Raw genomic sequence first — 55,695 nt, 5'->3', positions numbered from 1 at the left:
CCCTGGCCATGATCGACGCGGACGGCACAGTGCTGGGCGTCTACCGCAAGTCCCACATCCCGGACGGTCCCGGCTATCAGGAAAAATACTATTTCAACCCCGGCGACACCGGCTTCCAGGTCTACAAGACGCGCTACGCCGCCATCGGCTGCGCGATCTGCTGGGACCAGTGGTTCCCGGAATCAGCCCGCGCCATGGCGCTGAAAGGGGCTGAGATCCTGTTCTATCCCACCGCCATCGGGTCCGAGCCCCAGGATGGGGCGCTGGACAGTCAGGCCCATTGGACACGGGTCATGCAGGGCCATGCCGGGGCGAACCTGATGCCGCTGGTCGCCTCCAACCGCATCGGCCGGGAAGACGGAGAAACCTGCGGAATCACCTTCTACGGGTCCTCCTTCATTGCCGGGCCGACCGGGGAACTGGTCGCTCAGGCCGACCGCGACAGCGAGACGGTCCTGACCGCCAGCTTCGACCTCGACCGCATCGCCGCGCAGCGCGCGTCCTGGGGCATCTTCCGCGACCGCCGGCCGGAGCTTTACGGCCCGCTGCTGACCCTCGACGGCGAGTCCCCCGTCCGCCGCTGAGTCCCGGACCGGCCGAGACCGGCACCGCCGGCGTCAGACGATGACGCCGGCGGTGCCGGTCCGCTGGCCGATGCCATACGCCGACGCATAAGCCGCCGCACCGCGCGCCGCCAGCGCCGGCGCGGCGGTCTCGCTTGGTGGCACGCCGCTCTGCTCATCGGACGGACCGCCGTTGCGCGCGCCCGGCCCTGCCCCATTCCGCCGCAACTCCTGCTGCGCTTGCATCTTCGCGGCGTCGGCCTGCTGGGCGACGCGAAGATCCTGGGCCGAAGGGTCGGACGGCGCCAAGGCCGCCGCCTTGACCGTATCCATCTTGCGAACGGTGGCTTCGGGGTCGCTCTCCGCACCGACATCCACCTGGACTTCGCCGGCGGTCGCATAGTTCTTGCCGTCCGGGCCGCGGGTGAAGGTGAAGGAGGCACCACCCGCGTGCGGGCCGCCGGCCGCCTGGTGTGCCGCCTCGTGCTGGCGGACGCTGGCGTCGATGCGCTTGAGTTCCTGGACCTGCCGCTGCTGATCGTCGGTCAGCGTGCCCGTCTGACCGGTGTTCTGAGCGCCGTCCTGAACGCCGTCCTGGCTGCGGTCGCGCGCCGGCTGGCCGGGCCGCAGGAGCGGCACGCCGTAAACGCCACTGGACGATACACCGGCAACCATGGGCTCGCGGCTCCCCTGCGCGCTCCACGCAATGCCCGGCAGTCTACACGCCGCTGGGCGGCACGGCAACGCAGCTTGGCCGTTGCCTTTTCACGAATATGCTCGCAATAGTGTTAATAGAGCCCGGATGTGAGCACCCTTACGGAGCCGGGATACGGCGCAACCACAATCCATGTGTGACTCCTTGCGCAGAATTCTCGCCCTTTTGGTGCCGTTGGCCGTGATCGTCTGGGGGCTCGCCGTTTCGGCTGCGGAACCTTCCCCCTCGGCCCATCACGTCCGCACCCCGGCCACGCCGGCCCAAGCGAAGCCCGCTCCCCTCCCGGTGTCGCTGTCGCCGATCGAGTCCGCATACAGCGAACGGGCCGGTTCGGTCCTCCTCCAGTTCGGTTACGACCAGTTCGGCGACGAACCGCCGCGGCGGGACGGATCGGGCGGCGTGCAGGCCGACTACACGCTGGGTCCGGGCGACGAGCTTCTGGTGACCCTGCGCGGTCAGAAATCCTCCAGCAAGCGCCACGTCATCGATGCGGGGGGGCTGCTCACCGCCGACGACGTCCGACCCGTCGTGGCGCAGGGCCTGACCCTGGCGGAACTGCGCGCCCACCTGACCAACGCCGTGACCGCCTCCTTTCCCGACACCGAAGTGTATGTCTCGGTGACCGAAATCCGGCGGATCGGCGTGCTGGTGACCGGTGCCGTGGCGCGTCCGGGCCGGCAGGAGGTGGGAGCCTTCGCAACGCTGATCGACGCGCTGAGCGCCGCGGGCGGCGTCACCCGCGCCGGCTCGCTGCGGCGCATCCGTCTGTTCCACGCCCAGGCCGATGGCGGGGGTTCATCCGCCGGGCTGCCCATCGACCTGTATGACCTGTTCATGGCCGGGGACGGCACGACTGCCGGTCTGCGCCTGCGCGACGGCGACCGCGTTTTCGTGCCGCCGCTCGGCCCCACCGTGGCGCTGGCCGGCCCACTGAAACGCCCAGGCGTTTACGAGCTTCCTCCCGGCCAGGATCGCCTGCCCGTCGCCTCGGCGAGGGAGTTGGCCGGCGGTCTCCTGCGGCCCGGCGCGCATCGGGCGCTCCGCTACGCCATCGCCCCGAACGGTGAGGAACGGGCCGAGGAGTTGCCCGAGACGGACGCGACCCCGTTGGGCGACGGCGACCTGCTGCTGCTGGCGCCCCGCCGCGAGGACCGGCGCGGCGACCTGCGTCTGGAAGGCCATGTCCTGCGCCCCGGTCCGCGGGCGCTGGAGCGGACCCCGACCATCGCCGCCCTGGTCTCGACGGCGGATCTGGGGCCGGCACCCTATCTCCCCTTCGCGGTGCTCGCCTCGACCAGCCCGGGGAACCGCGCCCGCGTTCTCCAGCCGGTCGACCTGACGGCCGTGCTCAACGGCCGCGACCGCCGTCCCCTGGCCGAAAACGACGTTCTCTACGTGCTGGGCGCGGAGGAGGTGGATTTCCTGACCGCCGAACCGGTGCTGGCGCTGCTGCGCGGTGCGCGCGAGCCGGCCCCCGACGCGTGCCGCGGTCTGGTCGTGCTGGCCCGCGCACTGGCGGCGCAACCGGACGGCCCCCTCGCCAGCGGACCCCAGGCACGGGCGGCGGCGAGGCTGACCGGCGGGCGCACGCCCTGCCCACCCCTGTTCGAAGCCATTCCCGACCTGCTCGTCTTCGCGCTGGAGCATTCCACGCTGCTGATGGGCGGGGTGCCCCGCCCCGGCTTCTATCCCTCCGCCGGGCGGAGAAGCGCCGCGGAGCTGGCGCTTGCTGCGGGTGGCCCGGAATCCGGCTCTTACGACACGCCCTCCGCCGGGAGCGGACCGCCACGCCGCGCGGCGGCACCGGGCGCCATCCTGGAGCCGGACGAGCCCGTCTATGAGTTGACCGGCCACACCCGCCGTCCCGGCGTCCGCTCCCTGGCGGGGGGCGCCACGCTGCGCGACGCCCTGACCGGCGGCGATGCGCTGATGCGGGACGTCTACCCTCTGCTGGGAGTCATCGAGCGCTTCGACCGCCGCACCCTCGCCCGCCGCCTGCTTCCTTTCTCGCCACGGGAGGTGACTTCCGGTCATGCCAACCGCGCGCTCGCCGACGGTGATCGGGTGCGCCTGTTCTCGATCGCCGAGGTCCGTGCGCTGACCGCTCCCTCGGATGTGGACGGCAAACCCGAAGGAACGCAGGTCGACGCTGAACCGCCCCTTCCCGGCGACGTCGCGGCTCTGGTGCGGGAGCGCGGGGTGCAGGTGGGAGGCGCCGTGCGCCTGCCCGGCACCTATCCCGTGGCGGAGACCGCAGCCGTCGAGGCTCTTCTGACGACGGCCGGCGGCCCCGCGGCGACCGCCGATCTCGCGAGCCTGGAGGTCACCACCACCACCGGCCAGCGCCGTCGCCTGGACCTCCGCGACGGCGCGTCCGCCCGGACGGCGCTGCATCCGGGCGACAGCCTGCGCATCAATCCGTTACCGCAGGCGCTGGAAGCGCGAGCGGTCACCATCTCCGGCGCGGTGCGCCGCCCCGGCAGCTACAACGTGGGGCGCGGCGAAACGCTGTCCTCATTGATTGACCGGGCCGGTGGCCTGACGGAGGAAGCCTATCCCGCCGGCACCAGCTTCCTGCGCGACAGCGAGCGCAAGCGCGAGCGCGCCTGGTTCGACCAGCAGGCCCGCGACCTGGAGCGCTGGATGGTGCAGGAGGTCGAGAAGGGCGAGGCCGCGCGCTCGGACGTGGTCGGGCTGGCCCGGCAGCTTGCGACCCAGCTGCGCGGTGTGGAACCGCTGGGCCGCATCGTCGTCGAGGCGGATCCCCAAGTGCTGCGGCAACGACCGGAACTGGATGTGCTGCTGGAGCCGGCCGACCGCATCCTGATCCCGAAACGACCGCTGACCGTCACCGTGACCGGAGAGGTTTTGCACCCGACCGCCGCCCAGTTCGTCAGCGGCAAGACCGCCGAAGCCTATCTGCGGGACGCGGGTGGGGCGAGCCGCAACGCTGATGACGCCCGTATCTTCCTGGTCCTGCCGGACGGACGGGCGCAGCCGCTGTCCCTGTCCTCCTGGAACCACACGGTCACGGCGATCCCGCCCGGCTCGTCCATCGTGGTGCCGCGCGACCCGAAGCCGTTCGACCTCATGGAATTCTCCAAGAACATGGGGACGATCCTCGGCCAACTCGCCATATCGGCGGCGGCCATCGCGGTGATCTCCGAATGACGGGCGTGGCGGGAGCGGTTCGGCTGGCCGTGGTCACCGTGGTCCGCGACGACCTTCCCGGCTTGCTTGCCACCCGCGCCAGCCTGCGCGCCCAGACCATGGCGGCCTACGACTGGTTCGTGGCGGATGGAGGCTCCAGCGACGGGACGGCCCGCTGGCTGGCCGACCATCCGGACGAGGCGGCTTGGTGGCGCTCGTCGCCCGACGGCGGCCTGTACGACGCCATGAACATCGCCCTGGATGCCATCGCCGAATGGTCGCCACCTTGCAATGCCCCCTGCAGCCACGTCCTGTTCCTCAACGCCGGCGACCGGCTGGCCGACGACCGGGTCCTGGAACGGCTTCTTCCCACCCTGGCCGAGCATCCGGACGCCGGTCTGTTCTATGGGGACGCGTTGGAAGAGCTGCCCGGCGGGCGTCTCGTGGTGAAGCGGGCACGGTCTCACCGCCGCGCCCTGCTGGGCATGTTCACGCACCACCAGGCCATGGTCTACCGCCTGGCCGAGTCGTCCAGCTGCCGGTTCGATCTGCGCCATGGGCTTGCCGCCGATTATGCGTTCACATTGTCCATCCTCAAGCAGGGACTTCCAGCGCAGCGGTTGCCACTTTCGGTATGCATTTTTGCCAGTGGCGGACGGTCGCAGCAGGACCCGGCACGCGGTCGATGGGAACAGGCGGCCATCCGTCGCGAACTGCTCGGGCTCGGTCGCACAGCCAACGCAACATTATGGGGATTACAATGGCTTGCCCTTACCCTGCGCCAGACAATCCCATGGCTTTACGCGAAATATCGTTTCTCATCAAATGAACGATCGTTGCTTTCATAAGCTTTGGCGTTGGTTTTACGCATCTAGCTATTGATGCGCACGAAAAGTTGCATAGAATTTACTTTCTGAACTAACCAATTTCCCTGGTGGCGCGATCCACCTCCATACTGAGGGTTTATTATGAGTGCCACAAAATCCAAGCTTTCACCCGCCCACACCCTGTCACGCCGTGGCGAGGGACCAAACCCGATCGACATCCATGTCGGCGCCCGGTTGCGGTTGCGCCGGACCCTGCTCGGTCTCAGCCAGGAAAAGCTGGGCGAGGCGGTGGGGATCACCTTCCAGCAGCTCCAGAAGTACGAGCGTGGGTCAAACCGCATCAGCGCCAGCCGCCTGTTCAACCTGTCGCAGGTCCTTGGCGTCCCGGTCAGCTACTTCTTCGAAGACATGCCGTCGCCGGAGCACATCGCCACCCCGTCTCCCGATGTTCCGCCGTCGGAAACGGAAGAGTTCGAGTCGATGGCCCGCCGCGAGACCCTGGAACTGGTGCGTGCCTACTACCGCATTGAGGACCCCTCGGTGCGCAAGCGGACCTTCGACCTTCTGAAGGCTCTTGGCGGCGAGCGCGCATTGGACGAGGCGGTGTAAGGCACGGCACAGCCAGTCCAAACCCTCAGACATCTGTGGACGCGGGTGATACGGCCCGCCGTCTCGCGTCCGCGATCTTCACGCCGATTTGCCAGTAATAGAAGGCCCGCGCCAGTGCGTGTTGGAAGCCGGGACCACCGTCCAGAAAGCCCAGCCGCCAGACATACCCATACAGAAACATCAGAAGCGGGCGGGCCGGCAGCCGATTGAAGCATATCTTCAGCCACCGCCGCACCCCGGATTCCTGCGCAATCAACTCCGTCATCCGTCCATCCGAACGCAGCGCCGCTTCCCAGTCGGCGTAGCGGGCGTGCCGTTCGAACCAAGCGGCGACCGGCTTGTCGTCAGCATGGTCAAGGCTGTGGCGCAGCCGGCCGACCCTGCCCGCGATCACCGGCTGGTAATGCCCTTCCACCTCCCACATGGTGGCGACATCAAGATCGGGCACGAGCGGGAAGCGCGCCCGTCGCCGGTCGAACAAGGCGAGTTTCCGGTTGCCCGCGCCGAAGCGCAGACGCCGGCCGAGAAACACCGGACGGCCGTCGATGAAGTAGCCGGCATGCCGAGGCCCCGCGGCCATCAACGCGGCGATCTCCTCCACCAGAGCACCACCGAGCCGTTCGTCCGCATCGACAAACAGAACCCAATCCTGGCTGAACGGCAGCCGGTCCAGGCACCATTGCTTCTTCTTCGGGTACCGGCCATCCCACTGGAAGCGCACCACCCGCGCGCCCGCCGCCTCGGCGATGTCCGGCGTTCCGTCGGTGCTGCCGCTGTCCACCACGAAGCGCTCGGCGAAACGCTCCAGCGCGGGCAGGCAGTGGGGGAGATTAACCGCCTCGTCGCGGGTCATCACCACGACCGACACCGGGATCACGAAGCCGCCTCCCCGCCCGCCCGCCACAGGCGCCGCAGGCTGACAATGATCGCGCTCGCCACCAAGCCGGCCAACGCCGCCAGCGGAACGATCGTCAGCGGGTTCGGCCAGTCGGGGCGCTGCGCCGCGGCGGGTGGTTCGATGGCGTCCGCCGCCAGCGGCAGGTCGACTTCAATCATCATGGCGATCCGCTCCTGCTCCGACAGCAGGTCGGCAAGGGCGCGGCGGTGCTCGGCCACGGTGATTCCGGCCAGACGGGCACGGGCATGGGCGATCTGCGCGGCGCTGCGCCGTGATGCCTCCGCCCGCAGATGGGCATCGGTCGCCTGGGCGGCGGCGGACAGGATCCGCAAGGCCATGGCACGGTCGGCGTGGCGCAGCCGCAGCCGCCGCATCGGCCCGCTGCCCACCATGTCGACGGTCAGCCGGTCCCGAAGCGCGCTTGCCACCCGCTCGGCATCGGGCTCCACCCAGTCCGACCGGCCGACCAGCGTGAGGAACAGCCGCTTGGCGGACGCCACAGGACCGGGCGCGGGGCGCCAGCCGCCCGCTTCCTCGTCCCAGCGATCGGGAAACAGGCCGCGCAGCAGCAGTGGATCGGCCATCATCCGCTCCGCCACCGCGATCGAGGTGAAAAGCTGGAGGTAGCGCGCGAAGTCCGAGAGGATCTCGTCCCCCGGACCGGGCTCCGATGCAGATGCGGCGGCTTCCCGGCCGATCAGAACGGGCAGTCGCGCGCCCATGGCCGCCGCACCGACGCGGGCGGTCGGCCCGATCACCATCACCGCGGTGTATTGCGGAACCACCAGCCGCAAGGCGGTCATCGAGGCCACCACCCCCAGCGCCGTCCCGATGACCAGGATCGGCCAGCCCTCCCGCATCGTCCGCAGGAACCGGCGCAGCCGCAGAGCCGATTCCACCGCTTCGAACTCCAGCGGAGAGCGGCGCAGCGGCACTCCATCAGGCATGGGGCAGGCTCCGCCCCGGCAGAACGGACATGCCGCGCAGCCTCGTCTGGCGCAGCCCGTCCGCCAGCGCCGCGAAGCGCCGCGCCGCCGTGGTGGCGTCCCAGGCCGATGCGACGGACAGCGCTCGCCGCCCCTGCGCCGCGCACAGGGCCGGATCGCCGGCGTAGCGGCGGACCGCGGCGGCCAGTCCCACCGCGTCGTCGGGCGCCAGCCTTTGCCCGCAGCCCTCCAGCATGGCGACAGCGTCGCTGCCCGCCGGCCCCAGGAACAGGCAGGGCCGGCCGGCCGCCAGCGCGCCGGCCACCTTGCTGGGCACCAGAAGCCCCTCGGCCCGCGGGTCCATCGTCGCCAGATGCAGATCCGCGCCGGACAGGCTTTCGGCCAGTTGGTCCGGCGGTTGGAGTGGCAACAGCCGGACGTTCGTCAGCCCACGCCGCTCCACCGCGTCCGCAACGGTCGCCCGGCGGCGGCCTTCACCGATCAACAGAATCGCTATGGCGGGGTCGCTGCGCGCCAGCAGCGTCGCCGCGTCCAGCACGGCGTCCATCGGATGGGCCAGCCCCATGTTCCCCGAATAGGCCACGGTGAAGCGGTCGCCCAACCCAAGCTTCTGCCGGAACGGATTCCCCGCCCGCGGCACCGGCCGGATGCGCGGATCGGGCCAGTTGGGCAGGACGGTGATCCGTTCGGCCGGCACACCCGCCGCCGCCAAACACCCGGCCATGCAGCGCCCGATGGCGACCACCGCATCCTGCCGGCGAAGCGCCTGGACGTTGGCCCGTTCGATCGTCCGCATCAACGGGCCCGGCAAGCGGATCCCGAGCACCGGCAGCAATGCCGGAAACACATCCTGGCTCCAATGAATGGACGCCGCACCATGGCGCGCGGCGATCAGCGGCCCGGCGCACGCCAGCAGCGGCGGGTCGGTCATCGTCACCACGACGTCATGCCGCGGCAGGTGCAACGCCCGTTGCATCAACCGCACCGCGGCGGCCAGATAGCCGCGGGCGGTCAGCCGCAAGTCGCCGGAATTCTCTCCCGCTTTGGATGAGCACCCCCAACCGGTGCGGCAGACGGTGACTCCAGGCGGCGTGGCGCTGGGGCCTGAGCCGTCCGCGACCACCGTGACCCGCCACCCCATCGCCGCCATCCGCTCCGCCAGATCGGACACACAACGTCCAGTCGCCCCCTTGTCCGGAGGAAACACGCGATTGATGAACAGGATGGATGGAGAATCCACGGATGAACGACTTCATCGTTGGCGGAGCACGCATGAGTATGCATTTCCGTCAGCGCTTGGGCAACCGCTTCTCACGCTCCGCTGCCAGCGCCGCCAAGGTGAGCAGGAGGCCGGTGTCGAGATACTTGAAGCTGGTGTGCAGGCCGAGCGCCATCAGCAGCGGCGCCAACACCGCCCAGCCGAGCGCGGGGTCGGCGCGGAGGAGAGCCAGCGCACGCGGCGCCAAACCGCCCAGATAGGCGATCAGGGCGATCAGGCCAACCACCCCGGTCTTCGCTAGGGCGTAGGTCGCCAGCGTGTGGGTGTAAGACACCCGCCACCCGCCCACCGCCGGATTGGCAAGAAGCGCGCCCCAACCCTGCCCGAACAGAAAAGCGGCCGGGGAGGACAGAGCTTGCCCGAGCGCGGCCTCCGCCTCCTCCCACCGGGTGTTCGCCCCGGCCAGCCGGGTTTTCTCCGCCACCTGTCCCAGAGCGCCAACCAGCGCCTCATGAAACAGCGCCACCACCAGCAGCGCCGCCACCCCCAACCCCACCCCGGCCAGCGGCGATCGGCGCAGCCACCATAATCCCAGGGCGGCGAACGCCATGGCGGCAAGCCCAAGCGCCATCCGGTGCACCGCTCCGGCCAGCGCCGCCAGGCACAACAGGCCGCCCAAGATCGCGGCCATGCCGGCGGCGCGGCGCGGCCAGCCGCCCTGCGCCAGCGCCCCGACTCCGAAGGCCGGCAACGCGATGGCCGCGAACAGGACCGAGGGCGCGTTCAGCAGATAGACGCCGCCGTCCGCCATCGCGCGGACGCCGATGGCGCCGAAGCCCCAGTCCGCCTGTTTCCACCAACGCAAGGCGAAGCCGACACCGGCCACCGCCAGACCGCCGGCCAGCAGCCCCGCCGCCCAGTCGGAAGCGGAGCGCAGCATCGGCACCAGAAGCACGGGAAGAAAGAGGTAAAAAAGCGGCACCACATCGCGCACCATGTCACCCGGCGCCCAGTCGAGCCAGACACCGCGCAGCAGCGGGCACCACAGAAGAACCGCCAGCGCCAGCACCGCTGGCGTCTCCCAAGACGGCGAATCGCGCTCCAGCAACGCGTGGCCCGTCGCCACCGACAAGGGACGCAACAGTCCGACGCCCAGAACCAGCAGTGCACCGATCATTGCTTCGGCGAAGCGGATCTCCGCCGGGGCGGGTGCGCTCAGCAGGCCATACAGCACGAGCGCCAGGAACAACCCGGCGGCACGCCACAGCGCCACTCCCTTTCCGGCCACGCGTTCCCCGCCATCGGTCCGACCAGCACAGGCGGCAGAATTTCACGACACAGCAAGAAATGGAACAGGCGATCCGAACCGCAACAATCAGGCGTAGCGCAGCTCGGCTCGGTCGAGACGGTAGAACAGGCCTTCCAGGGGATTCAGCCGCAACGTGCCGGTCATCAACACCGGGGCCTGCGACTCACGGACCGGGATCTGGCTGTGAACGTGCAGCATGGTGGAAGGGCTGGGCCGATGGCAGGCCGGGCAGGAAACGGGGTTGGCGGCGAGGATGAAGCGGTTGTGGGCCGGCGCGTCGCTCAGCGGCACCATGAAGCCGCGCACCGTCACCAGCTTGCCCTCCAACGCCTTGACCCGCGTCGGGAAGACCGGATTGGCCGCCGGCCCTTCCATGCGGACCTGCACCAGATCCCGCCACAGAGCCGTGGTGTCGTCCAGCGGCAGGTGGAATGGTCCGGCGGGGTGCGTGGGTTCGCTGGCGTTGATGGCCCAGATTGCCCAGCCGGCCACCGGGGCCAGCGCGAGCGGCAGCAGAACCTGTCGGCGCGACGTCATGGCTGTCCTCCCCCTTGATCCTGCCCGTTCCGGTCGTTTGTTCGACCGTTCATTCGATCTCGTTCATTCGATCGTTGAAGGCATGCTGTGCGACCTTTGTCCCAGACAGTCGTGCTTGTGGCCGAATTGTTCCCGAGCCTTCGCCCAAGGTCAACAGGCGAGCGATAGGCCATACGGAAGAGGGCGCCGCCCATCGACTTCGATGACCGTTTCGCCGCCCTATGGGATTGACGCGGCTTCCGGCCTATACTTTGTAAAGGGCGGCAACCACCGATAAAACGCCGTAACCGATAAAAACCTTACCAGCGGGAACCAACGCGGCATGCAAAAAGGGTCAGCACCGAAGGACAGGCCGGCGCATCTTCGCCTGTCCGAAGACCAGACCACCGAACTGGCCGACATGTTCCGCCTGATGAGCGACCCCAGCCGACTGCGCATCATCCTGGCCTGCCTGGACACCTCGACCTCGGTCGGCGACATGGCGGCGGCGCTGGGCCTGTCGCCGTCGCTGGTCAGCCATCATCTCCGCCTGCTGCGGGCGGGGCGGCTGATCCAGGCGGAACGGCGCGGCAACCGTGTCTTCTACCTGATCACCGACGAGCACATCCGGCGCGTCCTGTCCGACATGGTCGACCATGTGGCGGAGGAAAGCGAAGGCGACCTGGAAGCCTGAGGCGGCTCCGGTTGCGGAGGCTCGGGTCGCCACAACTCGTTGAAGCCTTTATAACAAATACGCATTAGGATTTGACCGCCATGCCGGTTGCGCCGCATAGTTCCGATCATGCTGCGGCGCATCAAACCGTTGTTGCACGAATGGCTTGAAGAATCGGGCCAGGAAACAAAGGGTGTTGGCATGGAGACGTTCCGCTTCCAGCCGGGGGAAACCCCCGTCCTGCTCAGCATCCCGCATGTCGGCACCGTGGTGCCGCCGGACATCGCGGCCACCATGACCGACTCCGCCCTGGCGGTGCCGGACACCGACTGGCATCTCGACCGGCTCTATCACTTCGCCCCGGCGCTGGGCGTCGGCTTCCTGAAGCCCATCCTCTCGCGCTACGTGATCGACCTCAACCGTGATCCCGACAGCGCCCTTCCCGACCCCGGCGCCAGCAGCACCGAACTCTGTCCCCTCACCACCTTCGATCACCAGCCGGTCTACCGACCGGGGCAGGAACCGGACGCGGCGGAGGTGCGGCGGCGGATCGGCGCCTATTGGCGCCCCTATCATGAACAGCTCAACGGTGAGCTTCAGGCATTGAAGGAACGCTTCGGCGTGGCGGTGCTGTTCGATGCCCATTCCATCCGGTCGCGCGTGCCGCGCTTCTTCGACGGGCAGATTCAGGACTTCAGCCTGGGCACGGCGGAAGGGACCAGCGCCTCGCCGGCGCTGGTCGGCCGGGTGATGAACGTGCTCACCGCGACCGGACGCTTTTCATCCGTGCAGAACGGGCGGTTCAAGGGCGGCTTCATCACCCGCCGCTACGGCAATCCCGCCGACAACATCCATTCGATCCAGCTCGAACTGTCGCAGCTCACCTATATGGACGAGGAGGCCCCCTTCGGCTTCCGCGAGGAGTCGGCGCGCCAGCTGCGTCCGACGCTGGAGCGGTTGCTGAGCCTTGTCGTCGAGTGGGCGTGGGAGAACGCCGCCGGCCGGCGGCGCAGCGCCTTCCTGTAACGCAATGCCCAGCCCTCAGACCCAGACGCCCCGCACATAGGGCGTCAGCTGCGTGTCCTGCATGATGATGTGGTGAACCAGCCAGTTCGCGGTGAAGGTGTAGATCCGCTCGGCGTTCTGATGCGTCGGATCCCGCGTGAAGACCGCGGACAGTTCGCTCAGCGTCCGCACCGCCTCGTGATGCTGACGGACATGCTCCTCGAACTTCGGGTAATGCACGGCCTGCATGATCTTTTCTTCGCGGGCGAAATGCTGCTGGGTGTATTCCAGCAGTTTCATGAGGATCTTGGCAACGCGCACCGGCATGAAGCTGCGCGAATTCAGCGCGGCGTCCAGTTCGTTCAGATACTCGATCAGGTGCTTGTGATCTTCGTCGATGGACGGCTGGCCGACGCTGAGCTGCCGCCTCCACGTAATGACACTCATGAACCCTCCGCACCCTGTCTTCCGCGGCCACCGGGCCATTCCGCCGAAAGCCACCGCATTGAAGGGAAGCGCGCCGTATCTGCGCAACTGAAGATCAAGGTGCGCAAACCGTCAAGGAACCGTAAATACCAGACGCCGCGCCCCTTGTTACCGCCGACTCCGCGACCAGCGGCCTTTGCCTGCATTATGGGCGCATTTTCTACAAAACGAACGCATACGATCGTCACATGGCATTTTGCCGCACCAAAACAAAGACGTGAAAAGGCAGGGGAAACGTCATGTTTCCGCCTACCTTCACATCGACTTTATGAAGATGAGGCGACGATCAGCCGCCCCAACTTATTGGTAGATGACCGCTCGGTCAGCCGACGATCGAATAGCCGCAATCCACATAGGTGGTGCTGCCGGTGATGCCCTTGGCGCCGTCGGTCGCCAGGAAGGCGGTGGTGTAGCCGACCTCTTCAATGGTGACGAGGCGCTGCTCCGGCGCGCGCTCCGCGGCCTTCTCCATCAACTCGTCGAAATGGGCGATGCCGGAGGCGGCGCGGGTCTTGATCGGGCCGGGGGAGATGGCGTGGACGCGGATGCCCTTCGGGCCCAACTCCGCCGCCAGATAGCGCACGCTGGCTTCCAGGGCGGCCTTGACCGGACCCATGACGCCGTAATTGTCGATCACGCGGTTGGCGCCGAAGTAGGACATCGTGAACAGCGAACCGCCGTCCTTCATCAGCGGCTCGGCGTAGCGGGCCATGCGGATGAAGGAGTGGCAGGACACGTCCATCGCCATCTGGAAGCCCTCGCGCGAGCAATCGACGACGCGGCCGTGCAGATCATCCTTCGGGGCGAAGGCGATGGAATGCAGCGCGAAGTCCAGCTTGCCCCACTTCTGCTCGATCTTCTCGAAGATGGCCTTCAGCTCACCCTCGCCGGTGACGTCCACCGGCTCGAAGATCTCCGCTTCGAGCTGCTGGGCCAGCGGCTCGACGAAGCGCTTCGCCTTGTCGTTGAGGTAGCTGACCGCGAGATCCGCGCCCAGAGCGCGGAAGGCGCGGGCGCAGCCCCACGCGATCGACTGATCATTGGCGATGCCGAGCACGAGGCCCTTCTTGCCTTCAAGGGTGGCGGCGGCGGGGATGATCGTGGTCATAGGCTGGCTTTCCCGGATTGCAAGGTGGCCGGATTCAGAGTGCGCCAGATCGGATCACTCGAATTGTGCAACGCACCATAATGCAATCGAAGGTCATAGGCAACTTGTTAAAGTCGCAATATATCCGACATTATCGCTTTGTTTATCCGTAACACAGCCTTCACACAGCGAAGACGCGAAGTCCGCAGCGGCGCTTCATACTCCTTTCTTGCGCGCTCATTGCAGGACCCGCAACAAAGACAAAGGCCCTTCCATGTGGAAGGGCCTTTGTCACAGGTTTCAGGACGATCAAACGGCGCCGGGGGTGAAGGACGGCGGATCGCTGGCCGGGAAAGACTCCATCGACGCCTCGTCCACCTTCTCCTTCTCGTCGGCATCGTCGTAAATATCGCCGGGATGGCGGGAATACCGATGGACACCCTGGTCCACGTCCTCGGCGGGGGTGCCCGCCCCGTGATGGCCGCTCCAATCCTCCATCATCGCCTTGGCCGGGCAATAGCCGGTCAGCCCGCGGGCGACCAGGGCGCCGCCGGCCAAAGCCAGCGCCGCCCCACCGACGGTCGGGCGGCGCAGCCCGAGCACGGCGAGAAGTCCGCCGCCGACCAGCGACACCAGGCGTTCGGTGTGCCCGACGTTGATCATGCGTTCGAGATCGTCCGGCAGGGCCGCGTTGCGGCTGCCCATGCCCTGTTGGCTCGTCATCGCCATCGCTGCTCTCCTCGATCCCTTTTTATGGTCACTGCTGCGGAGCGGGCGGCGTGGACCCGCCCTGGTCCGGCGCCGGTGCGCCGCCCGTCGATCCGGACGATCCCGGCTGCGCCGCCCCTCCGGGTTTGCGGGCCGTATCGGCCAGCGTCCGCGCCTGCGACAGCTCGCGGTTCAGCCGGTCCACCTCCTGCGACAGGCGCTGCACCTCCGACTGGAGCTGCGGCGAGCCCGCGGCACCGCCCTCCGGCATACCAACCGCGGCGAGGGCCGCACCGTCGCGCATCCAATAAGGCTGGACCCCGTAATAGGTGTGCAGCGCCACCGCCCATTGCCGGTCCGACATGTCCGGGCGGTTGGAGCGGGTGAATTGGGGCGCCGCGGTCAGCCGCTCCTTCGTGACGTTCAGCACATAGCCGTCACCGGCCTGTGCTGGCTGGATCAGCGCCCACGGAACCGGGAAATTGCGCTCGCCCAGCCCGAGGAAGCCGCCGGCCTCGACCACGGCGTAGGCGACGCGCCCGGTGTTCGGATCGACCACCAGCTCCGAAATGGAGCCCATCTCCTCGCCGCTGGCGTTGTGCAGCTTGGCCTTCGACAGGTCGTCGGCGGCGACCACGCGCGGATGCTCGACCGCGCGCAGCAGCGCGTCGGCCTCGCTCAGGATGGTCTGGCAGGCCGGCTCGCCGGCCCGCTGCCCGGCGCGCTCGGCGGTCTGGCGCAGGGCGCGGAGCTGGCCGATCTCCTGCGGGCTGATGGACGCCGGGGACTGGTTGCCGGCGGCCTCCAGCGCGCCGATGCGCTGGCCCAGCCGGTTCACCCCCTCCGGGCAGGTCTCGGCGAGCGCCGGCCAAGGCCCGAGCGCCCCCGCGATCATGGCGGCGCTGAGGAGCAGGCGTTTCATCGTGGGTGCCTCCGGCTTGGTTTCCATGCGTGTGCGTCTCACGCGGGGAAAACAGCACGGCCAAGACGGAGGTTCCGCGAATGCTTCTTCTGCGAAGTGATCAGCCCGGAAGCGGCAACCCGCCCCGCTGAACGATGAAGGACTGGACCGCGTCCACCCCCTGCCCCGTCTTGATGTTGGTGAAGACGAAGGGCCGGTCGCCGCGCATCTTCCTGGCGTCGCGATCCATCACCTCCAGGCTGGCGCCGACCAGCGGGGCGAGGTCGATCTTGTTGATGACCAACAGGTCCGACCGGGTGATGCCCGGCCCGCCCTTGCGCGGGATCTTGTCGCCCGCCGACACGTCGATGACGTAGATGGTCAGGTCCGCCAGTTCCGGCGAGAAGGTGGCCGCCAGATTGTCGCCGCCCGATTCCACAAAGATCAGGTCGAGGTTCGGGAACTTGCGGTTCATCTCGTCGACGGCGGCGAGGTTGATCGAGGCATCCTCGCGAATCGCCGTGTGCGGGCAGCCGCCGGTCTCCACCCCCATGATCCGGTCCGGCTTCAGCGCGCCGGAGCGGGTGAGGAATTCGGCGTCCTCCTTGGTGTAGATGTCGTTGGTGATCGCCGCGACCTCCCAATCGTCGCGCATGCGCTTGCACAGCGCGTCGGTCAGCGCCGTCTTGCCGGAGCCGACCGGCCCGCCGATGCCCACGCGCAGGGGGCCACCATGGCTCTTGGAAATCGGGGCGGTCATGAGCGGAACAACCTCGTGTATTGGGTTTCGTGGATCATGGAGGTCCAATCGACGGCCATGGCGCGGCTGCCCAGATCGTCGAGCGGGGCAGCCAACGCGGCCTCCGCCGCAGAGTGCACCACGGAATCGAGCGCCGCCAGGGCCTTCTGCCCGTCCGTCTGACCCAGCGGCACCAGCCGCACCCCGGCGGAGACGAGGTTGGCGGCGACGGCGTGCAGATAGGCCGACAGGGCGGGGCCTTCCGGCACGCCGATCGACGCGGCAGCCAGCGCCACCGCGACGGCGTAGGCGACCGGGCGGCCGCTGTCGGCGATCACCCGGTCCCAGCGCTCCATCCCCTCCAGCGGCCAGGCGGCGCGCACGGCGATCAGAAACGCCTGCCCCTGCGCGCGGCTTTCCAGCGCGGTTTCCGAGGAGGCGCGCATGGCGTCGGCGCGTTCGACCGCCCAAGCGAAGGCCGCCTCGTCGCCCGCCAGAACGGCGCGGTGGGCGGTGGCGAACAGCATGCCGTCGGTCCGCCCGGCGCCGTGGCGCAGGATGCCGTCCATCCACAGCGCCAGCGTGTCGCGGTCGCGGACGAGGTCCTGCTCCACCGCCGCCTCGATGCCGTGGCTGTAGGAGAAGCCGCCGACCGGGAAGGACGGCGACAGCCAGGCGAGGAGCTTGGTGAGGTGGGTGGCCGAGACGGGCCCCCACCCCCCCGCTTCGCGGGTCCCTCCCTCCCCCGCTGCGCAGGGGAGGGCCAGATCCCCTCCCTCGCGAAGCGGGGGAGGGTTAGGGAGGGGGCAAGCGCCCTCAGTCATGCGAATGCCCGTGGGAATGAGAGTGCCCATGAGAATGGGAATGGCTGTGGGAATGCGAATGACCATGATCGTGGTTGTGGTCGTGGTCATGCCCATGGTCATGGCCGTGCGAGTGGCCATGCCCCTGCCCCGAGTAGGCCCCGCCCTCCGGCGCAAAGGGCGCGTGGATGGCGGCGACGCTGGCCCCCAATCCCTTCAGCATGTCCTCGATCACATGGTCGCGGCGCAGGCGGATGGTCTCGCCGACGATCTGCACCGGCAGGTGGCGGTTGCCCAGGTGCCAGGCGATGCGGGCGAAGCCCTCCGTCCCGCCGCCGCAGCGCACCTCCATCAGCTCCTCGTCGGCGGCGACCACGCGCAGATAGGCGCCGCCGCCCAGCTCCAGCCCGTCGCCATGGTCGAGCGCGACCGCGCGCGGCAGGTCGAGCAGGAAGTCGGCCCCCGCATCGTCCGTCATCACCATGCGCCGCCGGTGGCGGTCGTCGAAGGCGAGGGTCACCGTGCCGGCCTCGCGCTCGGCGGGCCAATGGCCGCGGGCGTGGACTCGGGTGGCGCGGCGGAGCGTGTCGGTCATGGAGAAAGCCGTTCGAAGGGTGTGGGCCGGCCGAAGAAACGTCCCGCGAGGGCGCCGACCGGTTCCGCCGCTCCCGTGGTGAAGAAACGAAGGGCCCCCGCCGCCTCGCCCGCGGATGGGGCCGGGGCGTATTCAGGGTGGCGCTCCAGGTAGTTGTCCAGCGAGCGGGCGACCAGACTGGGCTGGCACAGCACCTCCACCCCCGGCGGCAGCGCCTCCGCGAACAGATGCGCCACCAGCGGGTAATGGGTGCAGCCGAGCACCGCCGCGTCCAGCGGCTGGCCGCCGAGTTGCTCCAGCAGCGCCCGCACATAGCCGCGCACCGCCGGAGCCAGTTCCGCGTCCCCCGCCCCCCGCTCGATCAGCGGGACGAGATCCGGGCAGGCTTGCTGCACCACCCGCACGTCGGGCGCCCGTTTGCCGATCTCGCGCGGGAAGGAGCCCGACGCGACGGTGGCCGGGGTGGCGAAGACGCCGACCGTCCGCGGCTCCGGACGCCAGTCGGCGGCGGGGCCGTCCTGCATCCAGGGCACACGGGTGATCGCCTCGACCATCGGCACCAGGACGCCCAGCACGTTGCGGCCCGGATGGGCCACCGGCAGCCACGTCCGCTGCATCCGCCGCAGGGCCACCGCCGCCGCCGTGTTGCAGGCCAGGACGACCAGCCCGCAGCCCTCGGCGAACAGCCGCTCCACCCCCTGGACCGTCAGGCGGTAGATGTCCTCCTCGCTGCGCGGACCATAGGGAGCGGCGGCATGGTCGCCGAGATAGACGAAGGGACGCCCGGGAGCGGCGGCCACCAGCGCGCGCAGCACCGTCAGACCGCCATGCCCGGAATCGAAGACACCAATCACGAACGCTTCACCCTCTGCCTCGAATTCCCTCTCCCGCCCCGGGAGAGGGAGGGACCCACCGCGAAGCGGTGGGAGGGTGAGAATGCCGACAAGGATCGGCGCCCTGATCCTCGAACGACCCTCACCCGCCCGCTTCGCGGGCACCCTCTCCCGGGGCGGGAGAGGGAAATGTTCCATTCTCGCCTCAGAACAGGAAGTACCGCTGCGCCATGGGCAGCACGTCCGCCGGCTCGCAGGTCAGGAGCTGGCCGTCGGCGCGCACCTCGTAGGTTTCCGGATCGACCTCGATGTGGGGTGTGGAATCGTTGTGGATCATCTGCTTCTTGCCGATCGCCCGCACCCCCGTCACCGCGACCAGCTCGCGCCGCAGGCCGAGCGAGCGCAGCGCCTCGTTCTCCAGCGACAGCTTGCTGACGAAGGTCAGGGAGCTGGCCTGCATCGCGCGGCCGTAGGCGCCGAACATCGGGCGGTAATGCACCGGCTGCGGCGTCGGGATGGAGGCGTTGGGGTCGCCCATCAGCGCCGCCGCGATGGTCCCGGCCTTCAGCACCATGTCCGGCTTCACGCCGAAGAAGGCCGGCGACCAGACGACCAGATCGGCCAGCTTGCCGACCTCGACCGAGCCGACGACATGGGCGATGCCGTGCGACAGGGCCGGGTTGATGGTGTATTTGGCGACGTAGCGCTTGACGCGGAAGTTGTCGTTCTCGCCCGTCTCCTCGGCCAGACGCCCGCGCTGGACCTTCATCTTGTGCGCGGTCTGCCAGGTGCGGATGATCACCTCGCCGACCCGGCCCATGGCCTGGCTGTCCGAACTCAGCATCGAGAAGACGCCGAGGTCGTGCAGGATGTCCTCCGCCGCGATGGTCTCGCGCCGGATGCGGCTTTCGGCGAAAGCCACGTCCTCCGGGATGCGGGGCGACAGGTGGTGGCAGACCATGAGCATGTCGAGATGCTCGTCCACCGTGTTCACCGTGAAGGGCCGCGTCGGGTTGGTGGAACTGGGCAGCACGTTGGGCAGGCCCGCCACCTTGATGATGTCCGGCGCGTGGCCGCCGCCCGCCCCCTCGGTGTGGAAGGCGTGGATGTTGCGGCCCTTGAAGGCGGCGATGGTGTTCTCCACGAAGCCCGACTCGTTCAGCGTGTCGGTGTGGATCGCCACCTGGATGTCCGTCTCCTCCGCCACCGTCAGGCAGGTGTCGATGGCCGCCGGGGTGGTGCCCCAATCCTCGTGCAGCTTCATGCCGCAGGCGCCGGCAGCGATCTGCTCCAAGAGCGCGTCGGGACGGCTGGCGTTGCCCTTGCCGAAGAAGCCGAGGTTGATCGGCAGCCCCTCCGCCGCCTGGAGCATGCGGGCCATGTGCCACGGCCCCGGCGTGCAGGTGGTGGCCGACGTGCCCGCCGCCGGGCCGGTGCCGCCGCCCAGCATGGTGGTGACGCCGCTGTTCAGCGCCTCGTCCACCTGCTGCGGGCAGATGAAGTGGATGTGGGCGTCGATGCCCCCGGCGGTGACGATCTTGCCCTCACCGGCGATAACCTCGGTCCCCGGCCCGACGACGATGGTCACGCCCGGCTGGACGTCCGGATTGCCGGCCTTGCCGATGCCGGCGATGCGCCCGCCGGTGATGCCGATGTCGGCCTTGACGATGCCCCAGTGGTCGATGATCAGCGCGTTGGTGATGACGGTGTCCACGGCGCCGCCCTGGCGCGAGGTCTGGGCCTGCCCCATGCCGTCGCGGATCACCTTGCCGCCGCCGAATTTGACCTCCTCGCCATAGACGGTGTGGTCCTTCTCGACCTCCACGATCAGGTCGGTGTCGGCCAGCCGGACACGGTCGCCCACGGTGGGGCCGTAGAGAGCCGCGTATTCGGCCCGGTCGATGCGATGCGCCATTGTCTGATGCCCTCCGCTGGCGCCTTTTACAGGCTGCCGTTGACCTTGCCGTTGAAGCCGATGACCACGCGGTTGCCGGCATAGGCGACCAGCCGCACGCGGCGCGTCTGCCCCGGCTCGAAGCGCACCGCCGTCCCGGCGGGGATGTCCAGCCGGAAGCCGCGCGCCGTCTCGCGGTCGAAGGTCAGCGCCCCGTTCGTCTCGGCGAAGTGATAGTGCGAGCCGACCTGGATCGGGCGGTCGCCGGCGTTGGCGACGTCCAGTTCCACCGTGTCGCGGCCGGCGTTGAGTTCGATCTCGCCCGCGGCGGGGATGATTTCACCGGGTTTCATCGGGGCTCCCCTTAGCGAATCGGCTGGTGGACGGTGACGAGCTTGGTGCCGTCGGGAAAGGTGGCCTCGACCTGGATCTCGTGGATCATCTCCGGGATGCCGTCCATCACCTGATCCCGGGTGATCACCGTCGCGCCGTCGCGCATCAGCTCGGCCACGGTGCGACCGTCCCGCGCGCCCTCCACCACGTAATCGGTGATGAGGGCCACCGCCTCGGGATGGTTCAGCTTCACGCCACGCTCCAGCCGGCGGCGCGCCACCATGGCGGCCATGGCCACGAGAAGCTTGTCCTTCTCGCGCGGTGTCAGGTTCATGGGGCTGTCTCTCCGCCTTCCCATTGGGTTGGCGGGATTATGCCACGTTGCTGCGGTGCGCCAAGAGCATCGTTTCAAATTCCGGCAAACCAAGCGGCTGCCAGAGCATCGTTCCGCTCAATAGCGCCTAAGGTTTGTAGCCTTACCGCTCAAGCGGCAAAGGGCGTGCATGGCAAAGCACAGCCATTCCAGATTTTCCGGCGTTTCCTTCAATAAGCAATATTCGAGATCGGCCTGGAGTTCAGAATCGACCCGCTCCGGAAGAATCTGGAGCGCTCCAACGACAACGGCATGCATCATGTTAACCAAGGCAAGCCGACGAACTCCCAACGGTGCATTGGCTGGAAACAAGAATAAGGAGGATGGATCAATTTTCGATAAAAGCCAAATATAGAGCGCTGCGACCTTATGATTGGCGAGCAATCCTGAAGCCATGCCATGACGCTGGACGAACTGCTGACGCAACACCCCATAGTCGGAAATGAGCCTCTCCAGATGAAGGCTATTTTCCAAAAAGATCGGAGCAAACGGGTCGTCAGACAACGATGTGACCGCAGACCGACCGCAACTGATGATGAACTGGCGGCGCATGTCCGCCGAAGCGGGTAACCGGTCACTCATTCTTTCGCATTGCTCTCCGCAATTCGAGCAGCCATACGCTTGGAGCGTGCGGTCAGGTAAGCTTGCGAGTTTTCGATATGCATGATGCGCACAGCATAGTCGATCTCTTCGCTGTCATTTCCCATGCGCACGTTTTCCAGCGCGACAGCATCCGGCGATGGCTCAACGTTTTTCCGATAAGAGTCCATCCGATACCCCCTTGGCGCCTCGATGCGCCGCGTGTTTATGAATTCTAGTCTCAGAAGTCAACATTTACCAGACTTAGCAGGGTCATATTTTGTGACGATGAGTATGCATGCATACTATTGTCCACGCCTAGACTTCCCACAGTCTTGGCAAGCGCGTCGGCAAGCCAGCCGCCGCCGCGCGCAGGTGCGACCACAGCGCCGCGTAGGCACCGCGCACCGACCGCGCCTCGCCGCCCAGGATGCGGACGACCAGCAGCCCGTCGAAGGCGGTGGCGCCGACCCGCACGCCCTCCATCCCCTCCGCCGCTGCGCGCAGCGCGTCCCGCCGGGTCGCGGCGTCGGGGGCGGCGTAGAGCAGCGTGGCGCAGGCTCCGGCCCCGCCGAAGCCCGCCGGGTGGGCCAGCGTCTCGGCGAGGTCGCCGTCCATGTGCAGGGCGTCGGCCCAGGCGAGGCGGCCGTCGCGCACCACCTCCCAGGCGTCGCGGACGAGGCCGCGGGTCACCGTCTCGCCGAAGGCGGCGCGTCCGAAGACCAGCATCTCCCCGGCGATCAGGCGAGCGTCGCCCTCCAACTCCAGCCGGGTCAGGCGGCGCAGGCGGGAGCCCTCGAAGACGATGGCCTCCTGGGGAATCCATTCCAGCCAAGCGCCGGCCTCCACGGTCACGCGGGTGTCGATGCGGCAGTCCGGCCCGGCGGAACGGTAGACCTTCTCCGCCGCCTGCGTCGTCACCAGCGCCGCCGCCCCCGGCCCCGCCGACAGGGCGACGTCCAGCCGGTCACCGCCGACCAGCCCGCCCGACGTGGTGACCAGAACCGCGATGGGCAGGTCCCCCGCCCGCGGGTCGGGCAGCAGCACCCGCAGCGGGTCGTGGTGGTAGAGCGTGGCGAGGCGCGTGGCCCCATGGCGATGCTCGAACCGCACCGTCGCCGCGCCGTGCACGGCGACCTTTTTCATCAACGCGTCAGCCACCAGCGGAACCCATTCTAGTCTTCACATCCTCGACGGCCAACAGCACGCGCTCCGGCGTCGCGGGCGCGTCGAGGCGCACCGGCAGCCGGTGGCCGCCCACCGCCGCGACGGCGTCCTTCAGCGCCAGCCACGCCGAGATGCCGAGCATCAGCGGCGGCTCCCCGATCGCCTTGGAGCGGAACACCGTGTCCTCCCGGTTGGGGCGGTCGGTGTAGAGCGCCACCCGGAAATCCTCCGGCAGCGAGCGCGAGGTCGGGATCTTGTAGGTGCTGGGCGCGTGGGTGCGCAAGCGCCCCTCGCCATCCCACCACAGCTCCTCCGACGTCACCCAGCCCAGCCCCTGGACGAAGGCGCCCTCCACCTGCCCCAGGTCGATGGCCGGGTTGATGCTGCCGGAGCAGTCGTGCAGCACGTCGGCGCGGGGGAAGCTGTACTCGCCGGTCAGCGTGTCGATCAGCGCCTCGGTCACCGCGACGCCGCAGGAGAAGTAGAAGAAGGGCCGCCCCTCGCACTTCTCGCGGTCCCACCAGATCTTGGGCGTGGCGTAATGGCCGGTGGAGGACAGCGACACCCGGTTCAGCCAGGCGAGCTTCGCCACCTCCGCGAAGGTCATGGCGTGGTTGCCGGCGAAGACGGCGTTGTCGCGGAACTCCACCTTGTCCGGCGTGGTGTGGCAGTGCTGGGCAAGGAACGCCACCAGCCGGTCGCGGATGGTCCCCACGGCGATGCGCACCGCCATGCCGTTCAGGTCGGTGCCGGCCGACGCCGCGGTGGGCGGGGCGTTCGGCACCTTGTCGGTGGCGCTGGCGGTGACCCGCACCCGCTCCACGTCGATCTGGAACTCCTGGGCGGCGATCTGGGCCATCTTGGTGTGGATGCCCTGCCCCATCTCCGTCCCGCCGTGGTTCACCTGGATGGAGCCGTCGGTGTAGACATGGACCAGCGCCGCCGCTTGGTTCAGGTGCTTGACGGTGAAGGAGATGCCGAACTTCACCGGGGTCACCGCCAGCCCCTTCTTCAGCACCGGGCTGCGGGCGTTGAAGGCGTCGATCTCCTCGCGGCGGCGGCGGTAGTCGCCGTCCCGCTCGATCCGGTCCATCAGCTCGGCCAGGATCTCCGGCTCTTCCACCGGCATCCCGTAGTGGGTCGTGTCGCGGCCCGGCCCGCCGTAAAGGTTGGCGCGGCGCATGTCGAGCGGGTCCTTGCCGAGTGCGCGGGCGATCTCGTCCACCACATGCTCGATGGCGATGACGCCCTGCGGCCCGCCGAAGCCGCGGAAGGCGGTGTTGGACACCGTGTTGGTCTTGCAGCGATGCCCGGTCACCCGCGCCGCCGGCAGGTAATAGGCGTTGTCGGCGTGGAACATGGCGCGGTCCACCACGCCGTTGGACAGGTCCAGCGACATGCCGCAGCGCCCGGCGAGGTCCATCTCCAGACCCTGGATGCGCCCTTCATCATCGAACCCGACGTCGTAGCGCACGAAGAAGTCGTGGCGCTTGCCGGTCATCAGCATGTCGTCGTCGCGGTCCAGGCGGAACTTCACGGGCCGCTTCGTCGCGTTCGCCAGCAGGCCGGCGATGGCGGCGATCTGCGCCGGCTGGCTCTCCTTGCCGCCGAAGCCGCCGCCCATGCGCCGGCACTCCACGGCGATGCCGTGCATCGGCCGCCCCAGCACCTGGGCGACGGCGTGCTGGACCTCCGCCGGATGCTGGGTCGAGGAGTGGACCAGCAGGTCGCCATCCTCCTTGGGGATGGCGTAGGCGATGTGGCCTTCCAGATAGAAATGATCCTGCCCGCCGACCTCCAGCGTGCCGGTCAGCCGGTGCGGCGCCCCGGCGACCGCCGCCGCCGCGTCGCCGCGCCGGAAGGTCAGCGGCGGCGAAACGAAGCTGCCCTTGTCCAGCGCCGCCTCGGCGGTCAGCACCGCCGGCAGGTCCTCGTAATAGATCTCCACCAGCCGCGCCGCCGCGCGGGCCTGCAACAGCGTCTCCGCCGCCACGGCGACCACCGCCTGCCCGGCGTAGGTCACCAGCGCGTCGGCCAGGATGGGGTCGCCCCGCTGGATGGTGCCAATATCGCCGTCCCCCGGAACGTCGGCGTAGGTGAGGACCGCGTGCACCCCCGGCACCTGCTTCGCCCGCGACAGGTCCATGCCCAGGATGCGCGCGTGCGCCCGCTCCGACAGCCGCACCGCGACGTGCAGCGTGCCGGGCAGTTCCGGGATGTCGTCGGTGTAGGCCGCGGCGCCCATCACATGCTTGCGGGCGCTTTCATGCTCGATGCCCCGGTGGACGCCACCGCGGATCGGTTGGATGGTGCCGCCGTCAGCCATGCACGGCCTCCAAGGAGGGCAACTCGGCCCCGGTCGTGTGAAGAAGGAAGCGCATCAGCAGGTTCTTCGCCACCAGCGCCCGGTAGCGGTCGCTGGCCCGCATGTCGGTCATGGGGCGGAAGTCGTGGTCGAGCGCCGGGAGGGCCGCCGCCACCGCGTCCGCCGTCCAGGACTGCCCGGCCAGCGCCGCCTCCAGCGCCGGGGCGCGGGCCGGGGTCGCCGCCATGCCGCCGTAGCCGGCGCGCAGCTCCGCCACCCGCCCCTCCCCGTCCAGCGTCAGCAGGAAGGCGGCGCAGACGGCCGAAATGTCCTGGTCCCGCCGCTTGGACACCTTCCAGGTGGCGAAGCGCTGGCCCTCGCGCGGCAGGGGGATGCGGATGCGCTCGACGAACTCGCCCGGCTTCAGGTCGTTCTTGCGGTAGCCGTGGTAGAAGCGGTCCAGCGGCAGCTCCCGCCGCACCCCACCCCGGTTCAGCACCAGCGAGGCGCCCAGCGCCAGCAGGGCCGGCATGCTGTCCCCGATGGGGGAGCCGTTGGCGACGTTGCCGCCCAGCGTGCCGGAGTTGCGCACCTGCGCCGCGCCGATGCGGGTGACCAGGGCGGCCAACTCGGGCAGGCGGCGCTCCAGAACCGGCAGCAGGTCGGTGTAGGTCACCGCTGCGCCGATCTCCAGCGCTTCGGCCCCTTCATCAATCCGACGAAGCTCCCGCACCTGGGCGAGGTGGATCAGCGTGGGCAGGTTGCGCCCCTGCTTGGTCACCCACAGCCCGACGTCGGTCGCCCCGGCCACCAGCGTGGCGTTCGGATGAGCGGCGAACAGGGTGGCCAGCTCATCGACGCTCCACGGCGCGTGGAAGCTGGCGGCGCCGTGGGTCATGGTTAGGGCCCCATCGCGCTGGATGGAGCGCAGCACCGTGGCGATGCCCTCCTCCGCCCGGTCGAAGCGGTCGTCGCTCCGCTCCGCCGCCATGGTCCGGGCGGCGTCGAGGATCGGGCGGTAGCCGGTGCAGCGGCACAGGTTGCCGGCCAGCGCGTCGTGGATTGCCCCATCGGTCAGGCCGCCGGACGCGGCGCGCCCGTCATGGTGAAGCGCGAACAGCGCCATCACGAAACCTGGGGTGCAGAAGCCGCATTGCGAGGCGTGCTTGTCCACCATCGCCGCCTGGACGGGGTGCAGCTTCCCGTCCTCGCCGGCCAGATCCTCGACGGTCAGCAGCAGCTTGCCGTCGATCATCGGCAGGAAGAGGATGCAAGCGTTGACGGCGCGGTAACGGACGCGCCCGTCCGCGGCGAGATCGCCCAGCACCACCGTGCAGGCGCCGCAATCCCCCTCGGCGCAGCCCTCCTTGGAACCGGGGCGCCCGTTGGCGCGCAGCCAGTTCAGCACCGTGGTGGTGGGATCGGCGTCCCGCACCTCCACCACCCGTCCGCCGAGCACGAAACGCACAGAGCCCGTCATTGTCCCTCCTGTCGGGCGTTTCCGTCATAGTGCCGGAAAGTCTCCGCAGGCCGCAATGGCGGGCCGGCCGTCTAGCCATAAAGGCATGGTTCGGATGGATAAACCGCTCCGAAGGGGGTCAGGCGTCCTCGGGGAAGCATCCGCTGCGGGCGGCCACCACGGCGACCTGGGTGCGGTTGCGCACGCCCAGCTTCTGCATGATAGCCCGCACATGGACCTTCACGGTGCCTTCCAGCACCCCCAGCTCCCGCGCGATCTCCTTGTTGGAGTGACCGGCCAGCAGAAGCTGGAACACGTCGCGCTGCCGGTCGGTCAGACGGTCGAGGATCTGGCCCGAGGGGCGCGCGGCCTCCGCCGCAACGTTGCCGGACAGGACGGCGCGCGGCAGCGGCAGGAAGGTCTCCCCGGTCAGCGCCAGGGAAATCGCGTGTTCCAGCACCGCCGTGGAGCTGGTCTTCAGGATGTAGCCCCTGGCCCCCAGCCGCACGCTGTCCACGATGTCCGCCACCTCGTCCGACCCGGAAATGACCAGAAGCGGGCGGTTTCCCAGCACCTCGACCATGCGGCGCACCCCGTCACGACCGCTGCGGTCACCCAGATTGAGGTCAAACAGGACCAGCGTCAGATCCGGCGTGCGGTCGGCGATGGCCATCGCCTCGTCCAGCGAGCCAGCCTCCAGCACCTGCGCGTCCGGGTGGATCTCCCCCACCGAGAGGGCGAAGCCGTGCCGCACCAGGGGGTGGTCGTCCACCACCAGAAATGTCTGCGCCCTGCCGGCCACCGACCGCTCCTTGCCGCGCGTCTGCAGCTGAACTTCCATTGCTTTGCTACCCCATCAAGCCGCCGAAAGCCGTTCCGGAAAACAAAAACGCCCGAACCAGACCGGCTTTCTGTCCAGCGGAAAAGTATAAAGATACCTCTTTTGGACTTTGCAGAGCAGCGCCATGCGAATTTCTATCGTTTCGAAGCCATTTATGATTCATTCATATCGAGCTTCTTCCAAGCATCTTGCGCCGCTCCCTGACCATCCGTATAAATCATCGGGACAACCAGCGTAAAGCACGCTTTTTCGATACAATAAAAGCGGCTTTTTTCCCTTTTCCCCGGCGAAACGGACAACGATTGGCGTTGTGCGCTGCTCGTCACGGGTGGCGTCGCGGAGGAGTTTCGATGAAAACGTGGAACGTCATGCTCGTGGACCATGACCGGCTGTTTTCGGCGGCGCTGGGAACGCTCATCAGCGGCGGCCCCTTCCGCGTCTGCCACCATGCCGTCACGGTGGAGGACGCCGAGGCGGCCATCGCGCAGGGCGTGCAGCCCGACCTGATCGTGGTGGCCCTGGGAGATGCGACGAACGACGAGGCCGGCGGGGTTAAGCGCCTGCGCACCGCCACCAGCGCGCGCATCGCCGTGCTGGCCGATGCCATCGCCGACCGCACGCTGTCGCTGTCGCTGAAGGCGGGCGCCGACGCCTACCTGAACAAGTCGATGTCGAGCGAGTCCCTGCTGCGCGCCCTGCAGCTGGTCATGCTGGGCGAGGTGGTCTATCCCACCCACGTCGCCAGCCTGCTGATCGCCAACGCCAACAGCGAGCGTCCGCAGCCGGAGCGCGCCCAGCCCGCCAACAACGAGCTGTCGAAGCGCGAGATCCAGATCCTGCGCTGCCTGCTCGCCGGGCAGTCGAACAAGGCCATCGCGCGCAACCTGCACATCACGGAATCGACCGTGAAGATGCATTTCAAGAACGTGATGCGTAAGATCAACGCCCAGAACCGCACGCAAGCCGCGGTGTGGGCGATCCAGAACGGACTGTCGCCGCTGGCGTCCGTCTGAAGAGTTTGTCCCCTCTCCCAGCGCAGGGGAGAGGGGACGGGTGCACGGTCACTCCGCCGCGTGGCGGTGCCCGCCGTGGCGGCCTTCGGCGAACTCCTCCACCATCTTGCGGCAGAAGGCCGGCAGATCGTCGGGCTTGCGCGAGGTCACCAGACCCTGGTCGGTGACGACCTCGCTGTCCTCCCAATTCGCCCCGGCGTTGCCGAGATCGGCCTTCAGCGACGGCCAGGAGGTCATGCGCTTGCCCTTGGCGCCGCCTGCGTCGATCAGCGTCCAGGGGCCGTGACAAATCGCGGCGATGGGCTTGCCCGACTGGACGAAGCTGCGCACGAAATCGATGGCCTTGGGCTCCAGCCGCAGCGCGTCGGGGTTGATGACGCCGCCCGGCAGCACCAGCGCATCGAAGCTGCCGGGGTCCGCCTGATCGAGCGTGACGTCCACGTCCACCCGGTCGGCCTTGTCATGGTGGTTCCAGCCCTGGATCTGTCCGCCCTGGGGCGCCACGATCCGCACCTCGGCTCCTTCGTTGCGCAGCGCCTTCACCGGTTCGGTCAATTCGACCTGCTCGAAGCCGTCGGTCGCCAGAACGGCGACGGTCTTCTTCTCAAGCTTTCCTGCCATGGGATCACTCCTCGGTTGGCCTGTCCGGTCAGCAACCGGCGTACCTCTGGGGAGTTCCCTCCGGAACCGCCACGCACCCCCCCATGTTCCCTTTGACGGACCGCGCGTCACAATCGGGAGCACAGACCCATGCGTTACAGCGGCACTTCGGCGGGCATCCTCGCCGCGTTCGCCATCGCCACGTCCCTGACCCTGGGCGTTCCTCAACCCGCCCAGGCACAACCCTCCCACTCCGCCGAAACGGTGCGGACCGCGGAGGCGTCCTACCCCCGGCTCTACCAGGGCTGGCGGGCCGGCGTGATCGTCGGCACCGAAGTCGAGGGATTGCTCGGCGAGGAGCTTGGGCAGGTGGTGGATCTCGTCGTCGGCCCGGACGGACGGCTGGAAAGCGCGGTGATCGAGGCCAGCGGCATGCTCGATGTCGGCGAGGCGCGTTTCACCGTGCCCTGGCACCAGTTGATGCCCGGATCGGTGGACGGCGTCCTGGCCTATCCCGTTGCCGGCCCCGACACGCTGGACCTGATCCGGCGCCAGCAGCAGGCGGCCAGCCGCCCCGGCGACTGGCGCGTCTCCGCCCTGATCGGCCAGCCGGCCAACACCGCCGGCGACGCGACGGAAGCCGGCTTCTTCGGCACGGTGGAGGATCTGGTGTTCGACCGCAACGGCGCGCTCAAGGCCGTCGTGGTGACGCCGGAGCCGGAGGGCGAAGGCCCCTACGCCGTCGCCTGGAAAGCGGCGGCGCTGGAGCCGGGTCTGACCTCCGTCACGCTGCAGGCGACGCCGGAGCAGGTAAAGGCACTCGGTTCCTTCGACGCGGCGCGCATGAAGGAGTTCAACACCGCACGCCTGAACCAGGGTGCCCAGGCGCGCCAGGAATAATGCGCCGTCAGGCCGCCGGGCGGGCCACGCCGCCGACCGTCGGGCGGCTGGCCGCGGCGGCGGAGCGGCCGTAGCGGGCGACGGTCAGCCCGTCCATGTCGATCTCCGTCTGGCGCCCGCCGACCACGTCCGCGACCACCCGGCCCGAGCCGGCGGCCATCGTCCAGCCCAGCGTGCCGTGGCCGGTGTTGAGGAACAGGTTGCGCACCGGGGTCGGCCCGACGATGGGGGTGCCGTCCGGCGTGTTCGGGCGCAGACCGGTCCAGAACTCGGCCTTCGACAGGTCGCCGCCCGTGGGGAAGAGGTCGCTCACCACGTGGTCGAGCGGGCCGCGGCGGCCCGGACGCAGCGTCAGGTCGAAACCGGTCAGCTCCGCCGTGCCGCCGACGCGGATGCGGTCGCCCAGGCGGGTCACCGCGATCTTGTGCGTCTCGTCCATCACCGTGGATTCCGGCGCGCCCGCCGGATCGACGATGGGCAGAGTCAGCGAGTAGCCCTTCACCGGATAGACCGGCAGGTCCATCCCGAACGGCTTCACCAGCGTCGGGGAGTAGCTGCCCATGGCGACGACGTAGGAGTCGGCGGTCAGCGTGCCGGCGTCGGTCACCACGCCGGTGACGCGGCGCCCGTCGCTCTCCAGCTTGCGGATGCCGGTGTTGTAGCGGAATTCCACCCCCAGCTCCGTCGCCATCGCGGCCAGCGCGTTGGTGAAGCGGAAGCAGTCGCCCGTCTCGTCACCGGGCAGCAGCAGGCCGCCGACGATCTTCTCCTTGACCAGCCGCAGCGCCGGCTCGACCGCCGCGCAGCCATCGACGTCCAGCAGGCTGTAGGGCACCTTGAATCGGTCGAGCACAGCCATGTCGGTGGCGGCGGCGTCCACCTGCTTCTGGGTGCGGAAGACCTGGAGCGTGCCCTTGGCGCGCTCGTCGTAACGGATGCCGGTCTCGTCGCGCAGGGCGCGCAGGCAGTCGCGGCTGTACTCGGCCAGCCGGACCATGCGGCCCTTGTTGATCTCGTAGGAACGCTCGTTGGCGTTGGCCAGCAGCTTCAGGCACCAGGACCACATGGCCGGGTCCAGCTTCGGCCGGATCACCAGCGGGGAGTGCTTCATCAGCATCCACTTCACCGCCTTCGCCATCAGGCCCGGCGCCGCCCAGGGGGCGGAGTAGCCCGGCGACACCTCGCCCGCGTTGGCGTAGCTGGTCTCCAGCGCCGGGCCGGGCTGCCGATCCACCACCGTGACCTCGTGCCCGGCCTTCGCCAGGAAGTAGGCGGTGGAAACGCCGATGACGCCGCTGCCGAGGACGATGACGCGCATGTGAAGGCTCCCGAGATCACGGAATTGTTCGCATCCCATTCGCAAACGCGATGCCAAGTGCCGGAAGCTGCGGAAACACTGGGGCGGACGGTTGGGCGCCGGACAAAGCTGTACATGAATCGTTACACGGCGGCTGGAAAGTGCTTCCTGCTCCCCTGATAAACAGAGCCAGAACAGCGATTTGCCATTTCTGTACAAAAAACGTTACGGTGTACACAGATGTTTACGGACGCGCCCATCGTGGTACACTCAGCTCTCCACCGGGGAGAGCCATGCGCATCGACGTCCTGTTCGCCGACCGGGTCGGCATCGCCCATGAGATCCTGGCCGTACTCGCCAAGCGGCGCCTGAACGTCGTGGCGGTGGAGGTGGACCCGCCGCACATCCACATCGACGCGCCGGAACTGGACGTGCCGGGCTTCGGCGTGCTCGACGCTGCGCTGCGCGCCGTGCCGGGGGTGGAGTCCGTCACCCCCATCGACATCCTGCCCGGCACGCGGCGACGGCTGCATCTGGACGCCCTGCTGGCCGCCCTGCCCGACCCGGTTCTTGCGGTGGACCGCGCCTGCCGCATCGTGGTGGCCAACGCCGCTGCCGCGACGGTCGCCGGGCGCAGCGAGGCCGCCCTGACCGGCGCCGACTTCGGGCGGCTGTTCGGCGACGCCGAGCTGTCCGACCTGCTGGTGGACAACGGCTTCCGCCTCGCCGCCGGGCAGGAGGTCACGCTGAACGGCCAGCCCTTCCTGCTGGACGCCACGCCCATCGTGGAGGACGGGCGCGCCGCCGGCGGGGTGGTCACCCTGTTCGCGCCGAGCCGGCTGGGCGAAAGATTGAACGCCTTACAAAACTTCGACGAGGGCGGCTTCGACCGCATCCTCGGTGAATCCGCCCCGATCCGCTCGCTGAAGGCGCGGGCGGCGCGGGTCGCGGCGGTGGACGCGCCGCTGCTGATCCTGGGCGAGACGGGCACCGGCAAGGAGCTGATCGCCCACGCCTGCCACCGCGCCAGCCCGCGCCGAGACAAGCCCTTCCTGGCGCTGAACTGTGCCGCCGTTCCGGAGAGTCTGGCGGAGAGCGAGCTGTTCGGCTACGCCCCCGGCTCTTTCACCGGGGCGCAGCGCGGCGGCAAGCCCGGCCTGCTGGAACTCGCCCACGGCGGCACCGTCTTCCTCGACGAGATCGGGGAGATGTCGCCCTACCTCCAGGCCAAGCTGCTGCGCTTCCTGAACGACGGGCGCTTCCGCCGCGTCGGCGGCGACCGCGAGCAGACGGTGGACGTGCGCGTGGTCAGCGCCACCCACCGCGACCTCGACGCCATGGTCGCCGAGCACAGCTTCCGTGAGGACCTGTTCTACCGGCTGAACGTGCTGTCGCTCCAGGTCCCGGCGCTGCGCGAGCGCGGCGACGATATCCTCCTGCTCGCCCGGCACTTCATCGCCCGCGCCTGCGCCCAGGCCCGCCGCCCGCCCTGCCGGTTGACCGTGGCGGCCAGCGCCGCCCTGCTCGCCAACCCGTGGCCGGGCAACGTCCGCCAGTTGGAGAACGTCATCTTCCGTGCCGTGACGATGAGCGACGGCGCCTATCTCGACGCCGCCGACCTGGAACTCGCCGGGGCGCGCATGGAGGCTGAAACCGGTGGCGAACCCGCCGAGCCGTCAAGCTGGGACGAGGCCGCGGCCGCGTTCGAGCGCGGCCTGCTCCGCCGCCTCTACCCGCGCTACCCGTCCAGCCGCAAGCTGGCCGCCCGGCTCCACACCTCGCACACGATGATCGCAAACAAGCTGCGCAAGTACGGGATACCGGACGGGACGTGAGCGCCGCGCTAAATGCGCGAGCGTTCCGCCTTGCTGTAGTTGCTGAAATGGCCCTCCGCGGCAGCGGCGCCGCGGGCGGTCTTGAGGAATTTGTCGGCCTTGGTGTCCGGCGCGATGCGCGCCACCTTCCGCTCCAGCGCCGCCGATCCGCAGGAGGAGCAGACGGGCGTGTCCGACGATCGCACCAGCGCTTCGAAGTCGTGGTCGCAGGCGGTGCAGCGGTAGGAGTAGAGCGGCATGGGAATCCTCACACGGATCGGGAACCAAGCGCACCCATCCTATCACGTAATTTTCTTATGGGTATAGCGCAGTGCAGCATTCTCACGCCGCCGATGCGTTCCGCGGTAGGATGTCCAGACGAAGAATGAAGGAGGAACGGGTGATCTACGCCTTCAACGACAAGGTCCCGCAGCTGTCGCCCAACTGCTGGGTGGCCCCCAGCGCCACCGTCGTCGGCGACATCCTGCTGGAGGAGGACGTGTCCGTCTGGTGGGGCGCGGTCATGCGCGCCGAGGAGGAGCGCATCCACATCGGCGCCGGCAGCAACGTCCAGGACAACGCCGTCCTCCACGTCGATCCGGGCTTCCCGCTGCTCATCGGCAGGAACGTGACCATCGGCCATCTGGCGATGGTGCACGGCTGCACCGTCGGCGACGGCAGCCTGATCGGCATCGGCGCCACCGTCCTCAACGGTGCCCGCATCGGCCGCGATTGCCTGATCGGCGCCCACGCTTTCATCGCCGAGGGCAAGGAGATCCCAGACCGCTCGCTGGTGCTCGGCGCGCCGGGCAAGGTGGTGCGCACGCTGTCGGACGAGGATGTGGAGCGGATGCGCGCGCCCGCCGCCGTCTACCAGGAGCGGTGGAAGAGCTACGCCAAGGGGCTGCGCCCTATCAACGTTCCCGGCACCGTCCCCGGCCAGCCCTGACACGACCCGGCGTGGGGCACCCTCAGGCTCCGGCGCCCCTGATGAAGAAGTACAGGGTCAGCCCCACGCCGATCGACACCACCACCCATTTCATCACGTCGCGGCTGACCCGCTTCGCCGCGTGGGCGCCGGCATAGCCGCCGGCGATGGCCGACACCGCCATGACGGCGGTTTCCGGCCAGGACACCGCGTCGGACAGGCAGAAGGCCGCCACCGCCGCGCCGTTCATCAGCGCGGCCAGCAGGATGCGCAGACCGTTCATGGCGTGGATGTCGCGCAGGCCGAACAGGGTCAGCGCCGCCAGCATCAGGAAGCCGATCCCGCCGCCGAAATAGCCGCCATAGACGGCGATGACGAACTGCACGACGAGAACGGAGCGACCGTTCAGCCGCAGCCGGGCGGCCAGCGCCGGCATGAAGCTTCCCACCGCGAAGACCGCCGTCGCGAACAGCAGCAGCCAGGGCACCAGCCCGGCGAAGGCGCGGTCCGGCGTGGTCAGCAGCAGGACGGCCCCGACCACCCCGCCGACGAGACTGACCACGGAGAAGGCGGTGACGCTGACCTCCGTCACGCCGCGGATCTCGTTGCGGTAGGCCCAGGCGCTGGCCATCTGGCCGGGGAACAGGGCGACGGTGCTCGACACGTTGGCGCTGACCGGCGGCACCCCGGCGAACAGCAGCGCCGGGAAGGTGATGAAGGCCCCGCCCCCGGCGACGGCGTTGAGAACGCCCGACGCGAACGCCGCGACCATCAGCAGCACCATGGCAAGCATCGTACCCCCACTCTCAGCCTTCCTGAGTATTTGGCATGCCAGTTATCGTTGTGGGCACCCTGACAAACGCCATAGGAAGCGGGTGAACGCCAAGGCTGTGACTGCGCGGTTCGGCAAACTCGTCGCACGAAAATGCGATTTCGCTGATTGTTTGCTATATTAGCCATTGACGTGCTGTGGCATTTGGTATACCAAATATCCATCGCCTGCCACTGCCCGATGCCCAGGTGCCGCCGACGGCCTTCGACCGGCCCGACGCGGTTCCACCGGTCAAGCTCCGGTCCCCCGCGGGGGTCTCCGTGCAGGGCGCGCTTACGCAACCCGCTGTCTGGTGGAGGGCTCGCCATGAAAGTCGCCGACATTCTTCGGACCAAGGAATCCCGCATCGTCACCGTCCGTTCCGGCGAAACCATTGAGGAGGCGATCCGGCTGATGCGGTCGGAGAACATCAGCGCCCTGGTGGTCAAGGACGTCTGCCGGACCGAGGGCAACGCCGTCGCCGGCATGCTGTCGGAGCGCGACGTCGTCTACGCGCTGCTGGAGCGCGGCGCGTCGGTCCTGAAGACGCCGGTCTTCATGCTGATGTCGCGCGCGCCGCAGACCTGCTCGCCCGACGACAGCCTTGTCCACGCGCTGGAACTGATGGACCGCCACCACATCCGCCATCTGCCGGTGCTCGACGGCTCCACGCTGGTCGGCGTCGTCAGCGCCCGCGACTTCACCAAGCTCCAGCTCACCGAGATGGTGGCCCACACTCAGCCCCCGGCTCAGGAAACCCCAGTCTACGCCCACTGACCGCGGCCCGGCGGAAGCGAAAAGGCCCCAGCCAAAAGGCCCGTCGTCCCCTCGGACGGCGGGCCTTTCCTCATGGCTTCAAACCATCACGCGCCCCATCATTCGCCGGCGCCCTCGGCCCAACGCAGCAGCAGCGCCACGGCCTCCGGCGGCTCGGGGCGGATCATCGGCACGCTGCCCAGGATCACATGACCAGCCCCGCCGTCCACGGTGATGATCTCACCCGCCCGGACGGTCAGGTCGCCCACCGTCATCACGCCGGCCGCCGGATCGACGCGCAGCATGCGCGCTCCGGTCACGCAGGGCAGCCCCATGGCGCGGGCGACCGTGGCGGCGTGGCTGGTCGCTCCGCCGCGGGCGGTCACCACCGCGCAGGCCACCTGCATGCCGTGCACGTCGTGGGGAGAGGTTTCCGGACGGCACAGCACCACCGCCACGCCCTCCGCCGCCAGCCGCACGGCCTCGTCCGAGGTGAAGACGGCGACGCCCGTGGCAGCACCGGAGGACGCCGGCAAACCGCAGGCGATGACGTCACGGGGCGCATCGGGATCGGCAATGGGACGCAGGCTGTCCGCCAGCGCCGGCAGGTCGGCGCGCTGCACCGCCTCGGCCCGCGAGATGATGCCGGCCTGCGCCATCTCCGTGGCGATGCGCACCCCGGCCTCCGGCGTCCGCTTGCCGGCGCGCGACTGGAGGATGAACAGGCGCCCCTGCTGAACGGTGAATTCGATCTCCTGCATGTCGCCGAAATGGCGCTCCAGCCGGTCGGCGATGCGGCCCAGCTCGGCGAAGGCCTCGGCGGCGACCGCCTCAAGGGAGGCGTCGGCGCCGGCCAGGGGCCCCGGCGTCCGCAGGCCGGACACGATGTCCTCGCCCTGGGCGTCGGCCAGAAACTCGCCGCACAGCACGGCCTCGCCGGTCGACGGGTCGCGGCTGTGGGCGACGCCGGTGCCGGAGGCGGTGCCGCGGTTGCCGAACACCATCGCCTGCACGGTTGCCGCGGTGCCCCAATCGTCGGGAATGCCGTGCACCGCCCGAAAGGCCACCGCGCGGGCGTTGCTCCAGGAGCGGAAGATGGCCCCGATGGCGGCGAAGAGCTGCGTCCGCGCGTCCTGCGGAAAGGGCTCCCCTGCCTCGCGCTCGATCACGTCGCGATAGGCGGCGGCCACGGCGCGCCAGTCGGCGGCGCTCAGGTCGGCGTCGCGGGTCAGCCCGTGCATCTCCTTGTAAGCCTCCAGCGCCGCGTCGAAGACGTGGGCTCCAACCCCTTGCACCACCGTGCCGTAGGTTTGGATCAGCCGGCGGTAGCAGTCGTAGGCGAAGCGGGCGTCGCCGCTGCGCGCGGCGAGCCCCGTCACCGTCGCGTCGGTCAGGCCGAGATTCAGGATCGTGTCCATCATGCCGGGCATCGAGGCCCGCGCGCCCGACCGCACGGACACCAGCAGCGGGTTCTCCGACCCGCCGAAGCGGGCGCCCGCCACGGCTTCCAGCCGGGTCAGCGCCTCCTCCACCTGGGCCATCAGCCCGGCGGGAAAGCCGCCTTGCCCGGCGCGATGCCGGCGGCTGGCCTCGGCCACGATGGTGAAGCCCGGCGGCACCGGCACGCCCAGCCGTGCCATCTCGGCCAGCCCGGCGCCCTTGCCGCCCAGCTCCGCCAGCATGCCGCCGTGCCCCTCCGCACCGCCACCGCCAAAGGCGTAGACCCACCGCTGTCCACCGGCCGCCGGCAACGCCGCGTGCCCGGCAACCACGGCGGCACCGACGGCGATGGCGCCGCTGGTGTCGGTGGAGCCTTGGATGATGGACTGGTGGAGCATGGACCTATCCTCGCGTCGGCGTGGTGTTCAGGCATCCTGTGGACATGAACAGAAAATTTCTCCGGTCAAACCGATATCTTATTTCCTCATAATGCCATTATACGAACTGAGTGCAATGCACAAATAGTCGCATTTGCGACGATAACGCTTCGGCAGCGAAAAAAGGCACGGGAAATTCCGCATAGCGGAATTTTAGGCGAATTGTTGCTCGGAAATTCTGGTTGGAAATGCGCGGCGGCCTCAGGCGATCAGCCCAGCCGCGCCTGCTCCAGGGGGACACGCGTCAGGGGGTAGCCCAGCCCGTCCGGGATGCTCAGCACCGGACCGTCCGGAGTGTCGGCGGGACGGGGCAGGATGGGGGTCAGGGGATGGAAGCGCGCGGCTTCCTCCATCGCGTGGCGGACCGTGCGGCAGCCGGCCAGACGCAGCAGGGTCATGCGGGTGGCGAAGACCAGCGACAGCCGCTCCGCCTCCGCCTCGGCCAGGATGGCCCGCGGCGTGCCCCAGAACCCGGCGACCGCTTCCACCCCGTCGACCACGGCGGTCTGGCGCGGCGGCGCCTTGGCGAGGAAGAACAGGGTGTCGTAGCGCCGCCAAACGCTCTCCGGCGTGACCCAGCGGGCGAAGGGCACCAGCGCCGCCACATCCGGCTCCAGCCCCGCCGCCAGCAGCCGGTCCAGGAAGGTCCCGCCGCCCGACGCGGTCCGCAGCCCGTCGATAAGGGCGGCGTCCACCGTGCCGCCGGTCAACAGCAGGCCGCATTCCTCGAACGCCTCGCGGATCGCGGCCATCCGCTGCGGCATGTCGTCGGTCAGCGGCAGCGACAGCTCCCGCCAAGGCAGCTCGCTGTCCTCCGCGTCCAGCCGCCCGCCGGGAAACACCGTGGCGCCGGGCGCGAAGCGAAGGTCGCGGTGGCGCTGGATCATGAAGACCTCCAGCCCGTCCACGCTGTCGCGCAGAAGGATCAGGCCGGCGGCGGAAAGCGGCTCGACAGGCGTGTTCATGGCATCGTCCTGGCTGATCGCGGGCGTCCAGTGTCCGCCCAGGGCTCACCCCCGGTCAAACCAACCGTGTGACTTCCCGCTATGTGGAAAAGCCATAGCGGCGGTTTGACCCCCGCCCCGCCCCGGTCGCAGCATCGCCCCTGCACCATACAGTCACCGCCTAAAGTCATCGCCCTCTCAGGAGGCCCGCGCCATGCAGCGCAACCGCAGCACCAAGATCGTCGCCACTCTGGGGCCGGCCAGCTCGACCTACAGCCAGATTTTCGCCCTCGCCGAGGCCGGCGTGGATGTCTTCCGCCTGAACGCCAGCCACGGCACCCAGCGCGACCACGCCGAACGCTACCGCCAGATCCGCGCGGTCGAGGAGACGGTCGGGCGCCCCATCGGCGTGCTTCTCGATCTTCAGGGTCCGAAGCTGCGCGTCGGCACCTTCAAGGAGGTGGCGGTGATCCTGGCCGGCGGCGACCGCTTCCGCCTCGACCTCGACCCGACCCCCGGCGATCGCAGCCGCGTCTGCGTCCCGCATCCGGAGATCTTCGCCAGCCTGGAGCCGGGCCACGAGCTTCTGCTGAACGACGGGCGCATGCGCCTGCGCGTGCTGAGCTGCGGCCCGGACCACGCCGAGACCGAGGTGATGGTCGGCGGCACCCTGTCCGACCGCAAGGGCATGAACGTTCCCGGCACCACGCTGGCCCTCAGCGCCCTGTCGGAGAAGGACCGCAGCGACCTGCAGTTCGGCCTGACGCTGGGCGTGGACTGGATCGGCCTCAGCTTCGTGCAGCGGCCCGAGGACATCCTGGAGGCGCGCGCGCTGATCGGCGACCGCGCCCACATCATGACCAAGGTGGAGAAGCCCGCCGCCCTGCCCCGGCTGGAGGAGATCATCGCCCTGTCGGACGCGGTGATGGTGGCCCGCGGCGACCTCGGCGTGGAACTGCCGCCGGAGGACGTGCCCGGCCTGCAGAAGCGGATGATCCGCCTGAGCCGCGCCGCCGGCAAGCCGGTGATCGTCGCCACCCAGATGCTGGAATCCATGATCACCGAGCCGACGCCGACGCGCGCCGAGGCGTCGGACGTGGCGACCGCCGTCTATGACGGGTCGGACGCCGTGATGCTGTCGGCGGAATCCGCGTCGGGCAAGCATCCGGTGGAGGCCGTGGCGATGATGGACCGCATCATCCGCCGGGTGGAGCGCGATCCGCTGTACCGCCGCATCATGGACTCCGAGCATCCGAACCCGGAGGCGACCACCCCGGACGCCCTGTCCGCCGCGGCGCGCCAGATCGCCGAGACCATCTCGGCCGCCGGCATCGCCACCTTCACCAGCACCGGCTCTACCGCGCGGCGCGCCTCGCGCGAGCGGCCGACCGTGCCGATCCTCGGCCTCAGCGCCGAACGCGGGACCGCCCGCCTGCTGTCGCTGGCCTGGGGCGTGCACCCGGTCTGGACCGCCGACGTGGCGAATTTCGCGGAGATGGTCGAGCGGGCGAGCCTCGTCGCCGCGCAGGAGGGCATCGGCACGCCCGGCCAGTCGCTGATCGTGACGGCGGGCGTCCCCTTCGGCACGCCCGGCACCACCAACAGCCTGCGCGTGGTCACGATCACCGCGAACGGTCTGAACAGCGTGATGACCGCGCAGCTCCACGAGCCGGTCTGACCCGATGCGCGTGCCCTTCCCCCCTCACCGGGGGAGGGGCATTCTCACTCCAGGAAGTCGCAATGCTTCTCGACGTGCGCCGCCAGCCCCAGCGTGTGGTCGCGGATCAGGTGTTCGGCCTGATCGACGTCGCGGCGTTCCAGGGCCTTGATGATTTCCTTGTGGTCGTTGATCGACCGCTCCGCCCGGTTGTCCTGGCCGATGGTCAGCTTGCGGATCGCGCGGATGTGGATGAACAGGTTGTCGGTCATCTCCTGGATCAGCTTGGAGCCGCTGAGCCGGATGATGCTCTTGTGGAAGGCGATGTTGGCGTCGGAGTATTCGTTGACATGCTCCTTGGGGTTCCGCATCTCGAAGTTGCGGAACAGGTCCCACAGGGTGCGGATGTCCTCGTCGGTGGCCTGCGTCGCGACCATCCGACCGGCCATGCTCTCCAGCGCCGCCCAGACCTGGATCATCTCGACGATCTCGGCCTTGGTCTTGCGGATGACGAAGATGCCCCGGCGCGGCTGGAGGCGGATGAACCCCTCCTGCTCCAACAGGGTCAGCGCCTCGCGGATCGGCGTCCGGCTGACACCCAGCAATTCGCTGAGCTGCCGCTCCTCAAGCCGGATCTCGTCGTTATGGTCGTAGATGTCCATTTGCGAGATGGCTTGCTTCAACGCATGGTACGCTTGGCTGCGGAAGGTCGTTCCGGTGTCGAGCGGCTGGACGTTGATCGGCGGAGGGTTCATGGTCGGCACCGTTCCTCAATGCTGGCCGTCCGGAAGCACCCCACTGTGCGCCGGCCCGGTCGTGCGAAAGGCATCGCATCGTTTTCGTATATGAGATACCAGATGCACATTTCGGGCTGAAAAGTCCAGGATTACGATAAAGATAGGGTGGCTCCGCCCGCCCCTCGTCCTTATGGTTGTCCGCCTTTCAAGGCCTTGAGCAGATCGGGCAGGCGGTCCGGCGTCCGCATCACCATGCCCATGACCGCCACTCCGGCGGCTCCCGCGGCCAGACAGTCTCCGATATTGCCCGACTCCACGCCGCCGAGCGCGATGATCGGCAGGGAGGCGTCCGCGGCCAAGCGTCTCAGCCCCTCCGTCCCGAGCGGCGGGCCGTAGCCCGGCTTGCTCGGCGACGGGAAGATTGGCGACAGCGTGACGTAGTCAGCCCCGCCCACGACGGCCCGCCGAATCCCTTCCGCGTCGTGGGTCGAAAGCCCGACCAGCGCGCCGGGACCAAGCCGCCGCCGCGCCGCCGCCACATCGGCTCCTTCGGGCAGATGCACACCGTCCGTCCCAGCGGCCAGCGCCAGATCAGGATCGCCGTGCAGCGTGACCACGGCTCCCCAGGGCCGCGCCCGCTCCACCAGCGCGTGGGCCAGGGCGATCTGCCGCGACTCGTCCAGATCCTTCTCGCGCAGCGACAGCCAGCGCAGGCCGCTGGCGAACAGGCGCGCCGCCAGATCCGGCAGGGGCTGCGCCGCCTGCCGCCGGTCCGTGATCGCCAGGAGGCGGGGACTCGGGATCGCCATCATCCATCCACGATGACAGCGCCATCGGGACTGTGCAAGTGCAGCATAATCTCTGTCCGCGCCGTGAAGGACTGCCCCGTTCGGCGCGATTTCCATCACGCGGAAAGGATTCGCCAACACTTTGCCAATAGCCGCCCTGCTGATGAAAGCTCAATCCAACGCAACAGCGACCCGTTACGCGAGGGAGGAGACCAAGCCATGGCTAGGATGATGGCGATTGAAGCGGCGGTGCATGTCCTGGAAAAAGAAGGCGTGTCCGTTTGCTTTGGCGTCCCCGGAGCGGCCATCAATCCGTTCTACGCGGCGCTGCAACGCAACGGCCGCATCGGCCACGTTCTTGCGCGCCATGTCGAGGGCGCGTCGCATATGGCCGAAGGCTACACGCGCGCCAAGGCCGGCAACATCGGCGTGTGCATCGGCACCTCCGGCCCCGCCGGCACCGACATGATCACGGGCCTCTATTCGGCCTCCGCCGACTCCATTCCGATCCTGTGCATCACCGGCCAGGCGCCCCGCGCCCGCCTGCACAAGGAGGATTTCCAGGCGGTGGACATCCCGTCCATCGCCAAGCCGGTCGCCAAGTGGGCCGTCACCGTGCTGGAGCCGGGGCAGGTCCCCTACGCCTTCCAGCAGGCCTTTCACCTGATGCGCTCCGGCCGGCCCGGCCCGGTGCTGCTCGACCTGCCGATCGACGTGCAGATGGCCGAGATCGAGTTCGATCCCGACGCCTACCAGCCGCTGCCCACCTACAAGCCGGCGGCGACCCGCGCCCAGGTGGAAAAGGCGCTGGAGATGCTGAACGCGGCGGAGCGGCCGCTGCTGGTGGCCGGCGGCGGCATCATCAACGCCGACGCCAGCGATCGTCTGGTCGAGTTCGCCGAGATCGCCGGCCTGCCGGTCATCCCGACCCTGATGGCCTGGGGCGCCATTCCGGACGACCACCCGCTGATGGCCGGCATGGTCGGTCTGCAGACCGCCCACCGCTACGGCAACGCCGCCATGCTGGCGTCGGACTTTGTGCTGGGCATCGGCAACCGCTGGGCCAACCGCCACACCGGTTCGGTCGACGTCTACACCAAGGGCCGCAAGTTCGTGCATGTGGACATCGAGCCGACCCAGATCGGCCGGGTCTTCGCGCCGGACCTGGGCATCGTGTCCGACGCCGGAGCCGCCCTCGACCTCTTCATTGAGGTGGCGAAGGAGTGGAAGGCCGCCGGCAAGCTGCGCGACTGGTCGGAGTGGGTGAAGACCTGCCAAGTCCGCAAGCGCTCCATGCTGCGCCGGTCCGACTTCGCCAACGTGCCGATCAAGCCGCAGCGCGTCTATCAGGAGATGAACAGCGCCTTCGGCGAGGACGTCTGCTACGTCTCGACCATCGGCCTGTCGCAGATCGCCGGCGCGCAGTTCCTGCACGTCTACAAGCCGCGCCATTGGATCAACTGCGGCCAAGCCGGCCCGCTCGGCTGGACTCTGCCGGCGGCGCTCGGCGTCCGCGTGGCCGATCCGAAGCGCAAGATCGTCGCGCTGTCCGGCGACTACGACTTCCAGTTCCTGATCGAGGAGCTGGCGGTGGGCGCGCAGTTCAAGCTGCCCTACATCCACGTGCTGGTGAACAACAGCTATCTTGGGCTGATCCGGCAGGCGCAGCGCGCCTTCCAGATGGACTTCCAGGTCCAGCTCTCCTTCGAGAACATCAACGCCCCGGAGATCGGCGTCTACGGCGTGGATCACATCGCGGTGGCCGAGGGTTTGGGCTGCAAGGCCATCCGCGTCACCGACCCGGACAACCTGCAATCCGCCTTCGCGCAAGCGCAGCAGTGGATGGACGAGTTCCAGGTCCCGGTGGTCGTCGAGGTCATCCTGGAGCGCGTCACCAACATCGCCATGGGCACGGAGATCAACAACATCACCGAGTTCGAGGACGTGCTGGACGTGCCCGCGGACGAGCCGGAGCTGGTGCGGGTCTGATCGACACGCCGCGCGCCCAAATCCCCTCCCCTGCAAAGCGGGGGAGGGTCAGGGTGGGGGTAAGCGGCTTCGCCAGATCCACAGTTCCGCAGGGTGAAAAAAGGCGACCGTCGCGTTGACGCCTCCGCCATCACCCTTCGATCCTGAACGCCAACCGGCCAAGCCTGTAACGAACATCCGGCCCGAAACGAACATCCGGGAGAGAGACATGCCCAAGTTCGCCGCCAACCTGACGATGCTCTACAACGAGCTGCCCTTCCTCGACCGCTTCGCCGCGGCGGCGAAGGACGGCTTCACCGGGGTCGAGTATCTGTTCCCCTACGCCTTCGAGAAGGACGCGCTGGTCGAGCGGCTGGCCGCCAACCGGCTGACCCAGGTCCTGCACAACCTGCCGGCGGGCGACTGGGACGCGGGCGAGCGCGGCATCGCCGTCCTGCCGGACCGCGTGGGCGAGTTCCAGGACGGGGTGGGCCGCGCCATCGAATACGCCACGGCGCTGGGCTGCAAGCAGATCAACTGCCTCGCCGGCAAGGCCCCGGCGGGCGTGGCGGCGGACGCGCTGGAGCGCACCTTCGTCGACAACCTGTCCTTCGCCGCCAAGGCGCTGAAGCAGGCCGGCATCCGCTTCCTGATCGAGCCGATCAACACCCGCGACATTCCGGGTTTCCACCTGACCAGCACCGCGCAGGCGGAACGGCTTCTGGAAGCCGTCGGCTCCGACAACCTCTTCATCCAGTACGACGTCTATCACATGCAGATCATGGAGGGCGATCTGGTCCCGACCATCCAGCGCCTGCTGCCGAAGATCGCGCATGTCCAGATCGCCGACAATCCGGGCCGCAACGAGCCGGGCACCGGCGAGATCAACTACCCCTTCGTCTTCGCGGCGCTCGACCGGCTCGGCTACGACGGCTGGGTCGGCTGCGAGTACAAGCCGGCCAAGGGGACCAGCGAAGGGCTGGGCTGGATGCGCGCCGCCACCCCCGGCGAGACCGTCGCCGCCTGATCGCTCACCCTATTTCGACCGCCCGAACACAGAAGATTTGAGGACACAGCCATGAACGTTGGATTCATCGGTCTCGGCATCATGGGCCGCCCCATGGCCGGTCATCTGGCCGACGCCGGCCACACCCTGTTCGTCTACGACATCAACCCGGCCCCGGAAGACCTGCTCGCCAAGGGCGTCACGGCCTGTGGCTCCAGCCGCGAGGTGGCGCAGAAGGCCGACATCGTCTTCACCATGGTACCCGACACCCCCCATGTGCAGGCTGCTCTGTTCGGCCCGAACGGCGTCGCCGAGGGGCTGTCCGCCGGCAAGATCGTCGTGGACATGTCCTCGATCTCCCCGATCGAGACGAAGGCCTTCGCCCAGCGCATCAACGAGCTGGGCTGCGACTACCTTGACGCCCCGGTGTCCGGCGGCGAGGTCGGGGCCAAGGCCGCCTCGCTGACCATCATGGTCGGCGGGCCGGACAAGGCCTTCGAGACGGTGAAGCCGCTGTTCGAGACGATGGGCAAGAACATCACGCTGGTCGGCGGCAACGGCGACGGCCAGACGACGAAGGTCGCCAACCAGATCGTCGTCGCCCTGACCATCGAGGCGGTGGGCGAGGCCCTGCTGTTTGCGTCCAAGGCCGGCGCCGACCCGGCGAAGGTCCGTCAGGCCCTGATGGGCGGCTTCGCCTCCTCGCGGATCCTCGAGGTGCACGGCGAGCGCATGGTGAAGCGCACCTTCGATCCGGGCTTCCGCATCGAGCTGCACCAGAAGGACCTGAACCTCGCTTTGTCCGGCGCCCGCGCGCTCGGCGTGTCGCTGCCCAACACGGCGACCTGCCAGGAGCTGTTCAACGCCTGCGCCGCCCAGGGCGGCAAGGCGTGGGACCACTCCGGCATGGTCCGCGCTCTGGAGCTGCTCGCCAACCACGAGATCGGCCAGAACCACCGCGTGACCGAACCCGCGGAGTGAGGGTGCCTGACATTCCCTCTCCCGCCCCGGGAGAGGGAGGGGCCCGCCGCATGGCGGCGGGAGGGTGAGGGTGCCGCCGAGATTGGATCGCTGATCCTCGGCCTTACCCTCACCCGGCCCTTCGGGCCACCCTCTCCCGGGACGGGAGAGGGAAAGACACCCTCCCCATTGCCCCCTGCGCCAAATCCGTTAGCATTCCCAGCACATGAGGACCGGCGCCGGTGAACGGCGCGGCTCAGGGAAGGGACAGAACCAGACCATGACGACCACCGATCCCCGCGCGCTCCTGACCGACATGTTCCGCGCCGCCGTCGCCTCGGCGCAGCCGGCGCTGTGCGTGCCGCCGCATCTTCCGGAACCGCCGAAGGGGCGCACGGTCGTCGTCGGCGCCGGCAAGGCCGCGGCCTCCATGGCGAAGGCGGTGGAGGATCACTGGAAAGGGCCGCTGTCCGGTCTGGTCGTCACCCGCTACGGCCACAACGTGCCCTGTGAGCGGATCGAGGTGGTCGAGGCGTCGCACCCCGTCCCCGACGAGGCGGGCCAACAGGCGGCAAGGCGCATCCTCGACATCGCCGCCTCGCTCGGCCCCGACGACCTGATGCTCTGCCTGATCTCCGGCGGCGGCTCCGCCCTGCTTGCCCTGCCGGCGCCGGGCATCAGCATGGCCGACAAGCAGGCGGTGTCCAAGGCGCTGCTCCGCTCCGGCGCGAACATCACCGAGATGAATTGCGTGCGCAAGCACCTGTCCGCGATCAAGGGCGGGCGGCTGGCCGCCGCGACCAAGGCGCGGGTGGTGTCCCTGGTCATCTCCGACGTGCCGGGCGACGACCTGTCGGTGATCGCCTCCGGCCCCACCGTCCCCGACCCGACCAGCTACGCCGACGCGCTGGCCGTGCTGGAGAAGTACGGCATCACCCCGCCGCAGCCGGTCATGGACCATCTGCTGGCCGGGCGCGACGAGAGTCCGAAGCCCGGCGACCCGCGGCTGGAGCGCGTCAGCACGATCCTGGTCGCCACCCCGCAGATGGCTTTGGAGCGCGCGGCGGAGGTCGCCCGCAAGGCCGGCGTCACCCCGGTGATCCTCGGCAACGCCCTGGAGGGTGAGTCGCGCGAGGTGGCGCTCGTCCATGCCGGCATCGCCCGCCAGATCGTCGAGCACGACCAGCCCGCGGCCAAGCCCTGCGTCCTGCTGTCCGGCGGCGAGACCACGGTGACCGTGCGCGGCAAGGGCCGCGGCGGGCGGAACGCCGAGTTCCTGCTGGCGCTGACCGTGGCGCTGGACGGCATGAAGGGCGTGCACGCCCTGGCCGCCGACACCGACGGCATCGACGGGACGGAGGACAACGCCGGCGCCCTGCTCACTCCCGACACGCTGGCCCGCGCCGCCGAGGCCGGCGTCAACGCCAAGGAACGGCTGGCCGACAACGACGGCTACAGCTTCTTCAGCGCGCTCGGCGACCTGCTGGTGACCGGACCGACCCTGACCAACGTCAACGACTTCCGCGCGGTTCTGGTCGTGTAAGCGGTGAGGCGCCGCCGGCCGATTTGATATATCACTTACGGCCAGAGCGGCTCCCGCTCACGAAAATTTGTTGATGACCTCACGGATTATCCGCCACACTCACCGTCAAGGCATCACGAATATGGCGTCTGGCATGCCAACAGCATGCAGCCGGGCTGCCCCGTTCGAAGGATAAAGCGAAGCGGTCGGGCACCGAACGCACCCCGCGCGCGCCAGGACAAGAACGAGATCGCGGACCATCCGGGAGGAACCATATGCGCCAAACCGGTGCGCAAAGCGCCCTGCCTGTCGGCGGGCGTTGGATGCAGTTGCTTGCCGGCGTCATCTGCATGTCGATGATCGCCAATCTCCAGTACGGGTGGACCCTCTTCGTCGAACCCATCGACGACAAGCACGGCTGGGGCCGTGCGGCCATCCAGGTGGCCTTCACCATCTTCATCGTCACCGAAACATGGCTGGTGCCCGTCGAGGGCTGGTTCGTCGACCGCTTCGGCCCGCGGATCGTCGTGCTGTTCGGCTCGCTGCTCTGCGCCGCCTCCTGGGCGCTGAACGCGGTGGCGGACTCGCTGCTCGTGCTCTACGTGGCGGCGGCCATCGGCGGCATCGGGGCGGGCGCCGTCTACGGCACCTGCGTGGGCAACGCGCTGAAATGGTTCCCCGACCGGCGCGGTCTGGCCGCCGGCATCACCGCGGCGGGCTTCGGAGCCGGTTCCGCCCTGACGGTGGTGCCCATCGCCACGATGATCGAGACCTCGGGCTACGAGGCGACCTTCATGGCCTTCGGTCTGGGACAGGGGCTGGTGGTCTTCGCTCTTGCCTGGCTGCTGGTCGCCCCGCCCTCCGCTCCCCTCGCCCGCGGCGGCTTCGCCGCACCGCCCGCGCAGCGGCAATACACGCCGAGCCAGATGGTCCGCACCCCGGTCTTCTGGGTCATGTACGCCATGTTCGTCATGGTGGCCGGCGGCGGGCTGATGGCGACGGCCCAGCTCGGCCCGATCGCCCAGGACTTCGGGCTTGCCCACGCGCCGGTCAGCATCCTCGGCCTGACCCTGCCCGCCCTGACCTTCGCCCTGTCCATCGACCGGGTGCTGAACGGGCTGACCCGCCCCTTCTTCGGCTGGGTGTCCGACCACATCGGGCGCGAGAACACCATGTTCATCGCCTTCGCCATCGAGGCGGTGGGCATCGTCGCGCTCAGCCTCTACGGCCGCGACCCGGTGGCCTTCGTGCTGCTGACCGGTCTGGTCTTCTTCGCCTGGGGCGAGATCTACAGCCTGTTCCCGGCCTGCTGCGCCGACACCTTCGGATCGAAGTTCGCCGCCAGCAACGCCGGGCTGCTCTACACCGCCAAGGGCACAGCGGCGCTGCTGATCCCCTTCGCCAACATCATCGCCGACGCCACGGGAAGCTGGCATGCCGTCTTCCTGCTCGCCGCCGCGGTCAACGCGCTGGCCGCGGTGCTGGCGCTGTTCGTCCTGCGCCCGATGCGCAACCGCATGGCCGCCGAATCGCTGGGCGCGCGCAGCGGCCGGAGCGTGACGGCAACCTCCTGACGCTCTCTTCCCCTCCCCCCGCTTGGGGAAGGAGCCGAAGCGAGGGGGCGCCCGCGAGGGCGTCCCCTTTTCGATTCAGTTGCTATTCCGCAGCCTGCCCCTCCTCCAGATAGATCTCCCCGCCCTTGGCGCGGAAGCTCTCCGACATCTCGGCCATGCCGGAGTTGGCGTAGTCCCGCACCTCCTGCGTGATCTTCATCGAGCAGAACTTCGGCCCGCACATCGAACAGAAATGCGCGACCTTCGCCCCCTCCGCCGGCAGGGTCTGGTCGTGGAAGCGCTCCGCCGTCTCCGGGTCGAGCGACAGGTGGAACTGGTCGCGCCAGCGGAACTCGAAGCGGGCGCGCGACAGGGCGTCGTCGCGTTCCTGGGCGCCGGGATGGCCCTTGGCGAGGTCGGCGGCGTGGGCGGCGATCTTGTAGGTGACCACGCCCACCTTGACGTCGTCGCGGTCCGGCAGCCCCAGATGCTCCTTCGGCGTGACGTAGCAGAGCATCGCCGTGCCGAACCAGCCGATCATGGCGGCGCCGATGGCGCTGGTGATGTGGTCGTAGCCGGGCGCGATGTCCGTGGTCAGCGGCCCGAGCGTGTAGAAGGGCGCCTCGCCGCACAGCGCCAGCTGCTTGTCGACGTTGGCCTTGATCTTGTGCATGGGCACATGGCCCGGCCCCTCGATCATCACCTGGACGTCGTGCTTCCAGGCGATCTTGGTCAGCTCGCCCAGCGTCTCCAGCTCGGCGAACTGGGCGGCGTCGTTAGCGTCGGCGATGGAGCCGGGGCGCAAGCCGTCACCCAGCGAGAAGGCGACGTCGTACGCCTTCATGATCTCGCAGATCTCCTCGAACCGCTCATAGAGGAAGCTCTCGCGGTGGTGGGACAGGCACCATTTCGCCATGATCGAGCCGCCGCGCGACACGATGCCGGTGGTGCGCTTGGCCGTCAGCGGGATGTGCGCCAGACGGATGCCGGCGTGGATGGTGAAATAGTCCACCCCCTGCTCCGCCTGCTCGATCAGCGTGTCGCGGAAGATCTCCCAGGTCAGGTCCTCGGCCTTGCCGCCGACCTTCTCCAGCGCCTGATAGATCGGCACGGTGCCGATGGGGACCGGGCTGTTGCGCAGGATCCATTCGCGGGTGGTGTGGATGTTGCGGCCGGTGGACAGGTCCATCACGGTGTCGGCGCCCCAGCGGATCGACCAGACCATCTTGTCGACCTCCTCCCCCACCGAGGACGCGACGGCGGAGTTGCCGATGTTCGCGTTGATCTTGGTGAGGAAGTTGCGGCCGATGATCATCGGCTCCGATTCGGGGTGGTTGATGTTGGACGGGATGATCGCCCGCCCGCGCGCCACCTCGTCGCGCACGAACTCCGGCGTCACATGGTCGGGGATGGAGGCGCCGAAGTCGTCGCCGTCCCGCGCCACCGCCTCGGCCAGCCGCTGGCGGCCCAGATTCTCACGGACGGCGATGTACTCCATCTCCGGCGTGACGATGCCGGCGCGGGCGTAGGCCATCTGCGTGACCGCCCGGCCCGGCTTGCCGCGCAGCGGGCGGCGCCCGGCGCGATCGAAGACGGGCACGGCCCGCGTCTCGCCGACGCGCAGCCCGTCGTCCTCCGGACGGACCTCGCGGCCCTCATAGGCCTCCACGTCGCCGCGGGCCTCGATCCAGGAGCGGCGCAGCTCCGCCAGGCCGCGGCGGATGTCGGTCTGCACGGCGGGGTCGCTGTAGGGGCCGGAGGTGTCGTAAACGCGCACCGGCGGCTCGCCGCCGCCGACATGGATGTCGCGCATCGCCACGCGCAGGTCGGGGAAGCGCTCCCCGGCCACATGGACCTTGCTGGACGACGGCAGCGGGCCGGTCGTCACCGAGAAATGGTCGGACGGCGCGGCCTTCTGGGAAGCGGGGGGAAGAGTGTCGGGCATCTGCAGTGGATCTCCATCGCACATAGGATCGTTGGAGACCCGGGTGTGACGGAGCGGCAGAACGGATGACCGGAGCGGTCCCCAAAAAGGGGTGCGCGATGGGGATGCGCGTGACCGTGGCCCGTTTGTTCCTGTCCCTACGCCGGTACGACCCGGATCAGGTTCAAAGGGTTCGGCGCCTTACGGCATCATCTCAGCCCCGTGCTATGGGGCTCCCCTTGGAACGTGGCCATGCTGAACCATCCGCCCCACCCACGTCAATGCGATTCACGGTCCGATTCACGGCGAATCCAACCCGACCAACGCAATTGACGCGATTCTGGTATCCATTATCTGGTATACAAAATCCTATTGCGCAGCCTGAGCCGGGCGACTATGCTGCATCACAACAACAAGAAGCAACGCCCCCTCCCGAGTGCCCGGAGCCCGTCCCATGCTCGAATCCCAGATGATCGCCTTCGTCGCCCTGGCCGGCCTGATGGGCCACGGCCTGACCCTGCTGATGCGGGAGGACGACGAGTGGAACGCCGATCCGCAGGACGAGCAGCCGGACGGTCTCTGGTCGTCGGACCGCTTCAACCAGTCCGGCGAGGGCCACAACCGTCCCTTCTTCCTGGACTGAAAAAAGGCCGCCGCGCGGGATGCGCGCGGCGGCCGTCATTCGAGACAAGAAACCTGAAGTTTCGCGGGCCGATCAGTGGCCGGGCTGCACCGCCAGCCCACCCGCACCCTGCTGGGCGGCGAGTTCGGCGTTTCGGGCGTGATGCTTGCGCAACATGGGCCGCAGGACCGCGATGGCGCAGAAGGCCGCGATGAGGTCCATGGTGGCGCAGATGTAGAGCACGGTCGCCCAGGTGCCGGTGGCTTCCATCAGCAGGTTGCCCAGCGGGACCAGCAGGGCCGCGACGCCCTTGGCGCAGTAGAGCACGCCGTAGATCTTCGCCGCGTGCTTGGTGCCGAAGGTGTCCGCCGAAGTCGCGCTGAACAGGCTGTACACTTCGCCCCAGGCCAGGAACACCAGACCCGACAGGATCAGGAACATGATCGGGTCGTGGCCGAAGCGGCTGAGCATCAGAATGCCGAGGCCTTCGAAGGTGAAGGCGATGAACATCGTCGCTTCACGGCCGATATGGTCGGAGACGAAGCCGAACAGCGGACGGGAGATGCCGTTCATCACGCGGTCGAGCATCAGCGCGAAGGGCAGAGCCGCCATGGTGATGCCGAACAGGCTGATCGGGGCTTCCTTCACGCCCAGATCATGGGCGATCACGCCGAGCTGGGCCACCGCCATCAGACCGCCCGAGACGGTGCAGATGAACATGAGCATCATGACCCAGAAGACCGGCGTCTGCAGCGCTTCCTTCAGCGTGTAGTCGCGGCGGGACTGCAGGACCTTGGTCGAGGCCTTCACCTGATCCTTCTGCGGGGCGCGCAGGAAGAAGGCGGCGATGAGGATGATCGTGCCCTGCAGCAGGCCGAACCAGAAGAAGGTCGCCTGATAGCCGGAGGAGTGGATCATGTTGGCGATCGGCAGGATCGTCACGGCCGAGCCGGCGCCGTAACCGCCCGCGGTCAGGCCGACGGCGAGGCCGCGCTTGTCCGGGAACCACTTCAGCGCGCTGTTGACGCAGGTGGCGTAGACGCAGCCGACGCCGATGCCGCCGATGGCCGAACCGACATAGAGCATGCCGAGCGAGCCGGCGTAGCTGTCGATGATCCAGGAAAGGCCGGTCATCACGCCGCCGAAGGCGACGATGGCGCGGGGGCCGTAACGGTCGATGAAATAGCCTTCGATGGGGGTCAGCCAGGTCTGGACGACGACGAAGACGGTGAAGGCGGTCTGGATCGAGGCGCGGGTCCAGCCATGGGTGGCCTGGATTTCCGGCACGAAGAGCGTCCAGGCGTACTGGATGTTGGCCGCGGCGACCATGCAGACGATGCCGACGACGATCTGCATCCAGCGCGCGCCGTCGGAGATGGGCGCCTGCGAGCCGCCGGAACTGTTAAAAGCTGGCCTCTGGGATTCTGTCGATCCAACCATCATTCCCTCCCGTGGGATTGCGACGCTTTGATACCGGGCATGAGGGTCCCCTTGGGCGGGCGAGCGGCGTCCGAGCGAGCGTCCGCATCGCCGCGTCATGGGCGGCCTTGTTCCGTGCCGATGTGAGTCATGGTTCAATGGTGCGCTGGAGAGCCGGTCACGCCGTCCCTGCGTTCGTGGCGCTCCAGATACGGCATATGGTATGCCAGAGACATGATTGTTGGCAACACGAACTTTTGGCGTGTTGCGCTTTTCATCCAAAAATTTTTCGGGCTTTCGAAAACCGGACGATCGGGAGGGTCGGCCCCGCCCTGAGGACGGGACCCGATGGCGCTCAATGCGGTCGCGGAACGGAGAGGACGAACGGTCTCAGGTGGCCGCGGAGGTGGCGCGGGACGAGGCGGTGACGGCGAGCGCCGCGATGGCCGCCGCCAGCGGAACGAAGGACACCCACAGCACCGAATCCCAGCCGAAGGCGGCCAGCAGCCCGCCAGAGGCGAAGGACCCCACCGCCATCGTGCCGAACACGATGAAGTCGTTGAGCGACTGCACCTGGGTTTTCTCCTCCGGCCGATGGCACTCCAGAACGAGCGCGGAGGCTCCGAGAAAGCCGAAGTTCCAGCCGACTCCCAGCAGGATCAGGCTGACCCAGAAATGCGCCACGTCGACACCGCCCAGCCCCACCACGGCGGAAGCGGCGATCAGGCCCAGGCCGGCGAACACGATCCGGGACGCGCCGAAGCGCTCGACCAGACGCCCGGTGACGAAGCTCGGGGCGTACATGGCGATCACATGCCATTGCAGGCCGAGGTTGGACACCTCCTGAGACAGGCCGCACAGCCGCATCGCCAGAGGGGCCGCCGTCATGATGAAGTTCATCAGCAGGTAGGAGACGACCCCGCACAGCACGGCGGTGACGAATCGCGGCTGGCGCGCGATGACGCCGAGCGGCCGGCCGCCGGCGGACTCCGCCGCGGTCGGCATCGGCAGCCGCACCCCGACCAGCACCAGGGCGGAGACCGCCGCCACGGCGGCCTGGGCCAGGAAGGTCGCCAGGAACAGGTGCGGCGGCCAGACATCCATGGTGAGGGTAACGAGCTGCGGCCCGATGACCCCGGCGAACACCCCGCCGGCCATCACCGCCGACATGGCCCTTGGCCGCCGCTCCGGTTCGACGCAATCGGTGGCGGCGAAGCGGAAGGACAGGACCACGGCGGCGTAGGCGCCGCCGGGGATCATCGCCGCGCAGAACAGCCAGAAGCTCCCCAGAAGCACCGCCAGGGCGGAGAGCAGCCCGACGAGCACGCCGCAGCCCGTCCCTGCCAGGAAGGCGGCCCGCCGCCCATGCCGCCGCGCGATGGCCCCGGCGGGAATGGTGCAGACCGCCATGCCCACGACGAAGATGGAGAGCGGCAGCGTGGCGAGCGCGGGGCTCGGCGCCAGCGTGTTCCCGACGATGGCTCCCGTCGCATAGACGACCACCGCGTTGGCGCCGGCCAGCGCCTGCGCGGTCGCCAGCCGCAGAACGTTCGCCGTCCCGTGAGGGTAAAGGCCCTGTGCATGAGGGGTGGGGTCGGCTTGGCTCATATCGGTGTCCGGGGATCGTTCGGTGACGGTTGCCCCACACCTACCGACCCGCCATCATGAATGAAAATGGTATTTTCTCATGATTGGATGAATGGGGATCATGAATGCTTGACCGCCAGATTCTCGCGATCCTGCGGGAGGTGGATCGGGCGGGCAGCGTCACCGCCGCCGCCGAACGCCTGAACCTCAGCCAGTCGGCGCTGAGCCACACGGTGCGCAAGTTCGAGGAGCGCTGCGGCGTGGAGATCTGGACGAAGAAGGGGCGCAGCCTCCGTTTCACCCAGGCCGGGCAGCATCTTTTGTCGCTGGCGCAGCGCCTGTTGCCGCAGTTCGAGGACGCCGAACGGGTTCTCGCCGACTTCGCGGCGGGACGCCGCGGCGCGCTGCGGGCGGGCATGGAATGCCACCCCTGCCAAGCCTGGCTGATGCGGATGACCGCCCGCTACCTCACGCAATGGCCGGACGTGGATGTCGACGTCCGCACCGCCTTCCGTTTCGACGGCTTGGCGGCGCTGCTCGACAACGAGATCGATCTGCTGGTCACGCCCGACCCCATCGAAACCCCCGACGTCCTGTTCACGCCGGTCTTCGACTATGAGCTGGTCCTCGTCGTGCACGACGCGCATCCGCTTGCCGCGCGCGGCGTGGCGCGGCCCGAGGACCTGCGCGTGGAGGAACTGATCACCGTCCCGGTCGGCCTGGAGCGGCTGGACGTCTACACCCGCTTCCTGGTCCCGGCGCATTGCCGGCCGCTCCGCCACAAGACGGCGGAGACGACCGACCTGATGCTCCAACTCGTTGCCGCCCGGCGCGGGGTCACCGTTTTGCCGGACTGGCTGGTGCGGGAGGACGGCGCCGGCCTGCCCGTCCGCTGCGTGCGGCTGGGGAACGAAGGGATCGGCAAGAGCATTCATCTCGGCGTCCGCCGCGGCGAGGAGAGCGTGGATTACATCGCCGGTTTCCTCGCCCTCGCCCGGACGACCGATCGATAAGTAAAAAAATGGCCGTGCTGTTTCCAGCACGGCCAGTGATTTCGAGAGGCTCGCATAAATGCAGAGCAACAACCCGCCCGATACAAAGGGTGAAGCACCCTGTGCAAGACCAAGATGACTGGTCAGACCACTCGCCGCAATGCCTCGTTTTCGGCTTTCCACATTGCGGAAACAGACCCCTTCCCTGCCCGAATACACAACAAAGAAGACCGCGCCGTTGCCGGCGCGGCCAGTCACTTCGGGGAAACACCACTGCGACGAAAACGGTTCAGCCCTTGAAGACCTTGAGCATGGTGGAACCCAGGCTCGCGGGGCTGTCGGCGACGGCGATGCCGACGGACTTCATGAACTCGATCTTGAAGTCGGCGGTGTCGTTGCCGCCGGAGATCACCGCGCCGGCGTGGCCCATGCGGCGGCCCGGAGGCGCGGTGCGCCCGGCGATGAAGCCGACGACCGGCTTCCTGG

53 protein-coding genes, 1 pseudogene and 1 riboswitch (1 of these 55 only partly in view) are annotated in these 55,695 nt (G+C 68.5%); of the genes and pseudogenes, 19 read left to right on the top strand and 35 right to left on the bottom strand.

All coding sequences use genetic code 11. From position 1 onward, the window contains the following. A protein-coding gene (gene aguB / locus ACFPMG_RS33875; RefSeq protein WP_377000386.1) for an N-carbamoylputrescine amidase crosses the window boundary here: on the top strand, positions 1-584 show its 3' portion. It extends 313 nt beyond the left edge of the window; 584 of the gene's 897 nt are visible here — the last part of the coding sequence; its start codon lies beyond the left edge, outside the window; the stop codon is at positions 582-584. A 33-nt stretch (positions 585-617) separates the two neighbouring features. On the opposite strand, the gene ACFPMG_RS33870 is transcribed toward aguB, so the two are convergent. Further along, entirely contained in the window at positions 618-1,238 is a 621-nt protein-coding gene (locus ACFPMG_RS33870) for a putative metalloprotease CJM1_0395 family protein (protein ID WP_377000384.1), read from the bottom strand. Between the two features lie 184 nt (positions 1,239-1,422). Between ACFPMG_RS33870 and ACFPMG_RS33865 the strand changes: the two genes are divergently transcribed. The 3 genes from ACFPMG_RS33865 (at position 1,423) to ACFPMG_RS33855 (ending at position 5,864) form a co-directional block, all read left to right on the top strand. After that, the gene (locus ACFPMG_RS33865) at positions 1,423-4,449 is read left to right on the top strand and encodes an SLBB domain-containing protein (RefSeq protein ID WP_377000382.1); all 3,027 of its coding nucleotides are present in this window, start codon (positions 1,423-1,425) and stop codon (positions 4,447-4,449) included. Further along, positions 4,446-5,276 carry a glycosyltransferase family protein gene (locus tag ACFPMG_RS33860; protein ID WP_377000380.1) on the top strand — a complete coding sequence of 277 codons (831 nt, stop codon included), beginning with the start codon at positions 4,446-4,448 and terminating at the stop codon, positions 5,274-5,276. Before ACFPMG_RS33865 ends, ACFPMG_RS33860 begins: the two co-directional genes overlap by 4 nt. 120 nt (positions 5,277-5,396) lie before the next feature. Continuing rightward, on the top strand, positions 5,397-5,864 hold the full coding sequence (locus ACFPMG_RS33855; RefSeq protein ID WP_188262169.1) for a helix-turn-helix domain-containing protein: 468 nt from the start codon (positions 5,397-5,399) through the stop codon (positions 5,862-5,864). A 25-nt stretch (positions 5,865-5,889) separates the two neighbouring features. On the opposite strand, the gene ACFPMG_RS33850 is transcribed toward ACFPMG_RS33855, so the two are convergent. From ACFPMG_RS33850 to ACFPMG_RS33830, 5 genes are all read right to left on the bottom strand, one after another. Beyond that, the gene (locus ACFPMG_RS33850) at positions 5,890-6,741 is read right to left on the bottom strand and encodes a glycosyltransferase family 2 protein (RefSeq protein WP_377000378.1); all 852 of its coding nucleotides are present in this window, start codon (positions 6,739-6,741) and stop codon (positions 5,890-5,892) included. After that, positions 6,738-7,709, bottom strand: a complete 972-nt coding sequence (locus tag ACFPMG_RS33845; protein WP_377000376.1) for a GumC domain-containing protein — start codon at positions 7,707-7,709, stop codon at positions 6,738-6,740. The genes ACFPMG_RS33850 and ACFPMG_RS33845 overlap by 4 nt, the downstream gene beginning before the upstream one ends. Then, on the bottom strand, positions 7,702-8,949 hold the full coding sequence (locus ACFPMG_RS33840; RefSeq protein ID WP_377000374.1) for a glycosyltransferase family 4 protein: 1,248 nt from the start codon (positions 8,947-8,949) through the stop codon (positions 7,702-7,704). Before ACFPMG_RS33840 ends, ACFPMG_RS33845 begins: the two co-directional genes overlap by 8 nt. A gap of 49 nt (positions 8,950-8,998) precedes the next feature. Continuing rightward, complete coding sequence (locus ACFPMG_RS33835; protein WP_377000372.1) at positions 8,999-10,216, bottom strand: hypothetical protein; 1,218 nt, start codon at positions 10,214-10,216, stop codon at positions 8,999-9,001. Positions 10,217-10,303: 87 nt separating this feature from the next. Continuing rightward, positions 10,304-10,774: a hypothetical protein gene (locus tag ACFPMG_RS33830; protein ID WP_377000370.1), complete on the bottom strand. Its 471-nt coding sequence runs from the start codon at positions 10,772-10,774 to the stop codon at positions 10,304-10,306. Positions 10,775-11,096: 322 nt separating this feature from the next. On the opposite strand from ACFPMG_RS33830, the gene ACFPMG_RS33825 reads away from it, so the two are divergent. Both ACFPMG_RS33825 and hutG read left to right on the top strand, forming a co-directional pair. Continuing rightward, positions 11,097-11,447: an ArsR/SmtB family transcription factor gene (locus tag ACFPMG_RS33825; RefSeq protein WP_377000368.1), complete on the top strand. Its 351-nt coding sequence runs from the start codon at positions 11,097-11,099 to the stop codon at positions 11,445-11,447. Positions 11,448-11,627: 180 nt separating this feature from the next. Continuing rightward, on the top strand, positions 11,628-12,452 hold the full coding sequence (gene hutG / locus ACFPMG_RS33820; RefSeq protein ID WP_377000366.1) for an N-formylglutamate deformylase: 825 nt from the start codon (positions 11,628-11,630) through the stop codon (positions 12,450-12,452). Positions 12,453-12,467: 15 nt separating this feature from the next. On the opposite strand, the gene ACFPMG_RS33815 is transcribed toward hutG, so the two are convergent. From ACFPMG_RS33815 to ACFPMG_RS33735, 17 genes are all read right to left on the bottom strand, one after another. After that, positions 12,468-12,878: a bacteriohemerythrin gene (locus ACFPMG_RS33815; RefSeq protein WP_237903660.1), complete on the bottom strand. Its 411-nt coding sequence runs from the start codon at positions 12,876-12,878 to the stop codon at positions 12,468-12,470. A gap of 361 nt (positions 12,879-13,239) precedes the next feature. Next, entirely contained in the window at positions 13,240-14,025 is a 786-nt protein-coding gene (gene fabI, locus ACFPMG_RS33810; protein WP_014240318.1) for an enoyl-ACP reductase FabI, read from the bottom strand. 288 nt (positions 14,026-14,313) lie between these two features. Further along, on the bottom strand, positions 14,314-14,733 hold the full coding sequence (locus ACFPMG_RS33805; RefSeq protein WP_377000363.1) for a YgaP-like transmembrane domain: 420 nt from the start codon (positions 14,731-14,733) through the stop codon (positions 14,314-14,316). 28 nt (positions 14,734-14,761) lie between these two features. Continuing rightward, on the bottom strand, positions 14,762-15,634 hold the full coding sequence (locus ACFPMG_RS33800; protein ID WP_377000361.1) for a PRC-barrel domain-containing protein: 873 nt from the start codon (positions 15,632-15,634) through the stop codon (positions 14,762-14,764). A 100-nt stretch (positions 15,635-15,734) separates the two neighbouring features. Continuing rightward, positions 15,735-16,373, bottom strand: coding sequence for an urease accessory protein UreG (gene ureG, locus ACFPMG_RS33795; RefSeq protein ID WP_035673506.1), 639 nt, complete (start codon positions 16,371-16,373; stop codon positions 15,735-15,737). Continuing rightward, positions 16,370-17,176, bottom strand: coding sequence for an urease accessory protein UreF (locus ACFPMG_RS33790; protein WP_377000359.1), 807 nt, complete (start codon positions 17,174-17,176; stop codon positions 16,370-16,372). Before ACFPMG_RS33790 ends, ureG begins: the two co-directional genes overlap by 4 nt. After that, positions 17,169-17,750, bottom strand: a complete 582-nt coding sequence (gene ureE, locus ACFPMG_RS33785; RefSeq protein WP_377000357.1) for an urease accessory protein UreE — start codon at positions 17,748-17,750, stop codon at positions 17,169-17,171. The genes ACFPMG_RS33790 and ureE overlap by 8 nt, the downstream gene beginning before the upstream one ends. Continuing rightward, positions 17,747-18,604, bottom strand: coding sequence for a glutamate racemase (gene murI, locus ACFPMG_RS33780; RefSeq protein ID WP_377000355.1), 858 nt, complete (start codon positions 18,602-18,604; stop codon positions 17,747-17,749). Before murI ends, ureE begins: the two co-directional genes overlap by 4 nt. A gap of 184 nt (positions 18,605-18,788) precedes the next feature. Beyond that, positions 18,789-20,498: an urease subunit alpha gene (gene ureC / locus ACFPMG_RS33775; protein ID WP_183182024.1), complete on the bottom strand. Its 1,710-nt coding sequence runs from the start codon at positions 20,496-20,498 to the stop codon at positions 18,789-18,791. Positions 20,499-20,524: 26 nt separating this feature from the next. Then, complete coding sequence (locus tag ACFPMG_RS33770; RefSeq protein ID WP_014240309.1) at positions 20,525-20,830, bottom strand: urease subunit beta; 306 nt, start codon at positions 20,828-20,830, stop codon at positions 20,525-20,527. Between the two features lie 11 nt (positions 20,831-20,841). Then, positions 20,842-21,144, bottom strand: a complete 303-nt coding sequence (locus ACFPMG_RS33765; protein WP_014240308.1) for an urease subunit gamma — start codon at positions 21,142-21,144, stop codon at positions 20,842-20,844. Between the two features lie 117 nt (positions 21,145-21,261). After that, a complete protein-coding gene (locus ACFPMG_RS33760; RefSeq protein ID WP_377000352.1) occupies positions 21,262-21,765 on the bottom strand; it encodes a hypothetical protein in 504 nt (167 codons plus the stop codon). Beyond that, complete coding sequence (locus ACFPMG_RS33755; RefSeq protein ID WP_377000350.1) at positions 21,762-21,953, bottom strand: hypothetical protein; 192 nt, start codon at positions 21,951-21,953, stop codon at positions 21,762-21,764. The genes ACFPMG_RS33760 and ACFPMG_RS33755 overlap by 4 nt, the downstream gene beginning before the upstream one ends. Positions 21,954-22,080: 127 nt before the next feature. Further along, positions 22,081-22,908, bottom strand: a complete 828-nt coding sequence (locus tag ACFPMG_RS33750) for an urease accessory protein UreD (RefSeq protein WP_377000348.1) — start codon at positions 22,906-22,908, stop codon at positions 22,081-22,083. Between the two features lie 7 nt (positions 22,909-22,915). Next, the gene (gene xdhB / locus ACFPMG_RS33745; protein ID WP_377000346.1) at positions 22,916-25,255 is read right to left on the bottom strand and encodes a xanthine dehydrogenase molybdopterin binding subunit; all 2,340 of its coding nucleotides are present in this window, start codon (positions 25,253-25,255) and stop codon (positions 22,916-22,918) included. Beyond that, positions 25,248-26,714, bottom strand: a complete 1,467-nt coding sequence (gene xdhA, locus ACFPMG_RS33740; RefSeq protein WP_377000344.1) for a xanthine dehydrogenase small subunit — start codon at positions 26,712-26,714, stop codon at positions 25,248-25,250. The genes xdhB and xdhA overlap by 8 nt, the downstream gene beginning before the upstream one ends. A gap of 118 nt (positions 26,715-26,832) precedes the next feature. Continuing rightward, positions 26,833-27,534 carry a LuxR C-terminal-related transcriptional regulator gene (locus ACFPMG_RS33735; protein ID WP_377000342.1) on the bottom strand — a complete coding sequence of 234 codons (702 nt, stop codon included), beginning with the start codon at positions 27,532-27,534 and terminating at the stop codon, positions 26,833-26,835. Between the two features lie 350 nt (positions 27,535-27,884). Between ACFPMG_RS33735 and ACFPMG_RS33730 the strand changes: the two genes are divergently transcribed. Further along, a complete protein-coding gene (locus ACFPMG_RS33730; protein WP_377000340.1) occupies positions 27,885-28,547 on the top strand; it encodes a LuxR C-terminal-related transcriptional regulator in 663 nt (220 codons plus the stop codon). Positions 28,548-28,595: 48 nt separating this feature from the next. On the opposite strand, the gene ACFPMG_RS33725 is transcribed toward ACFPMG_RS33730, so the two are convergent. Continuing rightward, on the bottom strand, positions 28,596-29,168 hold the full coding sequence (locus ACFPMG_RS33725) for a type 1 glutamine amidotransferase domain-containing protein (protein ID WP_377000338.1): 573 nt from the start codon (positions 29,166-29,168) through the stop codon (positions 28,596-28,598). Positions 29,169-29,297: 129 nt separating this feature from the next. On the opposite strand from ACFPMG_RS33725, the gene ACFPMG_RS33720 reads away from it, so the two are divergent. Continuing rightward, the gene (locus ACFPMG_RS33720) at positions 29,298-30,047 is read left to right on the top strand and encodes a PRC-barrel domain-containing protein (RefSeq protein ID WP_377000336.1); all 750 of its coding nucleotides are present in this window, start codon (positions 29,298-29,300) and stop codon (positions 30,045-30,047) included. Positions 30,048-30,054: 7 nt separating this feature from the next. On the opposite strand, the gene ACFPMG_RS33715 is transcribed toward ACFPMG_RS33720, so the two are convergent. Beyond that, complete coding sequence (locus ACFPMG_RS33715; protein WP_417281725.1) at positions 30,055-31,410, bottom strand: D-amino acid dehydrogenase; 1,356 nt, start codon at positions 31,408-31,410, stop codon at positions 30,055-30,057. Positions 31,411-31,637: 227 nt separating this feature from the next. Here ACFPMG_RS33715 and ACFPMG_RS33710 point away from each other — a divergent pair, with 227 nt between their 5' ends. Further along, positions 31,638-33,179, top strand: a complete 1,542-nt coding sequence (locus ACFPMG_RS33710) for a sigma-54-dependent transcriptional regulator (RefSeq protein WP_377000332.1) — start codon at positions 31,638-31,640, stop codon at positions 33,177-33,179. A gap of 8 nt (positions 33,180-33,187) precedes the next feature. Here ACFPMG_RS33710 and ACFPMG_RS33705 read toward each other — a convergent pair whose 3' ends face one another. Continuing rightward, a complete protein-coding gene (locus ACFPMG_RS33705) occupies positions 33,188-33,418 on the bottom strand; it encodes an FmdB family zinc ribbon protein (protein ID WP_237903676.1) in 231 nt (76 codons plus the stop codon). A 125-nt stretch (positions 33,419-33,543) separates the two neighbouring features. On the opposite strand from ACFPMG_RS33705, the gene ACFPMG_RS33700 reads away from it, so the two are divergent. Continuing rightward, positions 33,544-34,107: a gamma carbonic anhydrase family protein gene (locus ACFPMG_RS33700; protein WP_417281724.1), complete on the top strand. Its 564-nt coding sequence runs from the start codon at positions 33,544-33,546 to the stop codon at positions 34,105-34,107. A gap of 22 nt (positions 34,108-34,129) precedes the next feature. Here ACFPMG_RS33700 and ACFPMG_RS33695 read toward each other — a convergent pair whose 3' ends face one another. Then, a complete protein-coding gene (locus ACFPMG_RS33695) occupies positions 34,130-34,879 on the bottom strand; it encodes a sulfite exporter TauE/SafE family protein (protein ID WP_377000331.1) in 750 nt (249 codons plus the stop codon). A gap of 345 nt (positions 34,880-35,224) precedes the next feature. Here ACFPMG_RS33695 and ACFPMG_RS33690 point away from each other — a divergent pair, with 345 nt between their 5' ends. Then, positions 35,225-35,674, top strand: coding sequence for a CBS domain-containing protein (locus ACFPMG_RS33690; protein WP_377000329.1), 450 nt, complete (start codon positions 35,225-35,227; stop codon positions 35,672-35,674). A gap of 98 nt (positions 35,675-35,772) precedes the next feature. On the opposite strand, the gene ACFPMG_RS33685 is transcribed toward ACFPMG_RS33690, so the two are convergent. Together ACFPMG_RS33685 and ACFPMG_RS33680 are read right to left on the bottom strand one after the other, a co-directional pair. Next, the gene (locus tag ACFPMG_RS33685; protein WP_377000327.1) at positions 35,773-37,491 is read right to left on the bottom strand and encodes a PEP/pyruvate-binding domain-containing protein; all 1,719 of its coding nucleotides are present in this window, start codon (positions 37,489-37,491) and stop codon (positions 35,773-35,775) included. Positions 37,492-37,739: 248 nt separating this feature from the next. After that, a complete protein-coding gene (locus tag ACFPMG_RS33680) occupies positions 37,740-38,495 on the bottom strand; it encodes an NUDIX hydrolase (RefSeq protein ID WP_377000325.1) in 756 nt (251 codons plus the stop codon). Between the two features lie 193 nt (positions 38,496-38,688). Here ACFPMG_RS33680 and pyk point away from each other — a divergent pair, with 193 nt between their 5' ends. After that, positions 38,689-40,152: a pyruvate kinase gene (gene pyk, locus ACFPMG_RS33675; protein ID WP_377000323.1), complete on the top strand. Its 1,464-nt coding sequence runs from the start codon at positions 38,689-38,691 to the stop codon at positions 40,150-40,152. 44 nt (positions 40,153-40,196) lie between these two features. Here the strand turns inward: pyk and ACFPMG_RS33670 are convergent, their stop codons facing one another. Beyond that, positions 40,197-40,886, bottom strand: a complete 690-nt coding sequence (locus tag ACFPMG_RS33670; protein ID WP_014240292.1) for a GntR family transcriptional regulator — start codon at positions 40,884-40,886, stop codon at positions 40,197-40,199. A 170-nt stretch (positions 40,887-41,056) separates the two neighbouring features. Next, a complete protein-coding gene (locus ACFPMG_RS33665; protein WP_377000321.1) occupies positions 41,057-41,680 on the bottom strand; it encodes a thiamine phosphate synthase in 624 nt (207 codons plus the stop codon). 195 nt (positions 41,681-41,875) lie between these two features. Here ACFPMG_RS33665 and gcl point away from each other — a divergent pair, with 195 nt between their 5' ends. The 5 genes from gcl to oxlT (ACFPMG_RS33640) all read left to right on the top strand — a co-directional run bounded on the left by gcl (position 41,876) and on the right by oxlT (ACFPMG_RS33640) (position 48,686). Further along, the gene (gene gcl / locus ACFPMG_RS33660) at positions 41,876-43,645 is read left to right on the top strand and encodes a glyoxylate carboligase (protein WP_377000319.1); all 1,770 of its coding nucleotides are present in this window, start codon (positions 41,876-41,878) and stop codon (positions 43,643-43,645) included. A gap of 208 nt (positions 43,646-43,853) precedes the next feature. Beyond that, a complete protein-coding gene (hyi, locus tag ACFPMG_RS33655) occupies positions 43,854-44,651 on the top strand; it encodes a hydroxypyruvate isomerase (protein WP_377000317.1) in 798 nt (265 codons plus the stop codon). Positions 44,652-44,702: 51 nt separating this feature from the next. After that, a complete protein-coding gene (glxR, locus tag ACFPMG_RS33650; protein WP_038528104.1) occupies positions 44,703-45,611 on the top strand; it encodes a 2-hydroxy-3-oxopropionate reductase in 909 nt (302 codons plus the stop codon). 259 nt (positions 45,612-45,870) lie between these two features. Further along, positions 45,871-47,133, top strand: a complete 1,263-nt coding sequence (locus ACFPMG_RS33645; protein WP_377000315.1) for a glycerate kinase type-2 family protein — start codon at positions 45,871-45,873, stop codon at positions 47,131-47,133. A 254-nt stretch (positions 47,134-47,387) separates the two neighbouring features. Beyond that, complete coding sequence (gene oxlT, locus ACFPMG_RS33640) at positions 47,388-48,686, top strand: oxalate/formate MFS antiporter (protein ID WP_377000313.1); 1,299 nt, start codon at positions 47,388-47,390, stop codon at positions 48,684-48,686. Between the two features lie 82 nt (positions 48,687-48,768). Here oxlT (ACFPMG_RS33640) and thiC read toward each other — a convergent pair whose 3' ends face one another. Next, the gene (gene thiC / locus ACFPMG_RS33635) at positions 48,769-50,610 is read right to left on the bottom strand and encodes a phosphomethylpyrimidine synthase ThiC (RefSeq protein WP_377000311.1); all 1,842 of its coding nucleotides are present in this window, start codon (positions 50,608-50,610) and stop codon (positions 48,769-48,771) included. A gap of 116 nt (positions 50,611-50,726) precedes the next feature. Further along, positions 50,727-50,839: riboswitch (TPP riboswitch) on the bottom strand. Positions 50,840-51,043: 204 nt separating this feature from the next. Here thiC and ACFPMG_RS33630 point away from each other — a divergent pair. Continuing rightward, a complete protein-coding gene (locus ACFPMG_RS33630) occupies positions 51,044-51,232 on the top strand; it encodes a hypothetical protein (protein ID WP_377000309.1) in 189 nt (62 codons plus the stop codon). Between the two features lie 72 nt (positions 51,233-51,304). On the opposite strand, the gene oxlT (ACFPMG_RS33625) is transcribed toward ACFPMG_RS33630, so the two are convergent. Together oxlT (ACFPMG_RS33625) and ACFPMG_RS33620 are read right to left on the bottom strand one after the other, a co-directional pair. Continuing rightward, positions 51,305-52,567, bottom strand: coding sequence for an oxalate/formate MFS antiporter (oxlT, locus tag ACFPMG_RS33625; protein WP_109138472.1), 1,263 nt, complete (start codon positions 52,565-52,567; stop codon positions 51,305-51,307). 453 nt (positions 52,568-53,020) lie between these two features. Next, the gene (locus tag ACFPMG_RS33620) at positions 53,021-54,238 is read right to left on the bottom strand and encodes an MFS transporter (protein ID WP_377000306.1); all 1,218 of its coding nucleotides are present in this window, start codon (positions 54,236-54,238) and stop codon (positions 53,021-53,023) included. A 104-nt stretch (positions 54,239-54,342) separates the two neighbouring features. On the opposite strand from ACFPMG_RS33620, the gene ACFPMG_RS33615 reads away from it, so the two are divergent. Beyond that, complete coding sequence (locus ACFPMG_RS33615; protein WP_377000304.1) at positions 54,343-55,230, top strand: LysR family transcriptional regulator; 888 nt, start codon at positions 54,343-54,345, stop codon at positions 55,228-55,230. Positions 55,231-55,498: 268 nt separating this feature from the next. On the opposite strand, the pseudogene ACFPMG_RS33610 reads toward ACFPMG_RS33615, so the two are convergent. Beyond that, positions 55,499-55,695 (bottom strand): annotated as a pseudogene (locus ACFPMG_RS33610) (succinate--CoA ligase subunit alpha); the annotation flags it as partial.

The sequence above is a fragment of the Azospirillum himalayense genome (assembly GCF_042657465.1).
Lineage (GTDB): Bacteria > Pseudomonadota > Alphaproteobacteria > Azospirillales > Azospirillaceae > Azospirillum > Azospirillum himalayense.
The sequence above is the reverse complement of the archived record's forward strand: the minus strand, read 5'-3'. Positions and strand labels throughout refer to the sequence as shown.

Coding starts and splice junctions, on each gene's coding strand:
- ACFPMG_RS33870 (WP_377000384.1), bottom strand. CDS start 1,238: ATGGTTGCCGGTGTATCGTCCAGTGGCGTTTACGGCGTGCCGCTCCTG.
- ACFPMG_RS33860 (WP_377000380.1), top strand. CDS start 4,446: ATGACGGGCGTGGCGGGAGCGGTTCGGCTGGCCGTGGTCACCGTGGTC.
- ACFPMG_RS33855 (WP_188262169.1), top strand. CDS start 5,397: ATGAGTGCCACAAAATCCAAGCTTTCACCCGCCCACACCCTGTCACGC.
- ACFPMG_RS33845 (WP_377000376.1), bottom strand. CDS start 7,709: ATGCCTGATGGAGTGCCGCTGCGCCGCTCTCCGCTGGAGTTCGAAGCG.
- ACFPMG_RS33830 (WP_377000370.1), bottom strand. CDS start 10,774: ATGACGTCGCGCCGACAGGTTCTGCTGCCGCTCGCGCTGGCCCCGGTG.
- ACFPMG_RS33825 (WP_377000368.1), top strand. CDS start 11,097: ATGCAAAAAGGGTCAGCACCGAAGGACAGGCCGGCGCATCTTCGCCTG.
- hutG (WP_377000366.1), top strand. CDS start 11,628: ATGGAGACGTTCCGCTTCCAGCCGGGGGAAACCCCCGTCCTGCTCAGC.
- ACFPMG_RS33815 (WP_237903660.1), bottom strand. CDS start 12,878: ATGAGTGTCATTACGTGGAGGCGGCAGCTCAGCGTCGGCCAGCCGTCC.
- fabI (WP_014240318.1), bottom strand. CDS start 14,025: ATGACCACGATCATCCCCGCCGCCGCCACCCTTGAAGGCAAGAAGGGC.
- ACFPMG_RS33805 (WP_377000363.1), bottom strand. CDS start 14,733: ATGGCGATGACGAGCCAACAGGGCATGGGCAGCCGCAACGCGGCCCTG.
- ACFPMG_RS33800 (WP_377000361.1), bottom strand. CDS start 15,634: ATGAAACGCCTGCTCCTCAGCGCCGCCATGATCGCGGGGGCGCTCGGG.
- ureG (WP_035673506.1), bottom strand. CDS start 16,373: ATGACCGCCCCGATTTCCAAGAGCCATGGTGGCCCCCTGCGCGTGGGC.
- ACFPMG_RS33790 (WP_377000359.1), bottom strand. CDS start 17,176: ATGACTGAGGGCGCTTGCCCCCTCCCTAACCCTCCCCCGCTTCGCGAG.
- ureE (WP_377000357.1), bottom strand. CDS start 17,750: ATGACCGACACGCTCCGCCGCGCCACCCGAGTCCACGCCCGCGGCCAT.
- ureC (WP_183182024.1), bottom strand. CDS start 20,498: ATGGCGCATCGCATCGACCGGGCCGAATACGCGGCTCTCTACGGCCCC.
- ACFPMG_RS33770 (WP_014240309.1), bottom strand. CDS start 20,830: ATGAAACCCGGTGAAATCATCCCCGCCGCGGGCGAGATCGAACTCAAC.
- ACFPMG_RS33765 (WP_014240308.1), bottom strand. CDS start 21,144: ATGAACCTGACACCGCGCGAGAAGGACAAGCTTCTCGTGGCCATGGCC.
- ACFPMG_RS33760 (WP_377000352.1), bottom strand. CDS start 21,765: ATGAGTGACCGGTTACCCGCTTCGGCGGACATGCGCCGCCAGTTCATC.
- ACFPMG_RS33755 (WP_377000350.1), bottom strand. CDS start 21,953: ATGGACTCTTATCGGAAAAACGTTGAGCCATCGCCGGATGCTGTCGCG.
- ACFPMG_RS33750 (WP_377000348.1), bottom strand. CDS start 22,908: ATGAAAAAGGTCGCCGTGCACGGCGCGGCGACGGTGCGGTTCGAGCAT.
- xdhB (WP_377000346.1), bottom strand. CDS start 25,255: ATGGCTGACGGCGGCACCATCCAACCGATCCGCGGTGGCGTCCACCGG.
- xdhA (WP_377000344.1), bottom strand. CDS start 26,714: ATGACGGGCTCTGTGCGTTTCGTGCTCGGCGGACGGGTGGTGGAGGTG.
- ACFPMG_RS33735 (WP_377000342.1), bottom strand. CDS start 27,534: ATGGAAGTTCAGCTGCAGACGCGCGGCAAGGAGCGGTCGGTGGCCGGC.
- ACFPMG_RS33730 (WP_377000340.1), top strand. CDS start 27,885: ATGAAAACGTGGAACGTCATGCTCGTGGACCATGACCGGCTGTTTTCG.
- ACFPMG_RS33725 (WP_377000338.1), bottom strand. CDS start 29,168: ATGGCAGGAAAGCTTGAGAAGAAGACCGTCGCCGTTCTGGCGACCGAC.
- ACFPMG_RS33720 (WP_377000336.1), top strand. CDS start 29,298: ATGCGTTACAGCGGCACTTCGGCGGGCATCCTCGCCGCGTTCGCCATC.
- ACFPMG_RS33710 (WP_377000332.1), top strand. CDS start 31,638: ATGCGCATCGACGTCCTGTTCGCCGACCGGGTCGGCATCGCCCATGAG.
- ACFPMG_RS33705 (WP_237903676.1), bottom strand. CDS start 33,418: ATGCCGCTCTACTCCTACCGCTGCACCGCCTGCGACCACGACTTCGAA.
- ACFPMG_RS33700 (WP_417281724.1), top strand. CDS start 33,544: ATGAAGGAGGAACGGGTGATCTACGCCTTCAACGACAAGGTCCCGCAG.
- ACFPMG_RS33695 (WP_377000331.1), bottom strand. CDS start 34,879: ATGCTTGCCATGGTGCTGCTGATGGTCGCGGCGTTCGCGTCGGGCGTT.
- ACFPMG_RS33690 (WP_377000329.1), top strand. CDS start 35,225: ATGAAAGTCGCCGACATTCTTCGGACCAAGGAATCCCGCATCGTCACC.
- ACFPMG_RS33685 (WP_377000327.1), bottom strand. CDS start 37,491: ATGCTCCACCAGTCCATCATCCAAGGCTCCACCGACACCAGCGGCGCC.
- ACFPMG_RS33680 (WP_377000325.1), bottom strand. CDS start 38,495: ATGAACACGCCTGTCGAGCCGCTTTCCGCCGCCGGCCTGATCCTTCTG.
- pyk (WP_377000323.1), top strand. CDS start 38,689: ATGCAGCGCAACCGCAGCACCAAGATCGTCGCCACTCTGGGGCCGGCC.
- ACFPMG_RS33670 (WP_014240292.1), bottom strand. CDS start 40,886: ATGAACCCTCCGCCGATCAACGTCCAGCCGCTCGACACCGGAACGACC.
- ACFPMG_RS33665 (WP_377000321.1), bottom strand. CDS start 41,680: ATGATGGCGATCCCGAGTCCCCGCCTCCTGGCGATCACGGACCGGCGG.
- gcl (WP_377000319.1), top strand. CDS start 41,876: ATGGCTAGGATGATGGCGATTGAAGCGGCGGTGCATGTCCTGGAAAAA.
- hyi (WP_377000317.1), top strand. CDS start 43,854: ATGCCCAAGTTCGCCGCCAACCTGACGATGCTCTACAACGAGCTGCCC.
- glxR (WP_038528104.1), top strand. CDS start 44,703: ATGAACGTTGGATTCATCGGTCTCGGCATCATGGGCCGCCCCATGGCC.
- ACFPMG_RS33645 (WP_377000315.1), top strand. CDS start 45,871: ATGACGACCACCGATCCCCGCGCGCTCCTGACCGACATGTTCCGCGCC.
- oxlT (WP_377000313.1), top strand. CDS start 47,388: ATGCGCCAAACCGGTGCGCAAAGCGCCCTGCCTGTCGGCGGGCGTTGG.
- thiC (WP_377000311.1), bottom strand. CDS start 50,610: ATGCCCGACACTCTTCCCCCCGCTTCCCAGAAGGCCGCGCCGTCCGAC.
- ACFPMG_RS33630 (WP_377000309.1), top strand. CDS start 51,044: ATGCTCGAATCCCAGATGATCGCCTTCGTCGCCCTGGCCGGCCTGATG.
- oxlT (WP_109138472.1), bottom strand. CDS start 52,567: ATGCAGATCGTCGTCGGCATCGTCTGCATGGTCGCCGCGGCCAACATC.
- ACFPMG_RS33620 (WP_377000306.1), bottom strand. CDS start 54,238: ATGAGCCAAGCCGACCCCACCCCTCATGCACAGGGCCTTTACCCTCAC.
- ACFPMG_RS33615 (WP_377000304.1), top strand. CDS start 54,343: ATGCTTGACCGCCAGATTCTCGCGATCCTGCGGGAGGTGGATCGGGCG.